Annotated in this window: 45 protein-coding genes (1 of these 45 running past the window's edge); 21 read left to right on the top strand and 24 right to left on the bottom strand. The window is 68.4% G+C overall.

Annotated features, from left to right (window positions below; genetic code table 11):
• Window positions 1–87 precede the first annotated feature (87 nt).
• The 5 genes from N4261_RS25890 (at window position 88) to N4261_RS25870 (ending at window position 6,338) form a co-directional block, all read left to right on the top strand.
• Window positions 88–852, top strand: a complete 765-nt coding sequence (locus N4261_RS25890) for a helical backbone metal receptor (protein WP_261758132.1) — start codon at window positions 88–90, stop codon at window positions 850–852.
• Between the two features lie 82 nt (window positions 853–934).
• Window positions 935–1,624 carry a two-component system response regulator CreB gene (creB, locus tag N4261_RS25885; RefSeq protein WP_261758131.1) on the top strand — a complete coding sequence of 230 codons (690 nt, stop codon included), beginning with the start codon at window positions 935–937 and terminating at the stop codon, window positions 1,622–1,624.
• A 7-nt stretch (window positions 1,625–1,631) separates the two neighbouring features.
• A complete protein-coding gene (gene creC, locus N4261_RS25880; RefSeq protein ID WP_261758129.1) occupies window positions 1,632–3,086 on the top strand; it encodes a two-component system sensor histidine kinase CreC in 1,455 nt (484 codons plus the stop codon).
• A 56-nt stretch (window positions 3,087–3,142) separates the two neighbouring features.
• Complete coding sequence (gene creD / locus N4261_RS25875) at window positions 3,143–4,567, top strand: cell envelope integrity protein CreD (RefSeq protein ID WP_261758128.1); 1,425 nt, start codon at window positions 3,143–3,145, stop codon at window positions 4,565–4,567.
• A gap of 43 nt (window positions 4,568–4,610) precedes the next feature.
• A complete protein-coding gene (locus tag N4261_RS25870) occupies window positions 4,611–6,338 on the top strand; it encodes a GMC family oxidoreductase (RefSeq protein WP_261758127.1) in 1,728 nt (575 codons plus the stop codon).
• Between the two features lie 105 nt (window positions 6,339–6,443).
• On the opposite strand, the gene N4261_RS25865 is transcribed toward N4261_RS25870, so the two are convergent.
• Window positions 6,444–7,820 (bottom strand): leucyl aminopeptidase family protein, encoded by a 1,377-nt coding sequence (locus tag N4261_RS25865; RefSeq protein WP_261758126.1) that lies wholly within the window; start codon window positions 7,818–7,820, stop codon window positions 6,444–6,446.
• Window positions 7,821–8,206: 386 nt separating this feature from the next.
• Entirely contained in the window at window positions 8,207–8,632 is a 426-nt protein-coding gene (locus N4261_RS25860; RefSeq protein ID WP_261758125.1) for a thioredoxin family protein, read from the bottom strand.
• A gap of 284 nt (window positions 8,633–8,916) precedes the next feature.
• Here N4261_RS25860 and N4261_RS25855 point away from each other — a divergent pair, with 284 nt between their 5' ends.
• Window positions 8,917–9,078, top strand: coding sequence for a hypothetical protein (locus N4261_RS25855; RefSeq protein ID WP_261758124.1), 162 nt, complete (start codon window positions 8,917–8,919; stop codon window positions 9,076–9,078).
• A gap of 133 nt (window positions 9,079–9,211) precedes the next feature.
• On the opposite strand, the gene N4261_RS25850 is transcribed toward N4261_RS25855, so the two are convergent.
• On the bottom strand, window positions 9,212–11,518 hold the full coding sequence (locus tag N4261_RS25850; RefSeq protein WP_261758123.1) for a DEAD/DEAH box helicase: 2,307 nt from the start codon (window positions 11,516–11,518) through the stop codon (window positions 9,212–9,214).
• Between the two features lie 44 nt (window positions 11,519–11,562).
• Between N4261_RS25850 and N4261_RS25845 the strand changes: the two genes are divergently transcribed.
• Window positions 11,563–12,828 carry a YfiM family lipoprotein gene (locus tag N4261_RS25845; protein ID WP_261758122.1) on the top strand — a complete coding sequence of 422 codons (1,266 nt, stop codon included), beginning with the start codon at window positions 11,563–11,565 and terminating at the stop codon, window positions 12,826–12,828.
• Window positions 12,829–12,864: 36 nt separating this feature from the next.
• On the opposite strand, the gene N4261_RS25840 is transcribed toward N4261_RS25845, so the two are convergent.
• Genes N4261_RS25840 through N4261_RS25830 form a run of 3 tightly spaced genes read right to left on the bottom strand, consistent with a single transcriptional unit; the run spans window position 12,865 to window position 15,343 of the window.
• A complete protein-coding gene (locus N4261_RS25840; RefSeq protein ID WP_261758121.1) occupies window positions 12,865–13,941 on the bottom strand; it encodes a hypothetical protein in 1,077 nt (358 codons plus the stop codon).
• 38 nt (window positions 13,942–13,979) lie between these two features.
• The gene (locus N4261_RS25835; protein WP_261758120.1) at window positions 13,980–14,492 is read right to left on the bottom strand and encodes a hypothetical protein; all 513 of its coding nucleotides are present in this window, start codon (window positions 14,490–14,492) and stop codon (window positions 13,980–13,982) included.
• Window positions 14,489–15,343: an RNA polymerase sigma factor gene (locus N4261_RS25830; RefSeq protein ID WP_261758119.1), complete on the bottom strand. Its 855-nt coding sequence runs from the start codon at window positions 15,341–15,343 to the stop codon at window positions 14,489–14,491. The genes N4261_RS25835 and N4261_RS25830 overlap by 4 nt, the downstream gene beginning before the upstream one ends.
• A 564-nt stretch (window positions 15,344–15,907) precedes the next feature.
• On the opposite strand from N4261_RS25830, the gene N4261_RS25825 reads away from it, so the two are divergent.
• Both N4261_RS25825 and N4261_RS25820 read left to right on the top strand, forming a co-directional pair.
• Window positions 15,908–16,669, top strand: coding sequence for a sulfite exporter TauE/SafE family protein (locus tag N4261_RS25825; RefSeq protein ID WP_435531981.1), 762 nt, complete (start codon window positions 15,908–15,910; stop codon window positions 16,667–16,669).
• Window positions 16,670–16,757: 88 nt separating this feature from the next.
• Window positions 16,758–17,576 carry an HDOD domain-containing protein gene (locus tag N4261_RS25820; RefSeq protein ID WP_261758118.1) on the top strand — a complete coding sequence of 273 codons (819 nt, stop codon included), beginning with the start codon at window positions 16,758–16,760 and terminating at the stop codon, window positions 17,574–17,576.
• Between the two features lie 119 nt (window positions 17,577–17,695).
• Here the strand turns inward: N4261_RS25820 and N4261_RS25815 are convergent, their stop codons facing one another.
• Window positions 17,696–18,997, bottom strand: a complete 1,302-nt coding sequence (locus N4261_RS25815) for a GGDEF domain-containing protein (RefSeq protein ID WP_261758117.1) — start codon at window positions 18,995–18,997, stop codon at window positions 17,696–17,698.
• Between the two features lie 192 nt (window positions 18,998–19,189).
• On the opposite strand from N4261_RS25815, the gene N4261_RS25810 reads away from it, so the two are divergent.
• Window positions 19,190–19,987, top strand: a complete 798-nt coding sequence (locus N4261_RS25810; protein WP_261758116.1) for a hypothetical protein — start codon at window positions 19,190–19,192, stop codon at window positions 19,985–19,987.
• A gap of 148 nt (window positions 19,988–20,135) precedes the next feature.
• Here N4261_RS25810 and N4261_RS25805 read toward each other — a convergent pair whose 3' ends face one another.
• The 5 genes from N4261_RS25805 to N4261_RS25785 all read right to left on the bottom strand — a co-directional run bounded on the left by N4261_RS25805 (window position 20,136) and on the right by N4261_RS25785 (window position 26,801).
• Window positions 20,136–21,053 (bottom strand): pseudouridine synthase, encoded by a 918-nt coding sequence (locus N4261_RS25805; protein ID WP_261758115.1) that lies wholly within the window; start codon window positions 21,051–21,053, stop codon window positions 20,136–20,138.
• A 9-nt stretch (window positions 21,054–21,062) separates the two neighbouring features.
• Entirely contained in the window at window positions 21,063–22,058 is a 996-nt protein-coding gene (locus tag N4261_RS25800; protein WP_261758114.1) for a TIGR02285 family protein, read from the bottom strand.
• Window positions 22,040–23,341 (bottom strand): UDP-N-acetylglucosamine 1-carboxyvinyltransferase, encoded by a 1,302-nt coding sequence (locus N4261_RS25795; RefSeq protein ID WP_261758113.1) that lies wholly within the window; start codon window positions 23,339–23,341, stop codon window positions 22,040–22,042. The genes N4261_RS25800 and N4261_RS25795 overlap by 19 nt, the downstream gene beginning before the upstream one ends.
• A 207-nt stretch (window positions 23,342–23,548) precedes the next feature.
• Window positions 23,549–24,409, bottom strand: coding sequence for an oxygen-dependent tRNA uridine(34) hydroxylase TrhO (gene trhO, locus N4261_RS25790; RefSeq protein ID WP_261758112.1), 861 nt, complete (start codon window positions 24,407–24,409; stop codon window positions 23,549–23,551).
• A gap of 73 nt (window positions 24,410–24,482) precedes the next feature.
• Window positions 24,483–26,801 (bottom strand): aminotransferase class V-fold PLP-dependent enzyme, encoded by a 2,319-nt coding sequence (locus N4261_RS25785; RefSeq protein WP_261758111.1) that lies wholly within the window; start codon window positions 26,799–26,801, stop codon window positions 24,483–24,485.
• Window positions 26,802–27,071: 270 nt separating this feature from the next.
• On the opposite strand from N4261_RS25785, the gene asd reads away from it, so the two are divergent.
• From asd to N4261_RS25765, 4 genes are all read left to right on the top strand, one after another.
• Window positions 27,072–27,917, top strand: a complete 846-nt coding sequence (gene asd / locus N4261_RS25780) for an archaetidylserine decarboxylase (RefSeq protein WP_261758110.1) — start codon at window positions 27,072–27,074, stop codon at window positions 27,915–27,917.
• Window positions 27,918–28,011: 94 nt separating this feature from the next.
• Window positions 28,012–29,331 carry a tryptophan--tRNA ligase gene (locus N4261_RS25775; RefSeq protein ID WP_261758109.1) on the top strand — a complete coding sequence of 440 codons (1,320 nt, stop codon included), beginning with the start codon at window positions 28,012–28,014 and terminating at the stop codon, window positions 29,329–29,331.
• A 299-nt stretch (window positions 29,332–29,630) separates the two neighbouring features.
• Window positions 29,631–31,349: an AMP-binding protein gene (locus N4261_RS25770; RefSeq protein ID WP_261758108.1), complete on the top strand. Its 1,719-nt coding sequence runs from the start codon at window positions 29,631–29,633 to the stop codon at window positions 31,347–31,349.
• Window positions 31,350–31,383: 34 nt separating this feature from the next.
• A complete protein-coding gene (locus tag N4261_RS25765; RefSeq protein ID WP_261758107.1) occupies window positions 31,384–31,758 on the top strand; it encodes a YkvA family protein in 375 nt (124 codons plus the stop codon).
• Between the two features lie 400 nt (window positions 31,759–32,158).
• Here N4261_RS25765 and N4261_RS25760 read toward each other — a convergent pair whose 3' ends face one another.
• From N4261_RS25760 to N4261_RS25735, 6 genes are all read right to left on the bottom strand, one after another.
• Window positions 32,159–32,482, bottom strand: a complete 324-nt coding sequence (locus N4261_RS25760; protein WP_261758106.1) for a DUF4148 domain-containing protein — start codon at window positions 32,480–32,482, stop codon at window positions 32,159–32,161.
• 557 nt (window positions 32,483–33,039) lie between these two features.
• The gene (locus N4261_RS25755) at window positions 33,040–34,683 is read right to left on the bottom strand and encodes a SulP family inorganic anion transporter (RefSeq protein ID WP_261758105.1); all 1,644 of its coding nucleotides are present in this window, start codon (window positions 34,681–34,683) and stop codon (window positions 33,040–33,042) included.
• A gap of 272 nt (window positions 34,684–34,955) precedes the next feature.
• Complete coding sequence (locus N4261_RS25750) at window positions 34,956–35,855, bottom strand: aldose epimerase family protein (protein WP_261758104.1); 900 nt, start codon at window positions 35,853–35,855, stop codon at window positions 34,956–34,958.
• Between the two features lie 138 nt (window positions 35,856–35,993).
• Window positions 35,994–37,127 (bottom strand): HD-GYP domain-containing protein, encoded by a 1,134-nt coding sequence (locus tag N4261_RS25745; protein ID WP_261758103.1) that lies wholly within the window; start codon window positions 37,125–37,127, stop codon window positions 35,994–35,996.
• A 132-nt stretch (window positions 37,128–37,259) separates the two neighbouring features.
• Window positions 37,260–38,429 carry an alkene reductase gene (locus tag N4261_RS25740; protein ID WP_261758102.1) on the bottom strand — a complete coding sequence of 390 codons (1,170 nt, stop codon included), beginning with the start codon at window positions 38,427–38,429 and terminating at the stop codon, window positions 37,260–37,262.
• Between the two features lie 195 nt (window positions 38,430–38,624).
• Window positions 38,625–39,320: an SDR family oxidoreductase gene (locus N4261_RS25735; RefSeq protein WP_261758101.1), complete on the bottom strand. Its 696-nt coding sequence runs from the start codon at window positions 39,318–39,320 to the stop codon at window positions 38,625–38,627.
• A gap of 95 nt (window positions 39,321–39,415) precedes the next feature.
• On the opposite strand from N4261_RS25735, the gene N4261_RS25730 reads away from it, so the two are divergent.
• The gene (locus N4261_RS25730; protein ID WP_354005388.1) at window positions 39,416–40,330 is read left to right on the top strand and encodes a LysR family transcriptional regulator; all 915 of its coding nucleotides are present in this window, start codon (window positions 39,416–39,418) and stop codon (window positions 40,328–40,330) included.
• 117 nt (window positions 40,331–40,447) lie between these two features.
• On the opposite strand, the gene N4261_RS25725 is transcribed toward N4261_RS25730, so the two are convergent.
• Window positions 40,448–40,906, bottom strand: coding sequence for a Cd(II)/Pb(II)-responsive transcriptional regulator (locus N4261_RS25725; RefSeq protein ID WP_261758100.1), 459 nt, complete (start codon window positions 40,904–40,906; stop codon window positions 40,448–40,450).
• 197 nt (window positions 40,907–41,103) lie between these two features.
• Entirely contained in the window at window positions 41,104–41,304 is a 201-nt protein-coding gene (locus N4261_RS25720; protein ID WP_261758099.1) for a hypothetical protein, read from the bottom strand.
• Between the two features lie 105 nt (window positions 41,305–41,409).
• Between N4261_RS25720 and N4261_RS25715 the strand changes: the two genes are divergently transcribed.
• The 5 genes from N4261_RS25715 (at window position 41,410) to N4261_RS25695 (ending at window position 51,857) form a co-directional block, all read left to right on the top strand.
• Window positions 41,410–43,578: a heavy metal translocating P-type ATPase gene (locus tag N4261_RS25715; protein WP_261758098.1), complete on the top strand. Its 2,169-nt coding sequence runs from the start codon at window positions 41,410–41,412 to the stop codon at window positions 43,576–43,578.
• 355 nt (window positions 43,579–43,933) lie between these two features.
• Window positions 43,934–45,475 carry a peptide MFS transporter gene (locus N4261_RS25710; protein ID WP_261758097.1) on the top strand — a complete coding sequence of 514 codons (1,542 nt, stop codon included), beginning with the start codon at window positions 43,934–43,936 and terminating at the stop codon, window positions 45,473–45,475.
• 427 nt (window positions 45,476–45,902) lie between these two features.
• Window positions 45,903–47,084 (top strand): efflux RND transporter periplasmic adaptor subunit, encoded by a 1,182-nt coding sequence (locus N4261_RS25705; protein ID WP_261758096.1) that lies wholly within the window; start codon window positions 45,903–45,905, stop codon window positions 47,082–47,084.
• 16 nt (window positions 47,085–47,100) lie between these two features.
• Complete coding sequence (locus tag N4261_RS25700; RefSeq protein ID WP_261758095.1) at window positions 47,101–50,397, top strand: efflux RND transporter permease subunit; 3,297 nt, start codon at window positions 47,101–47,103, stop codon at window positions 50,395–50,397.
• Window positions 50,397–51,857 (top strand): efflux transporter outer membrane subunit, encoded by a 1,461-nt coding sequence (locus N4261_RS25695; protein ID WP_261758094.1) that lies wholly within the window; start codon window positions 50,397–50,399, stop codon window positions 51,855–51,857. Before N4261_RS25700 ends, N4261_RS25695 begins: the two co-directional genes overlap by 1 nt.
• A 103-nt stretch (window positions 51,858–51,960) precedes the next feature.
• On the opposite strand, the gene N4261_RS25690 is transcribed toward N4261_RS25695, so the two are convergent.
• Window positions 51,961–53,511: a methyl-accepting chemotaxis protein gene (locus N4261_RS25690; protein WP_261758093.1), complete on the bottom strand. Its 1,551-nt coding sequence runs from the start codon at window positions 53,509–53,511 to the stop codon at window positions 51,961–51,963.
• A 463-nt stretch (window positions 53,512–53,974) separates the two neighbouring features.
• Here N4261_RS25690 and ribA point away from each other — a divergent pair, with 463 nt between their 5' ends.
• Window positions 53,975–54,598, top strand: coding sequence for a GTP cyclohydrolase II (gene ribA, locus N4261_RS25685; RefSeq protein ID WP_261758092.1), 624 nt, complete (start codon window positions 53,975–53,977; stop codon window positions 54,596–54,598).
• Between the two features lie 72 nt (window positions 54,599–54,670).
• Here the strand turns inward: ribA and yjjJ are convergent, their stop codons facing one another.
• The 3 genes from yjjJ to N4261_RS25670 form a co-directional block, all read right to left on the bottom strand.
• A complete protein-coding gene (yjjJ, locus tag N4261_RS25680; RefSeq protein ID WP_261758091.1) occupies window positions 54,671–56,056 on the bottom strand; it encodes a type II toxin-antitoxin system HipA family toxin YjjJ in 1,386 nt (461 codons plus the stop codon).
• A 177-nt stretch (window positions 56,057–56,233) separates the two neighbouring features.
• A complete protein-coding gene (locus N4261_RS25675) occupies window positions 56,234–56,896 on the bottom strand; it encodes a hypothetical protein (protein WP_261758090.1) in 663 nt (220 codons plus the stop codon).
• Window positions 56,897–56,910: 14 nt separating this feature from the next.
• A protein-coding gene (locus tag N4261_RS25670; RefSeq protein ID WP_261758088.1) for a helix-turn-helix transcriptional regulator crosses the window boundary here: on the bottom strand, window positions 56,911–57,338 show its end. It continues 1,051 nt past the right edge of the window; the window shows 428 of its 1,479 coding nt (coding positions 1,052–1,479); its start codon lies off the right edge, out of view; it ends in the stop codon at window positions 56,911–56,913.

Here is a 57,338-nt window from a genome sequence, read left to right as displayed (position 1 = left end):
GCAGCCGCTCAATGACCTCCATCGAGCGCAATCCTCACGTTTTGTCACCGTTTACGGGGGCAGCCGCCTGTGATTCGAGTCGTTTCATTGGTCCCGTCGATCACCGAACTGCTGATCGCACTCGGTTTGCAGCCCTGGATCGTCGGTCGCACCGGCTTCTGCATCCACCCTGCCGGCGCGGTGGCCGGCATCCCGAAGGTGGGCGGCACGAAGGACGTGAACCTGCGCAAGCTGCGGGCACTCGCGCCGACCCATGTCATCGTCAACATGGATGAGAACCGTCGGGAGACGGTGGAGGCGCTGCGCGCCTTCGTCCCGGCGGTGATCGTCACCCACCCGTGCGGGCCGGAAGACAATCTGACCTTGCTGTCGCAATTGACGGCGGATTTTGCCGACGACGTACCACCGCTGCGTCAGGCCGCCGAGGGGCTGGCCCGACGACTGGGGGCGGCGCTGGCGGCCTGCCGACAAGTCGACTGGCCTGCGCGTCGTGTGCTTTACCTGATCTGGCGAGCGCCCTGGATGACTGTGGCCCGAGACACTTACATCGCCCGAATGCTGGCCGAAGTCGGCTGGCAGACCTGGCCGCCCGTCGACGGCGGCTCCACCGGCGCGTCCCGCTATCCGGTCCTGACCGGCGACGAGCCCTGGCTGGCGGACATCGACGAGGTGCTGCTCAGCTCCGAGCCGTTCCCGTTCGGGCCGGCTCATCTGGAGGAAGCGCAGTCGCTGTGTCAGACAGCCCGTGTTCGCCTGATCGACGGCGAGCTGATCAGCTGGTATGGCCCGCGCGCTGCGGAGGGGCTGGATTATCTGCGCACGCTGGCGCAGGCGCCGCAACTCGGACTGTAACTGGGACTGCAACAAGGACCGCAATGAGGGCCGTGATGAATGCTGCGAGGGTGCTGCGATGGATGCGTCGAAGGGGGGCGCCATGAGCGCCGGAACCCGCATCCTGCTGCTGGAAGACGACCCGGCGATCGCCCAGACCGTCGACTTCGTGCTCGGACGCGAGGGCTATCAACTGCAGGTCTGCGGCTGGTTGCACGAGGCGCGCGCCGTCGTGGGTCGCGGCGGCCTGGACTTGGCGATCCTCGATGTCGGCCTGCCCGATGGCAACGGCCTGGACCTGTGCCGCGAGATCCGACAGGGGCCGCAGGCGCACCTGCCCTTGCTGATGCTGAGCGCACGCAGCGAGGAAGCCGACAAGGTGCTCGGTCTGGAGCTCGGCGCGGACGATTACCTGGCCAAGCCCTTCAGCACCCGGGAGTTGGTGGCGCGGGTGCGCGCGCTCCTGCGGCGCGCGCAGGCACCGGCTGCTGCGGCGCCGGCGCCGGACCGCTATGGCTTCCTGGTGGAGGCCGAGGGCTCGCGGGTGAGCTTTCATGGCGAGTTGCTGCCCTTGACCCGTCGCGAACTGGGGCTGCTGTTGCGGTTGCTGGCCGCGCCGCAGCGCATCCACACCCGCGACAGCCTGCTGGACGCGGTCTGGGGCACCGAGGCCGACAGCGGCGACCGCACCGTCGACACCCACATCAAGACGCTGCGCGCCAAACTGCGCCAGGTGCGACCGGAGCTGGACCCGATCCGCACCCATCGCGGCCTGGGCTACTCGCTGGAATAGGTGAGCGATGCGCCTGGGCCTGCGACTGTTCTTCGGCTTCTTCCTGATTGCAGGCCTGACCTCGGTCATCCTGCTGCGGGTGGTGCTGGGCGAGGTCAAGCCCAGCGTGCGCGAGGTGATGGAAGACATCATGGTCGACACCGCCAACCTGATGGCGGAGCTCGCGCAGGATGACCTGGCTGCGATGCCGCCTGGCGGCAACCTCACCGGCAGCCGATTCGCCGAGCGGGTGACCGCCTACGCCGACCGTCCGGTGGATGCGCACATCTGGGGACTGCGCAAGCAGAGTCTGGACTTCCGCATCTATGTCACTGACGCGAGCGGCCGGGTGGTGCTGGACAGCAGCCCCGGCGGCACGGCCGTAGGCCAGGACTTCTCCCGCTGGAACGACGTCGCCCGGACCCTGCGCGGCGGCTACGGTGCGCGGTCCTCCACCGATGCCTACGGCGACAGCGGCAGCCCGGTCATGTATGTCGCCGCGCCGGTGCGGGTGGATGGCCGGACCCTGGGCGTGGTGACCGTGGCCAAGCCGATCGCGACGGTGCAGCGCTTCATCGACCGCGCGGAGCGCCGCATCTGGCTGGCCGGGCTGGGGCTGCTGGCGGTCTCGTTGACGGTGGGTGTGGCGGTCACGCTGTGGCTGGTGGTGAATGTGCGCCGCCTGCGACGCTATGCGCTGGAGGTCCAACTGGGCCAGCGTCAGCCGCCGCCCAAGGTGCCGGGGGAACTGGGTGAACTGGCCGAGGCGATGGATGCGATGCGCGAGCGCCTGGACGGTCGCGAACGCCTGGAGCATCTGGCGCGCGCCCTGACGCATGAGCTCAAGAGTCCGCTGGCCGCGCTGCGGGGCGCCGGTGAACTGCTGCAGGACGAGCTGGCGCCGGCGGACCGCCAGCGCTTCGCCGCGCAGGTCGTGTCGCAGAGCGAGCGCATGACCGAGCTGGTCGAGCGGCTGCTGGCCTTGTCGACGCTGGAGCTGCGGCGCGGTCCGGCCCATCCGCGTGAGGTGCGCCTGGATCTGGCGACGGACGAGGTGCTGGCACCGCTGGGTGACTTGCTGCAGCAGAAAGGGCTCTCGGTGCGCTGGCTGCGGCGCGAGCCGGTGCGGGTGCAGGCGGATCCGGAGCTGCTGGCGCTGGCATTGAGCAATCTCTTGAGCAACGCGGTGGACTTCGCGCCGACGCAGTCGACCTTGGACCTGAGTGTGGGGCCGCAGGACGGACGCGCCGTCTTCGCGCTGCGCGACCACGGCCCGGGAGTGCCGGCGGCGGCCTTTGCCCAGCTGGGACAGCGGTTCTTCTCCACGGCGCGGCCGGGCAGCTTGCGCAAGGGATCGGGGCTCGGCCTGGCGATCGTGCGCCAGATCGCCGAGCTGCATGGCGCCCGCCTGCACTTCGAGCCGGCGGACCCGGGGCTGCGGGTGCATCTGGACTTCACCGAGGCCTCACAAACTTCGTCTTGAGCACACCGCCCTTTCGCAGACTGCGGCCTCCCGAATGAACCGATGGAGTGAGGCGAATGCAGCTGCAGATGCGAACGATGTGGTGGAAGGTGGTGGCCCTGGTCGGGATCACCATCGTGCTGTTGATGGTGTTGACCCGCATCGGCTGGCTGGTCGATGAACGCCAGGGCCGGCAGCGTGCGGCCGAGGTCGGCGTGGCCCAGGCCATGGCGGGCGCTCAGGTGTTGCTGGGCCCGATGCTGCAGCGCAGCTGCAGCGAGACCTGGACCACGGTCAGCGGCACCGGCAAGGAGCAGCGTTCCACCGACGAGCGTCGGGACTTCACCCTCTCCGCGCTGCCCGCGCTGCTGACGGTGGACGGCGCGCTCGAACCGGTCATTCGGCATCGCGGTCTGTTCAAGATCAATGGCTATGAGGGCAAGGTGACGCTTCAGGCCAGTTGGCCGACCTTGGCGGCGCTGGTGCCGCGTGCGGAGCATGCCGGCCAGCTGAGCTGCGAGGCGCCGCGCATGATGGTCGCCCTCAGCGATGCGCGCGGTCTTCGCGCGGTGCAGGTTCGCCGCGGGGACGAGGTCCTGACTGTGGCGCCCGGCACGGCGAACGGCAGCTATCCGCGCGGCCTGCATGCGGTGCTGCCCGAGCAGGTCCTGGATCAGCCGTTGCAGCTCCAGGTGGCGCTCGATCTGATCGGCATGACCGATTTCGGTCTGGTGCCGGCGGCGGGTGCCACCGATGTCCACCTCCGCTCCAGCTGGCAGCACCCCAGCTTTGGCGGTCGCTTCCTGCCGGTGAGCTCCCGCCTGGGCCCGGACGGCTTCGAGGCGCATTGGCAGGTCTCCGAGCTGGCGACCACGGCGCTGGCCGATGCGCTGGCGGGCAAGGCCTTGCCCCAGGTGGTCCGCGATCCGGAGGTGGATGTGCGCACCTATTTGGCGGAGATGGCCCCCGGTGGCGCCGCCGCAGGGGATGCCCGGATCGCCGATGCGCTGGCCTTCTCGATGGTGGATCCGGTGAATCCCTATGTGATGAGCGACCGGGCCATCAAGTACGGCCTCATGTTCATCGTGCTGACCTTCGTCTGCGTGGCCTTGCTGGAAGTGCTGTCTGCCCGACAGGTGCATCCGGTGCAGTATCTGCTGGTGGGCCTGGCGATGAGCCTGTTCTTCCTGCTGCTGCTCAGTCTGTCGGAGCATCTGGACTTCGGACTGTCCTATGCGTTGGCCGCCGGCGCGGCGATCGGCTTGCTGAGCGCCTATGGCGCCGCGATGCTCGGCGCCTGGATGCGCGGACTGGCCTTTGGCGGGCTGATTGCAGCGTTGTACGGGGTGCTGTTCGTGTTGCTGAGTCTGGAGCAGGCGGCGTTGCTGGTCGGCGCCCTGTTGCTCTTTGCAGTGCTGGCCGTGGTGATGATGCTGACCCGCCGCATCGACTGGTACGGTCTGGGAGGGCGAGCGCTGAACGCCGCCGTCGAGACTCGGTAACAACGCGGTTGCCCGCAGGCCCCGGCTCGGTCAGCATGGGGCCATGACGACACACGACAACAACGGAGACACTCGAAGCGACGGCGCCGCGCCTTCGCCCCGCCCGGCGGCAGCGCCCGGGCCGCGCTTCGACTTCATCATCGTCGGCGCCGGAACGGCCGGCTGCCTGCTGGCCAACCGGCTCAGTGCCGATCCCTCCAAGCGGGTGCTGTTGCTGGAGGCCGGGGGACGCGACGACTATCACTGGATCCACATCCCGGTCGGCTACCTGCATTGCATCGGCAACCCGCGCACCGACTGGCTCTACAAGACCGAGCCGGATGCGGGCCTGAACGGCCGCAGCCTGCGTTATCCGCGCGGCAAGGTGCTGGGGGGCAGCTCCAGCATCAACGGCATGATCTACATGCGAGGCCAATCGCGGGACTACGACGACTGGGCGCGCGCCGTCGGCGACGAGGCCTGGCGCTGGGACGCGGTGCTGCCGTTCTTCAAGCGCCATGAGCATCATTGGCGTCTGGACGCAGGCGCGGAGCGGGCACCGGGGTTCGATCCCGCCCTGCACGGTCACGGCGGCGAGTGGCGGGTGGAGAAGCAGCGACTGCGTTGGGCGGTGCTGGATGCATTCGCCGCCGCCGCGCAGGAGGCTGGCATTCCGGCCACGCCCGATTTCAATCGCGGCAACAACGAGGGCGTGGGTTATTTCGAGGTCAACCAGAAGGCGGGCTGGCGCTGGAACACCGCCAAGGCCTTCCTTCGACCGACCTGCTATCAGCGACCCAACTTCGAAATGTGGACCGGCTCGATGGCGCAGCGCCTGCTGCTGGACACGGTCGACGGCCAGCCGCGCTGCACCGGGGTGCAGGTAAGCACGCCGCATGGGCTGGAAGAGGCCCGTCTGGAACCGGGGGGCCAGGTCTTGCTGGCGGCAGGCGCCATCGGCTCGCCACAATTGCTACAGCTGTCGGGCATCGGGCCCGGCGATCTGCTGCAATCCTTGGACATTCCGGTGCGGCACCACCTGCCCGGTGTGGGCGCCAACCTTCAGGATCATCTGCAGATCCGGGCGGTGTTCAAGGTGCACGGGGTGAGCACCCTCAACACCCTGGCCGACAGCTGGTTCGGCAAGGCCCGGATCGGCCTGGAATATGCCTTGCGGCGCAGCGGACCGATGAGCATGGCGCCGTCGCAGCTGGGGGCGTTTGCACGCAGCGGGCCGGACAAGGACTGGCCCGATCTGGAGTACCACGTGCAGCCGCTCTCGCTGGATGCCTTTGGCGAGCCGCTGCATCGCTTCAATGCCTTCACCGCCAGTGTGTGCAATCTGAACCCGACCAGCCGCGGCTCGGTGCGCATCCGCAGTGCCGATGCGGCCGACGCACCGTTGATTGCGCCCAACTATCTGAGCACCGAGGAAGATCGCCAGGTGGCCGCCCGCAGCCTGCGGCTGACGCGGCGCATCGTCGGCCAGCCCGCCTTGGCGCGCTACCGGCCGGAGGAATTCCGACCCGGCCCGCAGTTCGAGACCGATGAGGAACTGGCCCGGCTGGCGGGCGACATCGCCACCACCATCTTCCATCCGGTCGGCACCTGCCGGATGGGTCGGGCCGACGACGAGGCGGCCGTGGTGGACAGCCGGCTGCGGGTGCGCGGCGTGGCGGGTTTGCGGGTGATCGATGCGAGCGTGATGCCCACCATCACCAGCGGCAACACCAACTCGCCCACCCTGATGCTGGCCGAGCGCGCTGCCGAGTGGCTGTGCGCGGGCGATTGAGTCGCGGGCGCCGATGCCAACGCGGCGCCCGTGGCGCTGGTGGCGGCGGTGGGGATCAGGCCGACAGGGGCTTCACAGCGCCTGTCAATCCGCTCGAGGTCGAACTCAGGCGCTGAAGCGCTCTTCCAGATAGCTCAGCAGGGTGCGCAGGGTCTGGGCCTCGCCGCCGATCGGACGGCCGGGGCGCGACTGGTCGTTCCAGGCGAACAGGTCGATGTGCAGCCAGTCCTGCTGGGCGGGGACGAACGCTTCCAGGAACAGCGCGGCATTGATCGCGCCGGCCAGGGCATTGCGCCCGGTGTTGACGATGTCGCCGATGCTGGAGGTGATGCCCTCCTTGTAGGGCGCCCACAGCGGCATGTGCCACATCGGGTCGTCCAGCTTCAGGCCCAGGTCCACCAGGTCGCGGCCGGTGTCCATGTGGCGGGTGAACAGCGCCGGCAGCTGCGCGCCCAGCGCAATCCGGGCGGCGCCGGTCAGGGTGGCCATGTCGATGATCAGTTCGGGCTCGAACTCGGTGGCATAGGCCAGTGCGTCGCACAGCACCACGCGGCCTTCGGCATCGGTGTTGCCGATCTCGATGTGCAGGCCGGCGCGGGTCTTGATGACATCGCCGGGGCGGTAGGCATTGCCGGAGATCGAGTTCTCCACCGCCGGGATCAGCACCTGCAGGCGCACCGGCAGCTTGAGCGCCATGATCAAGGTGGCCAGGCCCAGCACGTTGGCCGCACCGCCCATGTCCTTCTTCATCTGGCGCATGCCGTCGGCGGGCTTGATGTCCAGGCCCCCGGTGTCGAAGCACACGCCCTTGCCGACCAGCGTCAGCCGCGGATGCTTGTCGCTGCCCCAGTTCAGCTCGACCAGCCGCGGCGCGCGGGTGCTGGCGCGACCGACCGCATGGATCGCGGGGAAGTTCTTCTTGAGCAGGTCGTCACCGACGATCTCCTTGAACTTCGCGCCGTGCTGCTTGCCGACCACCGCCGCGGCCTTCGACAGCTCCTCCGGGCCCATGTGTTCGGCCGGCGTGTTCACCAGGTCGCGCACGGCGGAGATGGCGGTGGCGATGGCCAGGCCGCGCTGGCCGTCCGCGCTGCTCTTGATGAGCAACTGCGCCGGCTGGCGCTTGCGCGGCTTGTAGAGGTCGAACTGATAGCAGCCGAGTTCCCACGACATCGCCGCGGCCTCGTCCTGCAGCGCCAGGCCGTCCGGCGACAGCGTGTAGTGGCCTTCCGGCAGGGTCAGCGGCAGGGCCGACAAGGCGAACGGATGGGCCGCATGGGCCACCCCGGCGAAGACCTGGGCCAGCTTGCCGTCATCACCCGGCACCAGGGCGAAGGTGTCCGGCGCGGCGCTGAAGCCCAGGGTCGCCAGCCATTGCTGGGTCCGCTTGGGCAGGCTGGGCGCCAGGGCTTGGTAGGCGGCGCGGTCCAGCGCCAGGATGGGCGTGGCGCGGGCCACCGAGGTCTTGAATTGAACGTTCATCGGATGTCGCCGTACGGCTGAAGTGGGGCCGGCCCGGGTGGGCCACGAACCGGGCGCAGGCCGTCGTCCATGAACATGCGGCCGCGCCCGTATCGACAGGGAGGTGGCGCATTCTCGCTCGCAGGCCCCTGGCGGACACAAGTGATCCCGGAATCGGGCGACTGCCGCCCGTGATCCGACGGAAGGCCCCGGGGAGGGGCGCAGGGGTCGCTATGGCCTGTCGAGGGCGGGTGCCGAATGAAGACCGTGGTGATGCCGGGTCGAACGTGGAGGCGCTGCGCGCTGTGCTCGCGTGCCGCATGTCAGACGAATCGGCGGCGGGACGCCACCGGATGACGGCTGACCGGTCGAAACCAAAGAGGCGCCGAGTGGCGGGTCCGCTGAACTCAGCAGGCCTTCCGAAGTCGGGAAAGCAGCGCCTGTGCGGCCGCCGTGGTGCCGGTTGGGGCGGTGGCGCTGGCGGCGGACATGGCCGGATTGTCGACCGCGGCCTGGATCAGCCGCTGGGATGCACCAGGCTGGGGCAAAACCGGACCGATGAAGCAGAGCCGCTCGCCCGAACCGATGAGCAAGGTGGGGAAGGTCTCGACCTCCAGGTCGTCCACCAGCTCGGCGTCGTCCTCGATGTCCACCCAGACGAACTGTGCCCCGGGATGCTGCTGCCGCAGGCGGGCAAAGTCCTCCCGATAGGTGTCGCACACCCGGCACCAGGCGGCGCACAGGCAGGCGACCAGCAGGCCGGACGTCACGTCGCCCTGAGGCGTGGCGGGCGGGGCATCGGGAGCGGCGGGGGCGGCAGGAACAGCGGACATGGGGTCAAGCTTAGCGAGAAAGCCCGGTGTTGGCCGGCACCAGGCCTTGCGGGACGTTGCAGCCCGACGACGATCCGATCCCTGCGGTCTGCCTGCCGAAGGCCGCGCCATGTCGGCGCGGCGGCCGTCCAGGCACTTAATCAACGAACAACTTCACGCCGTGCCGCCTTTCGGTGCAGAAACGATGTTTGGAATTGTGAATTGCCTGTCAACGGGGCACGGATGCACTGCGTTAGAGGTCGCAAGGCGATTTTCCCCGCCTGGAATCCAGAAGGTCCACGACCATGATGAAGTCCCAATCACGCACCGAATCCCAACCGCGTCGCATGCCGATGCCGGAACTGAACAGCGACAAGGGTCGCAAGCACGAGGCTTTTGAAGTCGCCAGCCTGGGCTGCGACCGCCGCAGCGTGGCCCGCGCCCTGCGTTTCGACCGCAAGCGCTGATCTTCGCCGAGGCCCGTCCGGGCCCCGCGCTCGTGCCGCCGCCGTCCTGGCGGCCGCCCCCTCCCCCCAGATGATTTGACGCTGACAGCGCCTGCCAGGCGCTGTTGGCCGTTGCCCTGAGCCGAATGCCGGTTCAGGCGTCGTCGTCCGGGTCCGCCTCGTCCAGCAGCGGGGCCAGCAGCCGCTCGATCTCGGCGGGGCTGAATTTCTCCAGCTGTTCCCCGGTGTCGCTGCCCAGCATGCCGTCGGCCAGGGTGCGCTTGCGGGCCTGCAGCTCCAGCATCCGTTCCTCGATGCTGCCCTCGATCACCAATTGATGGGCGAAGACCGGCCGGGTCTGTCCCAACCGATGGGCGCGCGCCTGGGCCTGGGCGTCCACCGCCGGATTCCACCAGGGATCGACCTGGATCACGGTGTCCGCCGCCGTCAGGTTCAGGCCCACGCCGCCGGCCTTCAGGCTGACCAGCATCAGCGGCACCTCTTCTGCCTGAAAGCGACGCACCAAATCCCCGCGCTTACCTTCCGCGGTGGCGCCGGTCAGGCTGAGCAGCGGCACGCCGGCCTCGGTCATGGCCGCCTCCACCAGGCTGAGCATGCCGGTGAACTGCGAAAACACCAGCACCCGACGACCCTGGGCGATGAACTCCGGCACATGGGCTCGGAGCCAGTCCAGTTTGGCGGTCTCCATGCCGGTCGGCACCGCCAGGCCGGGCACCAGCCGCGGATCGCAGCAGACCTGCCGCAGCTTCAGCATGGCATCCAGCACCGAGATCAGGCCGTCGCCGAAGACCTTTTGCTGCGCCAGCACCCGCCGGACCAGGTGATCGGCCCCGATCCGCACACTTTCATAGAGTTGCCGTTGCCGTCCCTGCAGCGGGATGCGAACGGTCAAGACCGTCAACGGCGGCAACTCGGTGGCCACCTCCGACTTCAGCCGGCGCAGGATGAAGGGCCGCACCCGGGCGGCCAACTGGCGGGCCCGCTGTGCCGATCCGCTGACCTCGATCGGTTTGCGCCAGTGCTTGGCAAAGCTGCGGCTGTCGCCCAGGTAGCCGGGCATCAGAAAGTCGAATTGCGTCCAGAGCTCGCCCAGATGGTTCTCCAGCGGCGTGCCGGTCAGGACCAGCCGCTGGCCGGCATCCAGGCGGCGCAGGGCGCGGGCCGCGCGGGAGCGTGGGTTCTTCACCGCTTGCGCTTCGTCCAGCACCAGCACCGAGAACCGGTGGCGGGTCAGCGCCCGCAACTCCCGCCAGACCAGGCCGTAGCTGCACAGCAGCAGGTCGACCTGGCCCAGGTCCGCCAGCACCGCACGACGCTGGTCCGGATCGGTCAGGGCCGCGACACGCAACCCCGGCGCGATGCGTGCGGCTTCTTCCGCCCAATTGAACATCAGCGAGGTGGGCGCCACCACCAACGCCGGCTGCTGCAGCCGGCCGGCCTGGCGTTCCACCCACAAATGCGCCAGCGCCTGCGCGGTCTTGCCCAGGCCCATGTCGTCGGCCAGGATGCCGCCCAGCGACTGCCGCGCCAGATACTGCAGCCAGGCCAGGCCTTGCAGCTGATAAGGCCGCAGCTGGATGCCCAGGCCGTCGGGCTGAGGTTGCGGTGGTGGCGGGCCGGCGGATTGAAGGCGCAGCCACATTGCCCGCAGCTCGTCCGCGCCGACCACCTGCCACCGGCTGTCCGAGCCCGCCAGCAAGGACAGCCGCGCCGCTTCCCAGGAGGTCAGCGGAATTGCGCCGCGGCGCGAGCGCTGCACCACCAGCACTTCCAGCAGGTTCAGCATCAATTGCTTGAGCGGGGCGGCCGTGGCGTGCAGGCGTCGACCGCCGGGGGCCCGCAAACTGATGACGGCATCGTCGTCGATGGTGCCGATGGCCTCGGCGGACAGCCAACGGCGGTCGCGCTTGAGCAGGTTCCAGATCAGCGGCGCCAAGTCCACCCGTTCTCCCTGCACCACCACGCCCAGACTCATCAGCCAGGAGCCCTTGCGGCGGGAAAGACCCAGCGTCTGGACCCGCTCCGGGGCCGGGCTGGCCTCGTCGTCGGCCTCGGCGCCCACCTCCAGCCGCCAGGCGTCAATGGCCTGGCTGTGGTGCGCGAACCCCGGCAGGAACTCGACCTCCCAGCCCAGTGCCCGCAGTTGCGGCACCTGCTCCGCAGCGAAGTCCGCAAAGAACTCCTCCTGCTCCAGCGTCCAGCAGGGCGTCAAGGCGCGACCGAAGGCGGCATCCCGCCACTGCAGCATCTCGGGGTCCACCGGGCGCAGCGGCAATTGCTCCCAGGTCTTTCGATCCGCCTCGGCCTCCGGCCAGCGGCCCAGCCGCACCAGGGTCACCTGATCGGCCCGAGGCCCCATCTTGCCGTGCGGCCGCATGCCCAGCAGGCCGTCGCCGCGGTTCAGGGTCTGCAGGATCAGTTGGGGCGGGAGCGACGTCATCGGCCGTGATTGTCGGGGCGTCAGCGATGGCAGACTGCCGACCCATGAAACGGCTCCTCCGCGCGTTGTTCCTCCTGCTGTTGCTGGGTCTGACCGGCGCCGCACTGTTGCTGCAGTCTGCGCCCAGCGTGCCCTTGCGCGACCCCTCCGCCTTGGGCGATCAGGTCGCCCAGGCGCATGCGGCCTTCAAGCGCAATGACCCGCGCGGCCAGGCGCCGGGCGTGCGCCCGCTGCGCCTGAGCGAATCCGAACTGGAGGGTCTGCTGGAACTGGGCCTGAACCGGTGGCGACCCGCCCGTGCCGACCTGCGCCTTGCGCCCGGCGAGGCGGAGGTGCAACTGAGCATCGAACTGCCGCTGCCCTGGCGCTGGCGCTGGCGCTGGCGCTGGCTCAACATTGACACCCGTTGGCAGCAGGCGCCGTCGGCCGCGCTGTGGCCGGCGCTGTCGTCGTTGCGGGTGGGGCATCTGCCGCTGCCGGCCTCGGTCAGCGGCTGGCTGCTGCATCAGGCGGCCCGGCAGGCCCTGGGCGAGGACGATCTCAAGCTCGCCCGCGGTCTGCTGCGCGAGCTGATCTTTGAATCCCACGGCGTGGACCTGCGCTATGAGTGGCAGCCGGACACCGCCCGGCAACTGGCCTCGCGCCTGTGGCCCGAGGTCGAACGCGAACGGCTGCGCGTCTATGAAGCCCGTATCGGCGAACTGAGCCAGGCCTATCCGCCGGGGTCGCCGGTGCCGCTCACGCCGTGGCTGGAAACGCTGCTGCGCCTGGCAGCGCAGCGCAGCGAGGGCCGGGTGGACATCGCCGCCGCCGAACACCGCGCGCTGATCCTGAGCCTGGGCCTGTACGCCAGCGGACAGACCTGGGGCCGCTTCATTCCGCAGGCGCGGGAATGGCCTCGCCCGCGTCCGCAGGTGCTGCTGTTGGGCGGACGCGAGGATTTCGCGCTGCACCTGCTGATCTCGGCGGTGCTTGCGATTGAAGGCGGCGGGCCGGTGACTGATGCGATCGGCCTGTACAAGGAGATCGCCGACTCCCGCGGCGGCAGCGGTTTCAGCTTCAATGACCTGGCGGTGGATCTGGCCGGCAAGCGGCTGGGCCTGTTGTCTCAGCAGGCCCCGCTGCGGCTGCAGGGCTTCGCGGCCGGGACGGTGCAGGAGAGCGACTTCACCCCCGCCGTCGCCGATCTGCCGGAGTTCCTCAGCGCCGAGCAGTTCCAGCGCGACTACGGCGGCCCGGATGGTGCGCCGTATCGGGCGCTGATGGCGCGCATCGAGGCGCGGGTGGACGCACTGCCGTGGTTCCGATGACTGCCGGAACGGCCATTCGCCGGCCATCCCGGTCGTTCAACCCTTCTTTGGCGTCGGCTCGCCGCTCTTCTTGAAGTCGGCGGGGACCTTCATCAGCGCGGCGTCCGGCTCGCCCCGACGAATCTGGCGGAGCTGATAGTTCTGCTCGCCGCTGCGGGGATCTCGGTCCTGGCTGCTGACGGTGATCTGCAGCTCGGGCGAGGTCCACACCTCACGGGTGAGGACGATCGGCTTCTCGTTGCCGACCTTGCCCGCCTCGATGGTGCTGGTGAAGCGTTGGCCGGTGAGCTTCAGGCCCTCCACCTCGCGCGGCGGCAAGGCCTCGGGGCGCGACCGCTCCAGGCTGGCTGCCCGTTCGGCCCGCAGCCCGACCGCGGCGGGGATCGGCACCGGCATCGCCGTCGCGTCGGGGCTTTCCATCTGGACGACGCGCAGGTCATGGCCGCCGTCCACCGGTGCGATCACGACGGCACGCGGTGCCATGGGGGGCTGTGGCGGCGCGGGCGGCTGGGGCGGCTCCACCGGCGCGGCACCCATGGTGTTGCGCAGCCGCTCGCCGTGCACCCGGGTCCATTCCTTCATCTGGCGGGCGTACTCGCGCATGCGTTCGGCGTAGTCGCGCTGGCGGGCGGTTTCCTCGCGCCGCGCCGATTCGTCGACGCGTCTGCCCAGGTAGCGGGCCGTCTTGCGTTGCGGGTCGAGCAGCCAGTTGTCGCCGCCCACCGGGTCGCGCAGGTAGATCCATTTGCGGCCCTGGCGTTCGATCTCCTGACGGGTGCGACCCTCCGCATCTCGGCACAGCAGGCTGGTCTGCTGATGGACGATGCGGTTGCCGTCCATCAGCGGCTGCACCGTCTCATGCACAGCCTGGGCGCAATACGGAGCGCCCTTGACGACTTTCTCGCGGGACAGGATCTGGCCGGCGAAGGCGGCGTCCACGGCGATACGGACCTGTTCGGCCACCTGCACCGGCAATTCCGGCGGCAGGGCGGAGGGCGCCGGCGGTGCCGGTGGCGCTGGCGGTCGGTCGGACACGTCGGGCTGGGCCTGGGCGGCCAGCGTGAGGGCGGCCAGCGCCAGGGCAGTGAGAAGCGGCTTCAGGAGGGTCTTCATGGCGGACTCCAGGTCGATCGATCAAGACAGGTGGGGGCTCAGGGCAGCACGCGCATGGCCAGGACATCGCCGGAGGCATGCACCAGCAGTTCGGCATGCACCGGCTCCGCGGCGACGGAGGGGTCGTAGGGCAGCCCCAGCAGCGCCAGCCGCTCGCGGGGGACCTCGGTGGGGACGAGCCAGGCTGTCTCGTTGCCAGCCGCCTGATAGGCGGCCCAGCGGTCGGCGCTGACGAGGACGATGAAGTCACTGCCCCGCGCCACCACCGCCCCGGATTCGCCAGGGGGCGCCAGGCTCAGCAACCAGACGCAGGTGACCAGCACGCTGGCGCACAGCGCCGGACCGGCCAGCGCCCAGCGCCAGCGCGATCGGCGCTGCTGCGCCTGTTGCGCGGAGAAGCCCGCGCGCATGGCCGCCAGCACGGCGGCGTCGCGGTCCGGCGTGGGGCGCTGCTGCTGAAGCTCGCGGGCGCCTGCCCAGAGCCAATCGGCCAGGCGGGTGCGCCGTGGGGCAACAGAGGCGACCGGGGGGAGGTGGTGATCTTTCATCATGTGGACCTTGTAGGGTGTTCGTCGGCGCCTGGGCTGGCGGCGGTCACCGGAGGGACGGCATGGACCGCCCGGCCGGCATGCATCGTGTCCACCGTTGGCACCGTGTGCGCCCTGTCCGCCGTTTGCCCCGCGCCGATGGCGTCGGCGGTCGAGGCGCTCTCCATCGGTTCCCCGCCGGGAGCTGGTGCCGTCAGTGCGGCCAGCAGGCGGGCGCGACCGCGGTGCAGCCGGGTACGGAGGGTGTTGAGTTCAATGCCGGCGATGCGGGCGGCCTCGGCATAGGGGCGTTCCTGCAGGTCCACCAGCACCACGGCTTCGCGGAACGTCCAAGGCAGGGACTGCAGCGCCTCCCACAACTGCGCCTGATCCTGGGCCCGCACCAGTTGCTGTTCCGGCGAATCGACCTGGTCTTCATCGGCCGAGTGCGGGTCCGACATCGGATCGTCGGCCTGGGGCCGGTCCCGCCATCGGCCGAGCAGATGGTGCCGCGCCATGCCGGCGAGGTAGGCGCCGAGGCTGCCTCGTCCCGCATCCCAGCCCTCGGGCCGGGTCGCGAACTGGACGAAGGCCTCCTGCATGGCATCGGCCGCCCAGTCCGGTTGTCTGCACAGGGCCAAGGCATAGCGGTAGACCCCTGGTGATTCGGCGCGGTAGATCGGCTCCAGCGCCGACGCATCGCCTTGGCGCAGGCGACGGACCAGCGCGGCGCTGGCGTCAGGGCCCGTCGATGCCGGGTCCGAATGCGGGCGCGGCGCGGCGCCGGAAGGATCCGCGTTCCCGCCGCGCTCAGCCGGCTGGCCGTCGTCGCGGCCCGCTCGGACGCGGCCCGCCATGCGTGTCCACAGACTCATGGGGCATCCGTCCAGTCAATCCGGCCAAGCGGGTGAGGAGAGGCGAGTGTCCACAGGACCCTCAATGAATTCCATCGCTGCATGACCATATTGCGCGGCCGCGGCAAAAAGTTCCCGGGACTCACAGCATCCCGGCGTGTCCCGCCGCATTGCGCGGACAGAGTTCAGCCCTATGCATCATTGCAACGGTGTGACACCTTTCTGCGACAGCGGGCGGCGTTCGCCCCATGGGCGGATTTGGGGAATGTGCGGTGATCGCAAAGCGATAAATTACCGCATATAGCGGACAAGTGAGCACAGGCTTACGGTTCCAATTTGGTGCATGCGCCGAGTGAAAACCCCAAGTGCGTGCATGGATAGCGAGTCCTACGATCCGCTTCACTCGACGTAACTGCCGTGCGAATGGTGGTTGCCTACGGGGGCTGAGGAGACAAACAAATCAAACCAACACCAACGAATCGCTAGTGACACTGTCACAATTCGCGGGCACCTGTTCAGGTGCCCGCTTTGTTTTTGTGGCCCCATCGTTGATGTTTGTGGCCCGCTTTCGCGAGTCGCATGGCCATGATCGAGTTGTTGACGGTGGCGACAGCCTCCCTGCTGGCTGGTTTCGTCGATGCCGTGGTGGGCGGCGGCGGGTTGATCCTGGTTCCCGCGCTGTTCAGCACTTTTCCCAACGCGGCTCCGGCCACGCTCTTCGGCACCAACAAGGGCGGTGCCATTCTCGGCACGGCCTGGGCCACGCATCAATACGCCAAGCGCGTCACCCTGCCCTGGCGGGCGCTGATGCCGGCGGCCCTTGCCGCCTTGGCGGGCAGCTTCTGCGGTGCGTGGGCGGTGACGCTGGTCAATCCGGACGGGTTGCGCAAGGCGCTGCCGCTGATCCTGCTTGGCGTGCTGCTCTACACCCTGGCGAAGAAGGACCTTGGTCGTCACCATGCCCCGCGTCACAGCCTGGGCACGCAGACGCTGATTGCGTCGGTCATCGGGGTGGTGATCGGGTTTTATGACGGATTCTTCGGACCCGGCACCGGCAGCTTCTTCGTGTTCCTGTTCGTGCGGCTGCTGGGATTCGACTTCCTGCATGCCTCCGCCACCGCCAAGCTGCTCAACACGGCCACCAACGGCGCGGCCTTGATCCTGTTTGCGAGCAAGGGGCATGTGTGGTGGCAGATCGCCGCGGTCATGGCCGTGGCCAACGTGATCGGCAGCCTGCTGGGCACCCGCATGGCCCTGGCGCGCGGCGCGGGCTTCGTGCGCGGCATGTTCGTGGTGGTCGTGTCGGTGCTGATCGTGAAAACCGGATACGACGCTTTCTTGCGCTGAGCGGCGATCGATCGGGCGTTCCGCCAAAGGCGGGATGTCCGCTGGCCTCGCTCCAGCGATACCATTGGATAAACAACCTCTCATCACCATGCCCGTCGATCCACACCTGCGTTCGCTGGACATCGAAATCCCCACCCAGCCTGACGTCCTGGTCAAGCTCTCGCTGCTGATGGCGGATGAAGACATCGACCTTCAGGCCGTCTGCTCCCTGGTGGAGACCGACATGGCCATGGCTGCGGCCGTGCTCAAGGCGGTGAATTCGTCGATGTACGGGCTGCGCGGCCGCGTGCAAACGGTGCATCAGGCGATGACCTACCTCGGCATGCGCGAGGTCGCCGCGATCACCTTCGAAATGGGCCTGCGCGCCGCCTTCCCCCCTGCGGCTGAACTGGGCCCGGTCTGGGACCGCGCCTCCAAGCGCGGCCTGCTGATGGGACGCATGGGGCAGATGCTCAGCGTCGATCCCTGGGCGGCCCACTCCGCAGGCCTGTTCGAGGAGTGCGGCAAGGCGGTGCTGTACCGCCATGCGCCCGGTCACTATCCGGCGATGCTGCGCGCGGCCAGCAGCGACATGGAGCTGGTCCAGCTGGAGCACACCGCCTTCGGCGTGAGTCATGACGCGCTGGGCGCCGCCCTGTGCGAGAGCTGGGGTGTCGCACCGGCGGCGGTGGCCAGCGTTCGCTATCACGTGCAGCTTCAGTACGACCCGCACATGCCCGAAGCCATGCAGCGCCGCGGCGTGGGTGCGATCTCGCTGGTCGCCTGGACGCTGATGAACAACCCCTCCAAGCTCGACGAGACCGTCATGCTGATCGCCCCTCAGGCCCAGTTGGACGAAACCCTCATGCTGCGCGCCGCGCGGCGTGTCGAAGAGCAGTTGGAACAGGCCGAGTCGCGCGGGCGCTGAGCCTGCTCGGGGCGCTGACCAGGGCGCCGATCGCGCCGATCACGCTGATCCCGCCGATCCCGCCGATCCCGCCGATCCCGCAAAGAGGCGCCCAGTACGCCCAGCGTTCGAAGCCCCGCTCAGGAGGCCAGGCACAGCCGATCGCGGCCGGTGTGCTTGGCCAGATACAGGGCCTCATCGGCGGCCTGCATCAGGGCCTGCGGGCTCATGTAGGGATGGCCCGGCTGATAGGCCGCCAATCCCAGGCTCAGGGTCACGATGTCCGCATCCCCGTGACGGCCGCGTGCCGAGGGCCGGGCACCATGCGGAATCGCCAGCTCGCGCCAGCGCTCGCGCATGCCCTCCAGCAAGCCCTGGGCGGTGTCGAGGTCCAGGCCCGGCAGCAGCACGACGAACTCCTCGCCGCCCAGGCGAGCCACCAGGTCGGTGTCGCGCTGGAACTGCTCGCGCAGCACCCGCGCCAGCGCCTTCAGCACCTCGTCGCCCGCCGGTCGGCCGTGGTGCTGGTTGTAGGGTTTGAGGTCGTCCACATCCAACACCGCCAAGGCCAGGCGACCCTGGTCACGCTGAGCCCGCTTGAACTCGCGCCGCAGGGCGATCTCGAATTCCCGCCGGTTGCTGGCGCCGGTCAATGCGTCATGGCGTTCCAACTGCGCCAGTTCCCGCCGCTTGGCATCCAGTGAGCGCTCGGCCTGTTCCAGACGTTGGTGCTGGCGCTCCACTTCGTCGCGCAACTGCCGACCCCGGGACTGTTCCCGCTGCAGCTCGTCGCCCAAGGAGGTGTGGACGTGGGCGAAGGCCTGTTCCAGTCGCAGCAGCTCGGTGGGTGGGTGATCGTCCGGCTCCAACCAAGAGAGCGACTGCGGCGGCAGCGTCGGATCAAAGCGGCTGGCTTCCTCCGACAGCCGCCGCAGGCGACGAAGCAGCCACCGATCCAGCATCGCTGCCCCGATCAAGGCCAGGGCGATCACCAGCAGCAGGTGGATCAAGGTGCTGCGCAGCAGCGGATCGTGGCGCAGCGTGTTGCCCATGGAGGCCACCGGGGCCTGGATCCGCAATGCGCCGGCCTGGCCCAGGGTGAATTCGGTGCGCGGGCCGGGCTCCCCATCCGCGGTGTCGCTCTGGGCGCGGTATTGCTCGCCGGTCTGGGTCAGCAGCTCCACGCTTTGCAGGCCGTGACGTTGCAGGATCTGATGCAGCAGCCCAAGGACCTCATCGGGCCTTTGCTCGATGCTCAGGGTCAGCGGCCCGCCATACAGCGCCGGGATGGCCCGCAACTCCTGATCGAGCTGTGCGGCCCGCCGCTGAGTCTCCTCACGCAGCTGCCAGCCGCTGGACATCACGATCAGCAGCAGACCAAGCGCGAACAGCGCCACCATCGTGCGCGCCCCGACCGAAATACTGATGGCCTTGAAGGTCATGGGTAGGTGCGGGTTCAGTTGCAGCAGCAGGGAACGAGGACCTCGAAATCATTGTGCATGTCACGTGGGGATGGTTTCCTCGGGGAAACGCCAGGGACCACGCCCCCAAAATCAGCGCCATGACACGAAGTTCCCCGCCGCCCAGGTGATCCACGCCTCCGCCGTTCGGGAGATATTCAGGAAGATGAATCGATGACGACAAGCAGCGCGGCACCGGCCTCGCCGAAGCGACCGGGGACGATCGATGACGGCGAGCGCCCGCTGGCTGATGGGACGCTTAGTCGCGGCCCTCGCGGCCCTCGCGGCCGTGGCGGTCGCGCGCCGAGGAGCGTCACCGCCGCCGCGCTGGGCCTGGCGCTGGCCACCGGCGCGCAGGCAGACCCCGGCTACTACCTGGTACGCCCCTACAGTGAACCCGGCCAGACCACGCTGGATCTTCGGTACTGGAGCGTGCAGCCGCCTGATCAGGCGGCCATCCTGTGGCCGGAGGTGGGCCTGCGTCACGGCTTCACCGACCGCTGGAGCAGTGAACTGCTGTTGAGCTGGATCGGCCCCACGCTGCAGTCGCAGTCCCTGTCGTCGATCAACTGGACGCACCAATATCTGCTGACGCAGGGCGACCGGCCGTACGACCTCGGCCTGCATCTGCAGCTCATCCGCAACCGTGACAGGGGGAATGCGGTCGAGGTCGGGCCGCTGTTCCAGGCGGAATGGGGCCTGACGCAGTTCAACCTGAATCTCTTCTGGGCGCATGACGCGGCCGCGCGTCGTCAGAACCAGACCAAGCTGCAATGGCAGGCCCTGCATCGATGGTCGACCGGCTGGCGGGCCGGCCTGCAAGGTTTCGCCGAGCCGAAATCGTGGCGTGCCGGCCCCACCTGGCGCGCGACCCTGGTGCCCGGCCTCGAACTCCAGGCGGCCTGGCTCTGGGGCAACACCTACCGTCGACGCGGCGACATGCTGAGCGCCCAGCTGCAATGGGGCTTCTGATGCGGGGGATCCCGCCTGCCAAGAACGGGGTTGCCCCCGATCATGCGGGTTGCAGCGTTCTCAAGGCGCAGCACAACGGACAGGGGGTGATGGATCACGCTGCTCGATTCCGCGCTTCACTGCTCGGCACTTGCTGCCCGCGCAGGGGTCAGGCGATGTCCGCCAGACGCAGCCCGGTGCGGAAGCGGCGCGTCGCGCCGCTCAGCGGATCCACAAACCCGATCTCCCGCGCCAGCAACTGGAGCGGGCGACTGAAGTCCGGGGTCTCTTCCACCGGTTGAAGCACGGGATAGATGCGGTCGCCCCGCAGCGGCAGACCCAGGCTGTCCATCTGCGCCCGCAACTGGTGTTTGACGCCGCTGTGCGGACGCAGCTCGTAGCGCGCGAGCGTCGGCCCCAGCCGTTCGATCAGGGCGATGTGGGTGAAGGCATTGGGTTCGCCATCGACGGTGCGCATCTGCATGAAGTCCACCGGATGCTCTTCCAGCCGCGTGGCGAGGGACAGGGGCAGCGACAGGTCCTCGCGCCAACCGGCCACCGCCTCATAGACCTTCTCCACCGCGCGATCGCGGAACAGGCGTTGGTAGGCGTCCCGGCTGCCCGGCTGCACCGAGAACAACGTCAGTCCCGCCGTTTCCCGATCCAGACGATGGATCGGACTCAGGTCGGCCAGGCCGGTTGCTCGGCGCAGGCGGGTGAGCAGCGTTTCGCGCACATAGCGGCCCTTGGGCGTGACCGGCAGGAAATGCGGCTTGTCGGCCACCAGCAGGTGCTCGTCCAGGTGCAGGATCTGCGCTTCAAAAGGAATCTCCGGCTCGTCGGCCAGCCAGCGCCAGTAGTAGAGGCGACGATGAGGCTGGTAGAGCGCTTCGGGGGCCAGCGCGTGGCCTTGGTCGTCCAGGACGTCACCGCGTCGCAGCCGCTCGGCCCAGTCCGCGCGGGTGACCAGCGGCAGACGCTCGGCGAGGTAGTCCAGCACCAGCGGCCACGGGCCCGGCGGGCAGGCCAAGGCGCTGGCAGCCACGCCCTCACGCAAGGGCAAGGCCAGTTTGGGCGGACGTGCCATGGCCGCCGTTCAGTCGATCTGCGCCGGCCCGCGCCCGCGCTCGTCCAGGTAGCGGCGCAGGCGCTGATGGTCGTCCGCGTCCAGCGTCGCACCGCCACGCCACGACCGGATCCATTGCTCGCGCTGAGGATCCGCCGCCATCTCGCGCACCGTGCGGTCAATCGCTTCGATGGCACGTCGACCGTCGGGCGTGCGGCTGCAGGCACTGACCGCCACCATCGTGCTGCGACCCTCGGCCAGCGGCAGCTTGGCCAGCTCGGGCGGGCCGGGATGCTGCGTCATGAACTCATCGACCGATGCCGGATAGTCCAAGGTGTAGTCCATGCGGCCGGCCTTGAGCATGGCCAGCAGATTCGCACCCCGCCCCGCCACGACCGCACGCGGCGCCGTGTCAGGCCGTGAAGCCAGCAATTGGTCGATGCGCGGGCCGTAGCTGCGGTTGCGCGGAAGCAGGCCGACCAGTTCGCGGCGCTGCATCAAATCGGCCAGCTTCAGCGGCTGCCCGCCGGCTTCGAAGCGGGCGAGATCGTCCCGCCGCACGATCACATGAATCTGGCGCGACATCATCGGCGGATGCAGCGGGGTGAAGTACAGCCACTGGAGGCGCTCGGGCGTGCGCACATGCAGCACGGTGCACAGCGTTTCGCCCTGGCGCACCTGGGCTTGGAAGCGCGGCAGGCTCAGCTCGACCAGCTCGTGGCGGAACTGTGGCATGCGGGCGATCAGCACCCGCAGGAAGCCGTCCACCTCGCCCTGTCCCAGCTCATCCGGACGCTGCGGCGCCCGACCGTCCCGAAAGCTGAAATGGGGGGGCAGGTCCTGCACCAGCCAACGGATGGTGGCGGGCATCGACGGTGGCTGGGCGACGGTGGCGCGCACCTGCGTCGGGACGAGCGCCACCAGCAGCGCCGCGGTGATGGCGGCGCCTGATCGTGTGTTCAGCGCAAGGGCCCGTGCCGAGCCGATCGCTCGACGCAGGGACCGGGTCAGTCGCCCTCGACCCATTCCACCTTGGCACCCAGCCGGGTGATGTTTTCTGCGAACTGCGGATGCGCACGGCGGACCGGGGTCGCATTGCGGATCGTCGACTTGCCGGGAATGCTGGCCGCCACCATCAGCAGGGCGATGGCCACCCGGATGATGTAGGGGCTCTCGACCTCGGCCGGGCTCAGCGTCTTGCCGCCGAAGGTGACCATCCGGTGCGGGTCGGACAAGAAGGCATGGGCGCCAAACTTCGAGAGTTCGGTGGTCCAGCCCATCGCGCCGTCATAGACCTTGTTCCAGAACATCACGCTGCCCTCGGCCTTGACGCCGAGCGCGACGAAGATCGGCAGCAGGTCTACCGGCAGATAAGGCCACGGCGCGGCTTCCACCTTCTGCAGGATATTGCGGGTGAAGGGTTCCTTCACCTTGAGCTTGCCGTCGACCACCGAGCGGGACCATCCGTCCTCATGAATGATCTGCACGCCGAATTTGGCGAAGGTGCGATCGATCAGCGGGAACTGCTCCGGATGCGAATTCTTGACCCGCACATCGCCGCCGGTGATGGCGCCCAGGGCCAGGAAGGTGACGATCTCGTGGAAGTCTTCGGCGAAGGTGAACTCGCCGCCGCCCAGGGACTTGACGCCGTGGATGGTCAGCCGGGAGGTGCCCAGGCCTTCGAGCCGGGCGCCCAGCATCTGCATGAACTGGCAGAACTCCTGCACATGCGGCTCGCTGGCGGCATTCATCAGGGTGGAGGTGCCGTGGGCCAACGCGGCGCACAGCACGAAGTTCTCGGTGGTGGTGACCGAGGCGTAATCGGTCCAGTGGTCATTGGCCTTGAGCTGGCCGTCCACCTTCAGCAGCAGGCCGTCGCTGGCGCGGTCGACGCTGGCGCCGAAGCGTTCGAACACCTCCACATGCGGATCGATCTCGCGCGCGCCGAGGGTGCAGCCCTTGACGTCGTCCTCGATGCGGGCGGCGCCGAAGCGCGCCATCAGGCCGGGCACCAGCATGATGGAGCTGCGCATTTCTTCGGGCAGGTGGTCCTTGGCCGGATCGAAATGGGTGTCCAGGTGATGCAGGTCGAGGATGCCGGTCTTGAAGTCCACCGACACGCTGCTGCCCAGGTTGCGGAAGACCTCGAGGATCTTCTTCACATCGGTGATCTCGGGCACGCCATGCAATCGCACCGGCTCACGGGTGAGCAGCGTGGCGCACAGGATGGGCAGGACGGCGTTCTTGTTGGCCGAGGGAACGATGCGGCCCTTCAGGGGGGAGCCGCCGTGGACGATGAGGTTGGACATGACGTGGCGCCAAAGGCGAACCAGGAGAGAAGTCGGTGGGCGTGCCGGGATTATCACGGCTGGTGCGATGGTCCGGTGCCCGCGCGGGCCATGCAGACGCATCTTGCCTGGGCCGAGGCATCGGACGCCAGGGGGTCTTTGATCCGGCGGCGGAAGAAAGTTTTCGGCGGTTGATCCTCCGCCCGGACCCCGCGTCGGACGTCGAACTCAGCCCTTCGGATCCAGCCGCTTCGCCCGCGCCAGCCGCCAGGCTTCGGCCGGGTCGTCGCCATACACCTGTTCCGCCGTGGTGGCGGTTTCCTGACGTCGCGTGTCGATCGCGATCCGCTTGTCGAAGACAAAGCACTCGCCCCGCCAGTCCGCATCGGCATCGGGCATCTGCTCGAAGTAGTTGAGGATGCCGCCATCGAGCTGACGTACCGCCAGGCCCTGGTCGATCATCCAGCCCGACAGCTTTTCGCAGCGGATGCCGCCGGTGCAGTACATCGCCACCGTCTTGCCTTCACGCTTCCAGCCGTCCGCATGGGCCGCCACATAGGCCGGAAAATCCCGGAAGTGACGCACGTCGGGATCGATCGCGCCCTCGAAATGGCCCAGCTCGAATTCGAAGTGGTTGCGGTTGTCCAGCACCACCACATCGTCACGCCGGATCAGCTCGCGCCATTCGCGCGGCGAGACATGGGTGTCCCGGGCATCGGCCAGGCCGGTGACGTCCGGCAGCCCGAAGGCCACCAGCTCCGGCTTCTCGTGTACCTTCAGCAAGGTGAAGGGTCGCGTCGCGCAGAAGCTGCGCTTGAAATGCAGGTCCGCAAACTCGGGTTCGGCACGCAGCGCGGCTTCAAAGGCCGCCAGCGCCTGCGGCGGCCCGCCAATCGCACCGGTCACCCCCTCCGGCGCCAGCAGCACATTGCCCCCCACCAAGCGCCCGAGCGCCTCGTAGACATCGCGCAGCCGCTGCGCGAGCGCCCGGGTCTCGCGCAGCGCGACAAACTTGTAGAACGAGCTGTGCTCATGCGCCGGCCCTGAGGCGGCATCTGTCGGGGCGGTGGGTGCGATGGGATCGGACATGGGGGACAGGCGCGTCACGCCGGGTACTTCTCGAAGATTGCCGGGGCCGCGCGCGACCCGCGGCCGTGACAGGTCACACGTAAAGGGCGGAATCGAGGGCCGACTCCTTCGGCCACAGCGCCAGGCCGCCGGCCAGGGTGAAGGCCGCCTCATGGCCGAGACGGCGCAGCGCCAGCGCCGCCTGCGCACTGCGGTTGCCGCTGCGGCAGAAGAACACCAGGGGCTGGTCCGCCGGCAGGGACAGCCATTCGGGCAAGGCGTCCACCAGCCGCGACAGCGGCGTGGCCTGCAGCCGATGGCCCGCGCCGCGTTCCGGCAGGTCGGGCAGCAGGCTCAGGCGCTGTTCGTAGGGCTCGCGCACATCGATCAGCCGGGCCTGGGGATGGCGCTCCAGCAGATCGCGCAAGGCCGCGATGTCGACCTCGGTGTCGACCTCGAAACGGCGGCTGTCGACGCGGGCGCCGCAGGCCATGGTCTGGTACTCGGTCAGCGCGAGGTGGCGCTCCAGCCCGGCCTTGGCGGCGGCGAAGGCCTGCGCATCCAGCGTGCCGCGCAGGGCATGGGCCAGCAGGGGCTGGAGCGCGGATTCCGCGCTCAGGGTGCTGGCGAAACGGTTGTCATAGTCATGGGCCGGCGCCAGGACGCAATGCGGGCCGACCACCTCCGCCAGCTGGCGCAGCGAGTCGCGGTACGCCAGTGGGGCGCTCTGGTCGAAGTCGCTGCGGCCCAGCGCACCGGGCATCACCATGTCGCCGACGAAGGCGGTGGTCAGGCCCTGCGACTCGTGCAGCAGGTAGGCGGTTGAATCCTCGGTGTGACCCGGGATCGGCAGGCGGGTGAGGCGCCGATCGCCCAGGACCAGGGCCGTGAGCCGCTCGTGGCGGCCGTCAGCCAGCGGCCAGCCCAGGCCATCCACCTCGCCGGGCGTGAGCAGCTCTGGTACCGCCGCGCGCAGCGTGGCCGCCGATGAGGCATGGTCGCCATGGCTGTGGGTGTCCAGCACGGCGGCCAACGCATAACCCTGACAGCGCAGCCATTGCGACAGCCGGTCGTTCAACTCCGGCAGCGGATCGATGACGACGCAGCGTCTGCTGGCGGCATCGGCGATCAGCCAGCAGCAGGCCCCATCGACGACGAATCGGGTCACGCCGTCGGCGGGCAAGGGCTGGTTGCCCGTGGGGCTCAGGCAGTTTTCCCGCAAGGCCTCACCGCAGGCGCGGATCCGGGCACAGGCCTCGCGAATGAAGGCGTCGTCCGCGGCCGGGCCGAAGGACAGGCGCACCGCGGAGGCCGTCTGCGAAGCGGGCAGCCCCATCGCCTCCAGCACATAGCTGGGTTGGGCCTTGGCCGCGCTGCAGGCGGAGCCGCCGCTCACCCGGACGTCGGCCGCGTCGAACAGGTCCAGCAGCAGCTTGGAGCTCAGGCCCGGGACCGAGAAATTCAGCGTGGTCGGCAGGCACAGCGCCGGCGGCGCATTGAAGCGCAGGTCGGGGAAGGCCTCGCGCAGGGCCAGGGTGAGCCGGTCGCGGTAGGCCAGCAGCGTGGCGCCGTCGCGGAAGTCACGGCCTTCTTCGAGTGCCGCCAGCACCGCGCCCAGCGCGGCAATGCCCGACATGTTTTCGGTGCCCGAGCGCAGCGCGCTCTCCTGTCCCCCGCCGGCCAGCAGCGGTGTGAAGGGCGCGCCGGCACGCACATACAGCAGGCCGATGCCCTTGGGCGCATAGAGTTTGTGACCGGAGAACGGCGCATAGTCGATGCCCCGTGCCTCCAGTTGCAGCGGCAGTTTGCCCAGGGCCTGGACCCCGTCGACCATCCAGAATGGGCGGTGTGCCGTGCGGTCCGAGGGCGCGCCGATGTCGGCGATCACTGCGGCAATGCCCTCCAGGTCGCTGATGACGCCGGTCTCGTTGTTCGCCGCCATCGTGCAGATCATGCCGGCCTGGGCGGCGTGAGCGCGCAGCCAGTCGAGGTCGTGCCGGCCATCCTCGCCGACCGGGATGGCCTTGACCTCCAGGTCCAGGCCCAGCAGGCGGTTCCAGTGGCGCAGCGCCTCGGGCACCGCCTTGTGTTCGGTGGCGCCGTAGAGCAGCCAGCGGATGTCCGCCGTGGCGCCCTCCGAGCTCGCACGTCGCTCCCGCAGTGCGCCCAGTGCGGACAGCACCGCCGTTTGGATGCCTTCGGTCGCGCCGCTGAGGAACAGCAGCTCCCCAGTGTTCAGGCCCAGCACGCGACGGGCCCGTGCGCGTACGGCATCCATCAACGCCCGCGCCTTCAATCCCGTGCTGTGGATGCTGCTGGGATTGCCGAAGTCCTGGTCCATGACGGCCAGCGCGGCGGCGCGGGCCTGGGCCAGCACCGGGGTGGTGGCATTGGCGTCGAGGTAGATTTCCATGGGCGATGCGGCCGGGCGGCCTCTCTGGACGGTGGGAAACGGGGCGAGCAGACACCGCAGCCCGGCGCCCGCCCCCGACCGCGGGTTCTCCACGGCGGGCGCGGCGGACCCGGCGGGTGCGGCGCAAGGCGCCATGGTAGCGGGCGATGGCCGGCTGCGGCATCGCCGCAGGATGGACGGAGGCGCAGCAGCGCACGGGCGGGCGAACCCGGATTGGGCATGGCGGTTGCCCGCCTAGAATCCGCTCCCTTTGGTTCCCACCACGCCGCCGTGTCCGATCGCCTTGCCGTTCTCCCGCAATACCTGCTGCCCAAGCGGCTGCTGACCCGCTTGGCCGGCCGGCTCTCCAGCGCGGAACTCGGCGGTTTCACGACCTGGACCATCCGTCGGTTCATCGAGCGCTACGGCGTGAACATGGCCGAGGCGGTGGAGCCCGATCCCGCGGCCTATCCCACGTTCAACGACTTCTTCACCCGGGCGCTCAAGCCGGATGCCCGGCCGCTGGCCGATGCGCCGCTGATCTGTCCGGTGGATGGCGCCATCAGCCAGTTCGGCCCGATCCGGGCCGATCAGATCTTCCAGGCCAAGGGTCACCAATACTCGACGACGGCGCTGGTCGGTGGCGACCAGCAACTGGCCGCGCAGTTCCGGGATGGTCATTTCGCGACGCTCTACCTCAGCCCGCGCGACTACCACCGCATCCACATGCCCTGCGCTGGACGCCTGCTGCGGATGATCCATGTCCCGGGCGACCTGTTCTCGGTCAATCCCACCACCGCGCGCGGCGTCCCGGGCCTGTTCGCCCGCAATGAGCGCGTCGTCTGCGTGTTCGAGGGCGAGCACGGGCCGTGGGTGCTGGTGCTGGTGGGGGCGACCATCGTCGGCTCGATGGCCACGGTGTGGCACGGCATGGTCAATCCGCCCCGTCCGGGCCGGGTGCGCCAATGGCATTACGAGGACCAGGCCTTCCGCTATGCGCAGGGCGCCGAGATGGGCCGCTTCCTGCTGGGCTCGACGGTCGTGATGCTGTTCCCGCAGGGGCCGCTGCAGTTCAATCCGGGCTGGCAGCCCGGCGGCGCGATCCGTCTGGGCGAGGCGATGGCGACGCGGGGCTGAGCGCCGGCCTGTGGCCATTGCGCCAGCGGCTGTCGCCGCTGCCCGGCCTTTGCGGGAGAATCGGCGTTTTGCGAACCGTAGCGAACGAGCTCCCATGACCCTGCGTGTCCTGACCGGCATCACCACCACCGGCACCCTGCACCTCGGCAACTATGTCGGCGCGGTGCGCCGTGCCATCGAGGCCAGCCGCGAGCCCGGCGCCGAGAGCTTCTTCTTCATGGCCGACTACCACGCGCTGATCAAGTGCGACGAGCCGGACCGCATCGAGCGCTCGCGCCTGCAGATCGCCGCCACCTGGCTGGCTGCCGGCCTGGACACCCAGCGTGTCGTGTTCTATCGCCAGAGCGACATCCCCGAGATTCCCGAGCTCACCTGGCTGCTGACCTGCGTCACCTCCAAGGGTCAGATGAACCGGGCGCATGCGTACAAGGCGTCGGTCGATGCCAACCTGGCGGCCGGCGAGGATCCGGACGCCGGCATCACCATGGGCCTGTACAGCTACCCGATCCTGATGGCGGCGGACATCCTGATGTTCAACGCCCATCGCGTGCCGGTGGGCAAGGACCAGGCGCAGCACATCGAGATGGCACGCGACGTGGCCCAGCGCTTCAATCACACCTTCACCCAGGGCCGCGACCTCTTCGTGCTGCCCGAGGCCAGCATCGACCAGGAGATGGAGCTGCTGCCCGGGTTGGACGGCCGCAAGATGTCCAAGAGCTACGACAACGTCATCCCGTTGTTCGAAGGCGGCGCCAAGGCCTTGCGCGAAGCGATCTCCAAGATCGTCACCGACTCCCGTCTGCCGGGAGAACCCAAGGAGACCGAGGGCTCCCACCTGGTCCAGATCTACGACGCCTTCGCCACGCCCGCGCAGCGCCTGGCTTTCCGCGAGGCGCTGCGGGCCGGCCTGTCCTGGGGCGAAGCCAAGGATCAGCTGTTCGCGGTGATCGATGCCGAAATCGGCCCGATGCGCGCCCAGTACGACGAGCTGATGGCCCATCCGGAGCGCATCGAAGCCATCCTCATGGAAGGCGCAGCCAAGGCGCGCGCCCTGGCCGCGCCGTTGCTGCAGCAGGCGCGGGAAGCGGTGGGCCTGCGTCGCTTCCAGCCGCTGGCGGCGCCGGTGGCGGCGGCGGCGAAGGTCAAGTCCGCGCTGCCGACCTTCAAGCAATACCGCGAGTCCGACGGCCTGTTCTATTTCAAGCTGCTGGCGGCGGACGGTGCCTTGCTGCTGCAAAGCCAGGGCCTGGCCCAGGGCAAGGACGCCGGCCAATGGGTGTCGCGACTCAAGCGCGAGGGGACGGCGGCCTTGGCCGACGCACCGGTCACCCGCGAGGGCGATGTGTCGGTGCTCGACGAGGCCCTGGCGGCCCTGGTCGCGGCCGAGCTGGAAGCGGCGGCCCGCAAGGGCTGAACCGCCGGCGGTGCTGGCGAAGGCGCCCTTGCGCGGCGCCGCTGAACCCGCCCTTCGTACGCCGATTCGGGTCTCAGCGTACGCTGCGATCAGGGAACCCCGAGAACTCGATCACGCACATCGCCGGAAACCGCTCGATCGTGTGCCGCCTCAGGCCGTAGTCTCCGAGACTTTCGAGGCTTTCAGGCGTTCCTTTGAGCCGTCGATCCAAGGCGTCCGACCGAGACGTCTGTCGGAAGCGTCTGCCGCAGGCGCCTTCCGCATCGCTTTGCACCCCATCACAACAAGGAGACCTGTCGATGTCCGCTCCCCGTCTTTCCGCCGATACCCTGGCGCTGCAGCGCCTCTATCACTGGGAGCAGGACGCGCCGACGCGCGTCGCGCTGCGCCAGCCGATGGGCGGCAGTCGGGTGCAGGATTTCAGCTGGGGTGAACTGGGCGATCAGGTGCGCCGGATGGCGGCTCACCTGAAGACCCTGGGTCTGGAACAGGGGTGGGAGCCGGGGGCGCGGATCGCGATCCTGTCCAAGAACTGCGCCTGGTGGCTGATGAGCGACCTGGCGATCTGGATGGCCGGTTATGTGTCGGTGCCGCTGTATCCCACGCTGGCCGCCGACACCGTCTCGCAAATCCTGACCCACAGCGAAGCCAAGCTGTTGTTCGTCGGCAAGCTGGACGGCTGGGACGGGATGAAGGCCGGGGTCCCCGCTTCGCTGCCCTGCATCAGCTACCCGGTTTCGCCCGAAGAGACGCTGGACGATTACGACACCTGGGACGCCATCTGCTACGGCACCGATCCGCTCAAGGGCAACCCCACCCGCGGCGCGGACGAGTTGGCCACCATCATCTACACCTCCGGCACCACCGGCATGCCCAAGGGCGTGATGCACACCTTCGGCAGCTTCGCCTGGGCCATCCAGTCCGGCCTGAAACGGGTCCCGCTGAGCGAGGACGACCGCATGCTGTCCTACCTGCCGCTGGCGCATGTGGTGGAGCGGGTGCTGGTGGAGCACGGCTGGTTGCGCACCGGCATGCTGGTCTTCTTCGCCGAGAGCCTGGAGACCTTCGCCGCCGATCTGCAACGCGCGCGGCCCACCGTCTTCTTCTCGGTGCCTCGTCTGTGGACCAAGTTCCAGCAAGGGGTGCATGCCAAGCTGCCACCCCGGAAGTTCGATCTGCTGACCCGCCTGCCGATCATCGGCGGACTGGTGCGTCGCAAAATCCTCAAGGCGCTGGGCCTGGACCAGTGCCGCCTGGCCGCCGGCGGTGCGGCACCGATGCCGGTCGCGCTGTTGAAGTGGTACCGCGAGCTGGGCCTGCCGATCAACGAGGGCTACGGCATGACCGAGAACCTGGCGGTCTCCCACATCACCGTGCCCGGCAAGGACCAGACTGGCAGCGTCGGCCCGGCCTATGACGGCGTGCAGACCCGTCTGGACCCGATCACCGGCGAGCTGCAGATGAAGAGCCCGGCACTGATGCTGGGCTACTACAAGCAGGCCGAACTCACCCAGGAGACCCTGACGGCCGATGGCTGGCTGCACACCGGCGACAAGGCGGAGATCTCCGACAAGGGCGCGCTGGCGGGCTGCGTGCGCATCACCGGACGGGTCAAGGATCTGTTCAAGACCAGCAAGGGCAAGTATGTGTCGCCGGCGCCGATCGAGGACCGTCTGGCCATGAACCCGGCCCTGGAGGCCTGCGCGGTGACCGGCGCCAATCTGGCGCAGCCGATCGGCATCGCCATGCTGTCACCCGAGGCCGTGCGCCGCGCGGCACAGCCCGGCACCCGCGAACAGTTGGTCGCCGAACTGGAGCGGCATCTGCAGGCGGTGAACGCCAAGCTCGATCCGCATGAGCAACTGGACTGCCTGGTGGCCGTCAGCGCGCCGTGGACCGTCGACAACGGCCTGATCACCCCCACCTTCAAGGTGCGCCGCAACCGCATCGACGAGCTGTACGGCCCCCGCATCGACGGCTGGCTGGCGCAGCGTCGCAAGGTCTTGCTGGTCGACTGAGTCGACGGCCCGGCGATCGGGGCATGATGGGCGGATGAAACGCGGCTCCCTCAAACGATGGGCCGCCCTGATCAAGGGCGAGCTGCTGACCGTCTTCTATGCGGTGCGCGACCGGGAGGCCCCCTGGCCCGCACGCCTGGTGGCCCTGGCCGTGGCGGCCTATGCGCTCAGCCCCATCGACCTGATTCCGGACTTCATTCCGTTGCTGGGCTGGCTGGACGATCTCGTCCTGGTGCCCGCGGGCTTCTGGCTGGTGCTCAAGCTGATGCCCGCGCCGGTGATGGCACGGGCCCAAGCCCGCGCTGCGGTGCAGCGCGACAGGCTGCCTCGCATCCTTCGCTTGGCAGCCGCCGGCTTGGCGCTGTGGCTGCTCACGCTGATCGGCCTGCTGGTTTGGTGGTTGGGCTAAGGCGCCGTGGCGCGGCTGAAAATCAACGTTGCGCCTATTGAAGTCTGTTGAAGGCCGAGCGCTCACAATTTCCCGGGGTTTGATGTCCGGGTTTTGTCGGACTGCGCTGATTTTCCCCTTCCGGGTTTCCGCATCGATTTTCTGGCTCGCCCAAATAAAAACCCTTTCCGGAGATGGGAGTATCTCCAGAAAGGGTTTGAAGAGTCGGCGAAAAGGGGGTCGGTGGCGGTGAGGAGGAGTGCGGAGAAACCGCCACTGACCAGGGCCGAAGCCCTTGATGCCCTTGAATCGACTCAACGCCGGTGGCGCCGCATCGAGAGGTTCGAGTTCTGACTGCCAGGAAGCGAAGGCGTCACCATCGATCGCCGAGCAGACCGACCCTGGGGCCGGCCTGCCTTGATCAGCGACCGGCCACAGCGATCTTGTTGGCGTCGCCGCCGAAACGCTTGACCAGCGTCGCGTAGTAGGGCGAGTTGCGCAGCTGGGCGTACTTGGCCTTGGCTTCGGTGCGGCGTTGCACGTCATAGCCGTAGGTTTCGGACTGCTCGACGGCGGCCAGACCCGATTCACGATAGATCTGCAGGTCGGCCAGTACTTCCGCACGGGTCACTTGGCTGGGCGTGTTGACCGGCTGGGTGTGGGGGTTGTCATTGGCCATTGCAGCGCCGGACACCAGGGCCACGGACGCGAACAGGGCGGAAGCGATGAAGTTCTTGGTGCTCATGATCTTTCCTTTCAAATTCAGGCCGCAGGGCTTTGAGGGCGGAGGGCAGAGGGACGTTGGAGTCGAATGACTTCGGGTTGGTTCGACGCGTCGTTTTGATTTGTCGATGGGTGAACGATAGAGCATTAGGGTTCACCCTTAAATCCGGTTCCTCGCAACAGACCGTTGAAAAGATCGGAACAATCCCGCGTGGATTTGCGCAGGTCAGGTGGAAATGGCTGGTAGCCGCACAGATCCCCCAACTGGGCACATGCCGGCGGGCGGGCCGCGCTTCCCCGCGCACCAGCGGCAGTGAACGCAGCGTCGCGACGTTGGGCGTCTGCGAATTCCTGTGCGTGACGGGGGAGTCATTCCCCGAATGAACGCCTTCATCGTCTGCCTGAGCATGCCGGACCTGGAGCAAGCACGGCGATCAGCACGCCACGCTCTGACCCACGTCGCCTGGTCGACGCGGAGCGATCAACCCGCACCGATCAGCCGCACCGATCAACTTGCACCGATCAACCCGCACGGATGGAGGCGCACGGTCAGGCGTCGTACCCGACCCCCCCGCGACCTCACTGGCCGTGATGGTCCTGCATGCCCTGGTGGTGGCTGAGGAACAGTCGGCCCTGGAACCATTCGGTCCAGCCGCCGGCTTTCAGTCGGTCCAGCACCGGGCCCTTGACCTCGCTGAGGTCCAGCCGCCGACCCTGACGGGCCAGGGTTTCGTGAAGCTCCTTGAGCGCGCTCAGACCGCTGAAGTCGATGCTGTTGACCGGGGACATCTGCAGCAGCACCCGCCGCGTTTGCGGATGGCTGTCCAGATGGGCCTGGACCACGTCGGCCAGGCTGCGGCCGTTGAGGAACAGCAGGCTTTCGTCGATGCGCAGGCTCAGCACCTCCGGGTCCAGCAGCACCTGGTAGCGCTCGACATTGCGATAGTGCTCGGTGCCCGGAATGCGGCCGATCAAGGCCACATGCGGCCGCGCACTGCGCTGCAGCAACAAGGCGATGGCGCCCAGCACGCCCAACCCCAGCGCCGCCGTGATGCTCACGCCCAGCACCAGCAGGGTGACCGCCCACATGAGCAGCGCCTCGGTGCGGTCGTAATGCCAGGCGTCGCGGTAGGGGCCGAACTTCAGGCCCGACAGCACCGCCACCATGATGCTGGCCGCCAGCACCGGCTTCGGACACCAGGCCAGGACCGGCGACAGCGTCATCAGGGCCAGCCCCATCAAGCCCGCCACGAACACGCCCGTCATGCGGGTGCGGCTGCCCGCGTCGCTCATCAGCACGCTGCGGGAGAAGCTGGCGGCCGACGGCATGCCGCCACTCAGCGCCGCCGCGAGGTTGGCGCCGGCCAGTCCCATCAGCTCGCGACGCGCATCGACCCGCTGCCCGACCCGTCGGGCCAGGGACTCCGCCACCGCCAGGCTCGACACATAGCCCAGCAGCGCGATCAGCGCCGCGCCGGGCAGCAGCGCGGTCCAGAGCGCCGGATCCAGGCGGGGCGGCGTGAAGCTGAGGGCCAGCGGCGGCAAGGTGCCGACACGCGACAGACCCAGCGGGTCCCACCACCAGGTCAGTGCGATGGCCGCCAGCAGCACCACCAGCGGGGCGAGCCGGGAAGCCATGCCCTTGGGCAACCGTCGCACGAGGATGAGTGCAGCCAGCGCCGCGACGCCGAAAGCAGCGCTGGTGCCGCGCCAGTCGAAACCGTGCGCCGCGGCGGATTGCCACAGTTCGGGCAAGGTGGCACCGCCTGCGCTGGAGCCCAGCAACACGGGCAACTGGCTGGCCGCAATGGCCAGGGTGGCGCCCGTCTCGAAGCCATGCAGCACTGGCACCGACAGCAAGGCCGCCAGCGCATGCAGCCGCAGCAGCGCGGCCGCGGCCAGCAACAGGCCCACCTCGGCCGACAGCACCAGCGCCGCCTCGCTCGGACTGACGCCGGCGGGTGCGAGCTGCAGCGTCTGCAGAATCATCAGCGCCAGCACCGCCACCGGGCCGATGTTGAGGAAGGGGCTGGACCCCAGGGCCGCATACATCAGCGGCGGCAGCAGGCTGGCATAGAGCCCCACCTGCGGTGGAAGTCCGGCGAGCATGGCGTAGGCCAGGCTCTGGGGAATCAGCAGCACGCTGACAACGACGGCGGCGATCAGATCGTCGCGCAGGGCGTCGCGCACATACAGGCGGACGGCAGCGGCGGAAACAGGCATGGGCACGGGTGTCCGCGCCGGGGAGCGGCGCAACGCGCGGCAGTATAGGGCCGTGACCTCCAAGGCCCCGACGACGCACGGCCCTCGGCGGTCCGTGGTGCCCAGTCGATCACGCGATCGGTCGCCGGTGACCGCGCAGGCCGTGGGGCTTCCCTCGATCGCTCCATCGTTCCATCGTTCCATCGCTCGGTTGATGTGTTGCTCGGTTGCTCGGTTGCTCGATGGTCTGTTCGCTGCCGCGTACCGGCGCCAACGGCATGGCGGACAAGGCGTCATGCGGACGATGAGGAAGGCGAGGTGGCCGGTGCTGCCGATTCCACCGATCCCACCGATGCTGCCGATGTTGCCGATGTTGCCGATGAAGTCGGGGTTGTCGACGCGATGGATGAGCTCCGTCCGGTGGGCGCCGTGGTTCCAGCCGGCGCGGTCAAGGTCAAGCTGAGTGCCAGCCGCCACTCTTCACCGCGCTCCAGCGGCGTCAGGGTCGGGATGTCGGCCGTCATCAGGCGCAGCGTCACGCCGGGCCGGCCCAGATGCCGAAGCGCGGTGACGGTATGGATGCCGCCCTCGGCGTTGAGTTCCAGACATCGGCCATCCAGCGTGCTCAGCAGGGCGCGACCCGGCCAGCCGACGCATTGGGTCAGATGCCCGCGCGAGGGACGTCGCAGGGTCGGCTCCTCTGGATCCAGGGAGATCTGGAAACTGAATTCGTCGGGCAGACGCAGTTGCCAGCCCAGGCGCCGGATCAGCGGATAGGGGCCGAGGTTGCACATCGAGACCGTCATCGACAGCCGCTGTGGCGCCAAGGTCAGCGATTGGCCCAACTGGTAGGCGGATTCCCCCGGCGAGCGGCTGCAATGCCGGTACAGCAGCTCCACCCGCTCGGGTGTCGATCGGGCCAGTTGCCACGGCACCAGCGACGGGCAGGGACCGATGTCCGGCCAACCGATTGGCGGCCCTTCAGGATGCGGCATCGGCCCCTGACCCGGCGCTTCCACGGTGACATGCCCGCCACCGAAATGCCCATGCTCGCCGCTTTCCAGCGTCTTGATCCAGTTGCGCCGCCGTCCGTTCTCCTGGGAACTGAGGGAGCACAGCTGCCCGCCTCGTGCCGGGGACACCACGGCCCGCCAGTCGTTCGACCGAATCTCCACATCCATCGCTTGCGTCACGTATGCCCCTGTCCAATTCGACGACGGGCAGTATTTGCGACTTAATAAAAACGCAAGGTCGGTTGAGGGGGGTGTTGCCCCTGAATCCCGCAAAAACTCAGCGTTTGGCGCGTCGGTTTCGACGTCGCCGATAGGCTTTCAGAGGCCGGTGATCAGCGACGCGACGCGCTCATCCGACAACCGGATCGGTGCCGCCTGCGCCGGCAGCAGGGCGACCACCGCATGCTCCTGGCGGCTGCTGTCGCGCATGACCGGCATCTGCCGGGGCTCGCCCGCGGCATTGGTGAGGGCCGACACCATCGGCCGGTGGGCCTTGTCGCCGTTGCGCACCACCAGGCCGACCTCGCCGCTGGCCAGGCGAACCAGGCTGCCAGGCGGGAAGATGCCGAAGGCCTTGATCAGCGCCGCGGCGAGCGGACTCTGCGCGGCCATCTGGTGGAGCTCGCGACCCGCCTGTTGCGCGCTCATGGCGGGGCGGTTGGCGCGGCTGCTCAGCCGCGCGGTGTAGACGTCGGCAAAGCGCAGCATTTCCGCCAGCTCGCCGACTTCGCTCAGTCCGATCGGGTAGCCGGAGCCATCCGGCACTTCGTGATGATGGAGCACCGCATCCAGCCAGTCGGCGTCATAGATGCCGGCAGCTTCCAGCATTTCCACGCTGCGGATCGGATGTTCATGGATGGCCTCGCGCTGCATCGGCGTGAGCGGCGAGATCTGGGTGGACAGCCGGGCCTGCAGGTCCAGCATGCCCAGGTTCATGGTCAGTGCGGCCTGGAAGGCGCGGCGCTGTTCCTCGGCGGACCAGCCCAGATAGCGCGCCGCCGCCTGGCAGGCGGTGGCGGCGTGCAGGGAGTGGGTCATGCCGTAATGCCCGCCGCCGCCTTCGGTCTGCCGCACCACTTGCGACAGCGCCATCTCCGGCGAGCAGTGGATCAGCGACAGCATCAGCTCGGTGGCACTGTCCAGCGCCTCGGCCATGCGATCCGGTGCGGCGGTGAGCGCCTTGCGCACATCCTGGGTGCCGCGGTCCCACTCCGCCGGCAATCGGGCCAGCCGATCGGCCTGGCTCTCCGAACGGGCGGGCTTCATGGCGTCCGCCAGTTCGGCCACGTCCACCAGCGCGCCGCGTGCCAGCAAGGCCATCAGCTGCTCGTTGTCGGCGATCACCTGGCCGCGCGCGAGCAGCAGCATCCGCTCGGCATCGCGCACGCTGAAGGGCAGCGGCTGGCCGAGGGTGATCCGGTTCTTCACCGAGGACAGGGAACAGAAACGCATGGGGCGCGGACGACAGGCAAAGGAACGCTCGACCCGCGAACAGCGGGCCGCCGACTCTACATCGGCACCTGCGCCGGGATCTGAAGGGCGACCCTAGGGGCGCCGCTCCAGATGGCCTGCGCGCCAAGGACGTCACGTTCCGGCAGCCGCCGCTTGCCTGGACTCGCCGGCGGTGGTCGTCAGCGGCGGATAGTCGCTGTAGCCGTGCGCATCGCCACCGAACAGCAGCGCGCCGTCGAAGTCGGCCAGCGGCAGCGACTGCTGCAGGCGCATCGGCAGGTCGGGGTTGGCGATGAACGGTCGGCCGAAGGCCACCAGGTCGACCAGGCCGGCGCCGATCAACGCCTGTGCCCTCGCCCGGTCATAGCGGCCGGCGACGATCAGGCGCCCGGTGAACACCCGGCGCAGCGTGTGGCGGAAGTCATCGGGAATCTGCGGGGCGTCGTCCCAGTCGGCCTCGGCCAGGTGGATGAAGCCGATCCCGAGCGCCGACAGCCGCTCCGCCGCCAGCAGGATGGTTGGAATGATGTCGGGACAGTTCATGTTGCGGGCAGTGATGAACGGCGCCAAGCGCACGCCGACTCGGTCCGCGCCGATTTCGTCCGCCACCGCCTTCGTCACTTCTTCCAGGAAGCGGACACGGTGATCGCGGCTGCCGCCGTAGCGGTCGTCGCGCTGGTTGGAGGTGGTGCGCAGAAACTGGTCGATCAAATAGCCATTGGCGGCATGGATCTCCACCGCATCGAAGCCGGCACGGCGGGCGTTTCGGGCGGCAATGCGGAAGTCCTCGATCACCTCGGCGATCTCCTCGAGCGTCAGCGCGCGCGGCATCGGGCAATCCACCATGCGGCCGACGCCGTCGGCCTCCACCACCCAGACCTTCGCGTCCGGCGACAGTGCGGAGGGCGCCACCGGCTGGCCGCCGTCATGGAACGATGCATGCGACATCCGACCCACATGCCACAACTGCAGCGCGATCCGGCCACCGGCGGCATGCACGGCGCGGGTGACCTTCTGCCAGCCCGCGACCTGCGCCTCGCTGTGGATGCCGGGGGTGAAGCTGTAGCCCTGGCCCTGAGGCGAGATCTGGGTCGCCTCGCTGATGATCAGTCCGGCGCTGGCGCGCTGGGCGTAGTAGTCGGCCATCAATGCGTTGGGCACATTGCCGGGCTGGTCGGTGCGGGCCCGGGTCATCGGCGCCATGACGACGCGATGAGGCAGCGCCAGCGGTCCCAGGGTGATCGGCGAGAACAGGTCGGGCGCGGTGGGCGCAACGTGGGTGGATGCAGCTGAAGTGGTCATGAGAACTCCGGAAGGAACTCCAAAAAGGGCCCCGGAGAGCCATCAGCTCGGAGGGGCAACGAAGGGGTGTCGAGACACATCGGTCGGGACATGCGCGCCGCGCGGCCATGGCGACGGCACGAGCCACCGGTTGCAGCGCGATCGGGGACCCAGGCGTTGAGTCACCCGCCGCCGCATTCCGGCAGCACGATGGCGCTACTGAATCAGCGCGCCGCCCTCAACATCGATCACCGTCCCGGTGACGAAGGGGTTGTCGATGGCAAACAGCACGGCAGCGGCCAGGTCTTCCGGACGGCCCACCCGGCCAGCGGGCAACGACGCGGCCGCCTTGGCCAGCATGGCCTCGCGGGCGGCGGGCGCCATGCCGGCGTAGGCCTCGGTGTCGGTCAGTCCCGGGCTCACCGCATTGACCCGCAGCGGGGCCAGCTCCCGCGCCAGCACCTTGGTCGTGATCTCGAGGGCGGCATTCATGGCGCTCTTGACGAAGGTGCCGGGGGTCGGTCGGCGGGCCAGCATGCCCGAGGTCAGGGTGAGCGTGCCGCCGGGGCGCATCCGACGGGCGGCGTGGCGGGCCACATGGACCGCGCCCCAGAACTTGGTGTCGAAGGCGGCGCGGGCGGCTGTCAGATCGAGGTCGATGAGCGCGCCTCCCGGGGCCGATGAGCCGGCGGTGAACACGACATGGTCGATCGGGCCCAGCGACTCGAAGAACGTTGCCACGTCGGCTTCTTTGGACACATCCAGCGCGGTGCGACGCCCTGCAGCGATGACCTGCCCGGGTCGTGCCTGCAGCGCTTGCACCACGGCGCGGCCAATGCCAGAGGTGCCTCCGATCACGACGCTGACGGTCTGAGCCTGGAATGCGGATGGGGCTGAAGCGGACGAATTCATGATGCTTTTCAAGGAATATGGAATGACTGCAGTCTGGTGCAGCTCGTTTTCGGGTTGAATCAGCCGGCCGTCGTTTCTTTTTCAAAGAAAATGGAATGATGATTCGTCTGGCTGATCTTGAACTGCTGGTGCGCATTGCCGATCTGGGCAACCTGACCCAGGCCGCCAAATCCTTGGACTGGTCGCCCGCGGCTGCCAGTGCGGCGCTGAAACGGCTGGAGGCGGACCTCGGCTTCGCTGTCTTTGTGCGCAGCACCCGCAGCCTGCGGCTGTCGGGGGAGGGGCAACGCTATCTGCCGCATGCCCGCCAGGCCCTGCAGGCCTTGAGCGACGGCCAGTCCCAGGCGCTGGCCAGCCGCGAGCGGCTCAGTGGTGAATTGCATCTGGCGGTGCCCTCCGACCTGGGGCGCCATGTGTTGCTGCCCTGGCTGGAGCAGTTCCAGGAACGTCATCCCGACCTGTCGCTGCGGCTGCAGATCGGCGACTCGCTGACCGATCTCAAGCGCCGACCGGTCGACGCCGCCGTGCGCTACGGCCTGCCGCCCTCCAGCAGCCTGGTGGCGCTGCCGCTGCTGCCGGATTGCCGCCGCATCCTGGTCGCCGCGCCGCACTATCTGGCGTTGCGGGGCATGCCCGCCACGCCGGCAGACATGCGCGACCACGAAGCGCTGCGTTATGTGCTGGCGGACGAGGTGCCGGACAGCTGGCAGATGGAGATCGACGGCGTGGCGGCGACATTGCCGCTGAGCGGCCGGCGAGTCGCGGATGACGGCGAAGTGGTCAAGCGCTGGGCGATCGCGGGGCTGGGCGTGGCCTACAAGTCCTGGCCGGATGTCGCCGGCGAGTTGGCCAGCGGCCAACTGGTGCATGTGAATCCGCACTGGCGCGGCGCGCTCTCACCGCTGAACTTGGTGGTGCCGGGCCGGCATCAGCTCTCGCCGGCCATGCGCGCGCTTCGCGATGAGCTCAGTCGCCGGCTCGATGCCTTTGCTCTGGCGATGCCGCGCTGAAGTACGTGGATGTCGGTCGATCGTGCCCCGCGGCGCAGACTCGAATGAGGGCGCCGACTTGCCGACGTCCTGACGCGCCTTCGGACCGATGCCCTCGCCGCCGCCGCCGCCGAAGGATCAATCCTGCAGCGAGGCACGCAAGCCCGGCGGCGTTTCATGGCAGGCGCAGGCTTCGCCATGTGCGGCCGACACCAGTTCCTGCAGGATGCCGCAGGCATGCGCGCCATGGTCCGCATCGCAGCGGGTCTGCAGCGCCACGAGTTGCGCTTCCAGCGCGCGCATGCTCTGCAAGCGGGCTCGCACCTTGCCGAGCTGCGAGGCCACGAGGCCGTCCACCCGGCCCAGCACCTCGGGATCCCGGCTCTCCAGACTGCCCAGCAACAAGCTCACATCCGCCAGTGACATGTCCAGCGCCCGGCAGTGCCGGATGAAGGCCAGCCGCTCCAGGTGCGGATGCGCATAGTCGCGATACCCGTTCTCGCTGCGCGCAGGCGGCGGCAGCAAGCCGCTCTTTTCATAGAAGCGGATGGTCTCGATGTCCACGCCGGTGGACTTGCTCAATTCGCCGATGCGCATGGGGTGAAGGATAGACGCTTGACCTTGGAGTGGCTACAGACTGTTCAATCGACCCCATGGCACATCAGGAACCCCTCCCCACGTCCGAATCCCCGGTGCGCGATCCGTCGACCGCCGGCCATGCCGCGCGGCAGGTCGAGCCGCCGTCGCATTCGAACGCCCATGCGCAACCGCATGCGCACCCGTGTCGCCAAGGGTCAGGTGATGCCGGTGGCCCAGCCGATGGCGGCCAGGAAGGCATCCCGGCGAAGGCGAGTGATCACTCGCATGCTGGCCACGACCACGACCACGACCACGACCACGACCACGACCACGGACACGACCACGGACACGGACACGGACACGCTCACCACGACCACGCCGGCCATCGCCACACGACATCGGGACCGGATGGCCATGCGGCGCCCTGCTGTGGGAGCCCCTCGCCGAGCGCCGCTGCGTCGACGGCGTCCGCCGACGAGATCGCGTGCTGCGGCGGTTCGGCAGGCGCCGCGACCTCAGCGGTGCCGCCCGCGTCGCTGGACGGCGTGGATCTCACCGGCACGACGCGCCACCGCTACTACATCGCCGGGATGGACTGCCCGACCGAGGAGGGACTGCTGCGGCGCCATCTCCAGCAACGCGAAGGCGTGGTCGCGCTGCAGTTCGACCTGATCAACCGGATGCTGGATGTCCATCACCGGCTGACGGACGACGCGCCCCTGCGTGCCGCCATCGAAGCCGCGGGTCTGCGCGCCGAGACGGTCTCCGCCAGCGCCCCGCCGCCCGAGCCGCCGCCGGCGGTGCCGACCGCCCTGCGCTGGCGAATGGCGTTGGCTGGCGTCGCCGCCATCGCGGCAGAAGCGTTGGCCTTCGCCGGCCTGTCCGAATCCGGGCCGGTCGTGATCGCCCTGGCGGTGGCGGCGATGCTGCTGGGCGGCCTGCCCACGCTGCGCAAGGGCTGGATTGCGTTGCGCAGCTTGACCCTCAACATCCATTTGCTGATGAGCCTGGCGGTGATCGGCGCGATCGTCCTGGGCCAGTGGCCGGAGGCGGCGATGGTGGTCTGGCTGTTCGGGCTGTCCGAGATGATGGAAAGCCTGAGCCTGGCCCGCGCCCGGGATGCCATCCGTGCGCTGACCCAGTTGGCGCCCGAGGTGGCCTGGGTGAAGGCGCCCGATGGCCGCTACAGCGCGCGCCCCGCCGCCGAGGTGCCGCTGGAGGCGACCGTGCGGGTGCCGCCCGGCGAGCGGGTGCCGTTGGACGGCCAGGTGCTCGCCGGCCGGTCCAGCCTGAACGAGGCCGCGCTCACCGGCGAGGCGATGCCGGTCGACAAGGCCGTCGGCGATCCCTTGCTGGCCGGCAGCATCAACGGCGACGGCTTGTTGGAGATGCAGGTCACTGCCGCCAAGGGCCACACCTTGCTGGATCGCATGGCGGCCGCGGTGCAGCAGGCGCAATCGCAACGCGCCCCGACGCAGGCCTTCATCGACCGCTTTGCCCGCATCTACACGCCGGCGGTGGTGCTGGCCGCCGTGCTGCTGGCGGTGCTGCCGCCGCTGTTCGGGCTGGGCAGTTGGAACGACTGGCTGTACAAGGGGCTGGTGCTGCTGGTCATCGCCTGCCCTTGCGCGCTGGTGATTTCCACGCCGGTGACCATCGTCAGCGGCCTGGCTTCGGCGGCGCGGCGCGGCATTCTGATCAAGGGCGGTCTGTACCTGGAAAGCGCCCGGAAGATCCGCACCCTGGCGCTCGACAAGACCGGCACCCTGACCGAGGGCCGTCCGCAGTTGGTCACCGTGCAGCCGCTGTATCCGTCCATCGGGGCGGACCAGGCGCTGCACCTCGCCGCCCGGCTGGACGCCGGCATCACCCATCCGCTGGCTGCGGCCATCGTCGCGGCCCATGCCCAGCGGCTGGGGACGGTGCTGGAGCCGGTTCAGCAGCTGAAGAACCTGCCCGGACTGGGCATGACCGCTCTGGTGGACGGCCAGGACCATGCGATCGGCAACGAGCGGCTGGCGGAAAGCCGCGGTGCGGTCGACGACGAAGCCCGCGCCGCCGCCCGCAGCCTGCAGGCGCAGGGCCACACGCTGGTCTGGCTGATGCGCGGCCCGCAGACCGTGGCCTTGCTGGCGCTGTCCGACACGCCGCGCCCGGAGGCGGCGGAGGTGCTGGCCCGGCTGCGCGCGCGCGGCCTGGCGCTCACCATGCTCAGCGGTGATCAGCGCCCCAGCGCGGTCGCGATGGCCGAGCGGCTGGGCCTGGCGGCGTCCGATGTGCGCGCGCCGCTGTTGCCGCAGGACAAACTGGACGCGGTGGCCGCGCTCTCGGCGCAAGGTCCGGTGGCCATGGTGGGCGATGGCGTGAACGACGCTCCGGCCCTCGCCCGGGCCGACATCGCCATCGCCATGGGCGCGGCGGGCAGTGCGACCGCGCTGGAAACCGCCGATATCGCGCTGATGCAGGACGATCTGCGCAAGCTGCCGGAACTGCTCGATCTGTCGGAGCGGGTCTCGCGCATCCTCAGCCAGAACATCGCATTGGCGCTGGGCCTGAAGGCGGTGGTGGCGGTGATGACGCTCATGGGCATCGGATCGCTGTGGCTGGCGGTGCTGGCAGACGCCGGTGCGAGCCTGCTGGTGGTGCTCAACGGCCTGCGGCTGCTGCGCAAGCCGCCCTCCGAGCGCTGATGCTCAGAAGGGCGGCGTGTCCCGAGGTCATCGCCCATCGACATCAAGGAGGCGGCAACAGGCGCCATCGGCGTCCTTCGCCGCTTCTACGGTGTTTGTGCGCGGTCAGGTGGAACGTCTGCCGTGAGCTCCGTCACCTAGGGGCACCCCTAATGCGGCGGGACGAGATCAAGCTGACCTTTCGCTGACAATAGCGCGCCTGCCGCTGGCAGGCCCCAAAGGATCCACCGATCCGGGGCCTGGACCAGCGGCAAGCGCCTTTTGATTCGTTTCCTGTCGCCTCAGCCGTTGCGTGTCCACATGTGCGGCGCGGGCCGACCGCCCCCTGCTCTTCCTGATCTCATCGGAGCGTCGTTTGAACAAAATTCAAACCCCCGGAGCGCCGCACACCATCCTCGGCCAACCCGACAGCCTGTTCGTCCTGTTCTTCACCGAGATGTGGGAACGGTTCTCCTACTACGGCATGCGGGCGCTGCTCGTGCTGTACCTCATCTCCGAGACGTCCAAGGGCGGCTGGGGCTGGTCCCGCGAAGACGCCACCAACCTGTATGGCTGGTACACCATGCTGGTGTACTTCACCCCGATCCTGGGCGGCTACATCGCCGACCGCATCCTGGGCACACGCCGCTCGGTGGTGCTGGGCGGCTTCGTGATCGCGGCCGGCCACATCGCACTGTTCTTCGACACCCAGACCACCTTCTTCGTGGGCCTGGGTCTGGTGATCATCGGCACCGGCCTGTTCAAGCCCAATATCTCGGCCATCGTCGGCCAGCTGTATGACAAGGACAACGAAGGCGCCCGCGACGGCGGCTACACCCTGTTCTACATGGGCGTGAATGCGGGGGCCTTCTTCGGCATCTCGCTGTGCGGCTACATCGGCGAGAAGATCTCCTGGCACTTCGGCTTCGGCCTGGCCGCGGTCTTCATGATCCTGGGCGCACTGCAGTTCTGGCTGAGCCAGGGCATCTTCGGCAAGATCGGCGGCCCGCCGGACAAGAACGCCCCGCTGGTCGACCCGACGGAAAAGCTGGACGACACGCCCGCCCATGTGGTGCGCGACCGCCTGATCGCGATCTGCGTGTTCTCCTTCTTCACCATCTTCTTCTGGTTCGCCTTCGAGCAGGCCGGCGGTTCGATGACCATTTTCGCGGCCGACTACACCGACCGCACGCTGGTCGGCACCAGCGGCACGGTCTTCAAGATCGTCAATTCGCTGATGACGCTGATCCCGGTGGGCATCCTGAGCTGGCTGCTGATCCAGCTGATGCGCGGCGGCGGCAAGCGCTATTTGAGCGCCAACCTGCTGCTGGTGGCGGCACTGGCCGGCATCTGGGGCCTGTCGCTGTGGATGCTGGGTCGCGAGTTCGCGATGGAGCAATCCGAGATTCCGGCCACCTGGTTCGGCGTGCTCAACAGCTTCTTCCTGGTGATCCTGGCGCCGATGTTCAGCAAGATGTGGGAGCGTCACTGGAACCCGAGCGGTCCGGTGAAGTTCGGTGTCGGCCTGGTGCTGCTGGGCCTGGGATTCGCCGCGCTGTCGTACGGTGCGACCGGCATTCCGCAGGGCGCCAAGACCGCACAGATCAGCATGATGTTCCTGACGGTGGCCTATCTGCTGCACACCATGGGCGAGCTGTGCCTGTCGCCGGTGGGCCTGTCCTACATCTCCAAGCTGGCGCCTGCGCGGCTGCTGGGTCTGATGTTCGGCGTCTGGTTCGTCAACTCGGCCATTGCCAACAAGATTGCCGGCTCCACCGGCGCCTACATCGACCGGATCTCCGAGACCTATTCGATGTCGATCTTCTTCCTGATCTTCACCATCATCCCGATTGCAGCCGGCATCCTGCTGATGCTGCTGAGCCCGTGGATGAAGAAGCTCATGCACGGCGTGCATTGAGTTCAGGCCTCGCCTGATCCAGAGAACCCGGGCGCTGCCCGGGTTTTTTATGGGCGCATGGCAGATCAAGCGCCTTCACTGGCTTTCAGAAGGTCGAGGTGGGCGATGGCCGATTCACCGATCGCACAACCTTTAAGCCACCAAGCGGATCAACACCATGCACCCGCCGCGAACATTGCACCGCGCCATGCTCGCGAACCCGGCCCCCTGATCGACGGTCTATGCGGCCCTGTCGGCCCCGCTCCCTCTGGTCATACTGGCCCACGCACCGCCGCGAACTTGCACACAGCCGCCCATTACCGGTCAACCAAGCCCTTTGTCAAAGGGACAGGTATTGCCCCTGGGACTTTGCGGGCCAATTTGTACCGCGTACATTCCGCCCCACGCTGCGGTGCACAAGACAACGCGGCGTTTTTGGGAGTGATGCATGGCCGGACCGTTCTTCGAGCGCAAGTCCGTCAGCGGCGCCTTGTTGGCGCTGACGCTGGCGGCCTGCGGACCACAACAACAGCAACAGCCGCAAGGTGGGCCGCCGCCCGTCTCCGTGGCGCCCGCGCTGCAGCGCGAAGTGCAGGAATTCGACGAGTTCACTGCCCGCCTGGAAGCCCCTGACACCGTCGAGATCCGCGCCCGCGTGGCCGGCACCCTCGACAAGGTGCATTTCCGCGAAGGTCAGCTGGTGAAGAAGGGCGACCCGCTCTTCACCATCGATCCCCGCCCCTTCGCCGCCGAAGTGGCCCGGGCTGAAGCCCAGGTCGCCGCCGCGCGCACCGCCGCCGATCTCAGCAAGTCCGACCTCGGTCGCGCCGAAAAGCTGGTGGCCATCCAGGGCGTCAGCCAGCAGGAAATCGACCAGCTCAAGTCCGCCGTGCGCAACGGCGACGCCAACATCAAGGCCGCCGAGGCCGCCTTGGTGCAGGCCCGGCTGAACCTGGAGTTCACCCAGGTCAAGGCGCCGGTGACCGGTCGCAGCTCGCGCGCCAATGTGACGCCAGGCAATCTGGTGACCATCGGCGACCCGGTGCTGACCACCATCGTCTCCAGCGATCGGGTCTACGCCTACTTCGACGCCAGCGAAGCCACCTTCCTGAAGTATGTGCAGGCCACCCGCGCCGGCAACATGCCGTCCCAGCGCACCCAGCCCAACAAGGTGCTGCTGGGCCTGGCCAACGAGCAGGGCTATCCGCACGAGGGCCGCATGGACTTCGTCGACAACCGCCTGAACCCCGCCACCGCGTCCATCCGAGGCCGCGCGGTGTTCGACAACAAGGACGGCTACTTCACCCCCGGCCTGTTCGCCCGGGTGAAGCTGGTCGGCTCCGGCGCCTACAACGCGGTCCTGGTGCCCGAGCGCGCCATCAGCACCGACCAGTCCCGCAAGCTGGTGCTGATCGTCGGCCCCAACAACATCGTGCAGCCCCGGCCGGTCAAGCCGGGTGCGCAGTTCGACGGCTTCCGCGCCGTTGAAGGCGTCAAGCCCGGTGAACTGGTGATCGTCGATGGCCTGCAGCACGCCATGCCCGGCGCCCCGGTGACGCCACAGACCGTCAAGCTCGACGACAAGGGCCACGCCTTGCCGGCACCGCCGGCTGCCGGCGCATCCAAGTAAAGGGGCGCGAGGCCGTATGGATATCTCACGCTTCTTCATCGAGCGACCGCGCTTTGCCGCGGTGCTCTCGATCTTCATCTTCCTGGTGGGCCTGCTGGCGATCTTCCAGCTGCCCATCTCCGAGTACCCCGAAGTCGCGCCGCCCCAAGTGGTGGTGCGCGCCCAGTTCCCGGGTGCGAATCCGCGCGTCATCTCCGAAACCGTTGCCACACCGCTCGAAGAGCAGATCAACGGCCTGGAAAACGTGCTGTATTTCGACAGCCAGGCCACTGCCGACGGCGGCATGACCCTGACGGTGACCTTCAAGATCGGCACCAACCCGGAAGCCGCGGAGACGGCGGTGCAGAACCGCATCAACCGCGCCCTGCCCCGGCTGCCTGAGATCGTCCGCCAGATTGGCGTGACGACAGAGAAGTCCAGCCCCAACCTGACCATGGTCGTTCACATGGTCAGCCCGGACAACAGCCGCGATGCTCTGTACCTGCGCAACTATGCGCAGCTGCAGGTGCGCGACGAGCTGCTGCGGGTGCAAGGCATGGGTTCGGTGCAGGTGTTCGGCTCCGGCGACTATGCGATGCGCGTCTGGCTGGATCCGGCCAAGCTCGCCTCGCGCGGGTTGACCGCGTCCGACGTGGTGGCCGCGATCCGCGAGCAGAACGCCCAGGTGGCCGCCGGCACCGTCGGCGCACCGCCAGCGCCCAAGGGCACCGACTTCCAGCTCGCCATCAACACCCAGGGTCGCCTGGTCAATGAGGAAGAGTTCGCCAACATCATCGTCCGCACCGAGCCCGCCACCGGCGCGCTGGTGCGGGTGCGCGATGTCGGCCGCGTCGAGCTGGGCGCGGGCACCTTCGCCTTGCGCAGCCTGCTGAACAACAAGGAAGCCGTCGGTATCGGCATCTTCCAGGCACCGGCCTCGAATGCGCTGAAGATCTCGGAGGATGTCCGCGCCACCATGGAGCGGCTCAAGGCCAGCTTCCCGGACGGCGTGAGCTACGACATCGTCTACGACCCCACCCGCTTCGTCAGCACCTCCATCGAGAAGGTGATCCACACCCTGATCGAAGCGGTGCTGCTGGTCGTGCTGGTGGTCATCATCTTCCTGCAGACCTGGCGCGCGTCGATCATTCCGCTGCTGGCCGTGCCGGTGTCCATCGTGGGCACCTTCTCGATCCTGCTGCTGCTGGGCTACTCGATCAACACCCTGACGCTGTTCGGCCTGGTGCTGGCGATCGGCATCGTGGTGGACGACGCGATCGTGGTGGTCGAGAACGTGGAGCGCAACCTCGAAGACGGCCTCACCCCGCATGACGCGACGGTCAAGGCGATGCAGGAGGTCTCCGGCCCCATCATCGCGATTGCGCTGGTGCTGTGCGCGGTGTTCATCCCGCTGACGTTCGTGCCGGGCCTCTCGGGCCAGTTCTACAAGCAGTTCGCGGTCACCATCGCCATCTCCACGGTGATCTCGGCCTTCAACTCGCTGACCCTGTCGCCCGCCATGGCGGCCTTGCTGCTGCGTCCGCATGACGCGCCCAAGGACGTGGTGATGCGCGGCATGGACAAGGTCTTCGGCCGCTTCTTCCACTGGTTCAACTGCTTCTTCCAGCGCCGCAGCGAGGGCTACAGCCGCGGCGTGACCGGCATCCTGCGACGCAAGTCCGGCGCACTGATCGTCTACGCCATCCTGCTGGTGCTGACCGGGCTGCTGTTCACCCGGATTCCGGCCGGTTTCGTGCCGGCGCCGGACAAGCAGTACCTGATCGGCATTGCGCAGTTGCCCGCGGGCGCCACGCTGGACCGGACCGAAGAGGTCATCCGGCGCATGAGCGACATCGCGCTGAAGGTGCCCGGCATCCGTGATTCGATCGCCTTCCCGGGCCTGTCGATCGCGGGTTTCTCGGCCGCACCCAACGAAGGCATCGTGTTCTTCGGCCTGGATGAATTCGAGAACCGGACCTCGTCCGAGCTGTCCAAGGACGCGATCCTGGGCAAGGTCAACGGCGCGATCCAGCAGATCCAGGGCGCTCGCATGTTCGTGGTCCCGCCGCCTGCGGTGGACGGCCTGGGCAATGCCGGCGGCTTCAAGGTGCAGGTGCAGGACCGCGGCGGCTTGGGCGAGCAGGCGCTGTACGGCGCCGTCTGGGGCACGCTGGGTCCGATCTACGGCAATCCCAACAGCAGCATCGGCACGCCGTATTCGACCTACGACATCAACGTTCCGCAGCTGTTTGCGAATGTCGATCGGACCAAGGCGAAACAGATGGGCGTGAAGCTGGGCGACATCTACGACACCCTGCAGATCAACCTCGGCTCGCTCTATGTCAACGACTTCAGCCGTTTCGGCAAGACCTATCAGGTGATCGTGCAGGCCGATGCGCCGTTCCGCTCGAACGCCCAGGCCATCACCGACCTGAAGACCCGCAACGAGAAGAACGAGATGGTGCCGCTGGGCGCGCTGATCCAGGTGGACCCGACCTTCGGTCCCACCCGCGTCACCCGCTACAACGGGTTCCCGAGTGCCGACATCAACGGCGCGGCCAAACCCGGCTTCTCCAGCGGCCAGGCCGAGGCCGAGATCGAGCAGCTGCTCAAGAAGGGCCTGCCGCGCGGCATGACCTTCGAGTGGACCGAGCTGACCTACCAGGACCGCCTGACCCGCGATGTGCATGTGCCGGGCCTGAACATCAAGATCCCGACCCTGGCCGCGGTGCTGGGCCTGTCGGTGCTGTTGGTGGTGCTGGTGCTGGCCGCGCAGTATGAGAGCTGGAGCCTGCCGCTGGCGATCATCCTGATCGTGCCGATGTGCATTCTCTCGGCGCTGTTCGGGGTGTGGTTGTCGCACTTCCCGCCCTTCATGCAGGCGGGGGACCTCAACATCTTCACCCAGGTGGCGTTGGTGGTGCTGGTCGGCCTGGCGTGCAAGAACGCGATCCTGATCGTCGAGTTCGCCAAGGAGCTCGAGGAGCGTGGCGAAGCGCTGCATGACGCGATCATCCACGCCTGCCGTCTGCGTCTGCGCCCGATCCTGATGACCTCGATCGCCTTCTGCGCCGGCGTCATTCCGCTGATCCTGGGCTCCGGCGCCGGCAGCGAAATGCGTCGTGCCATGGGCATTGCGGTGTTCGCCGGCATGGTCGGCGTCACGCTGTTCGGCATCTTCCTGACGCCGGTGTTCTATGCGCTGCTGCGCAAGGGCACCGAAAAGAAGCGGGCCCATGCGGCCGAGCTGCGCCGGGAGATCGATGCCGCGGCGCATCCCTTCCATCCCGGTGTCGACGACGCCGCCACGCCGACCCGCAAGGAGGGCGCATGATGAGCGCTCGGCATGACCTGACCCCCACGGCGCTGCGTGCGCCGTCGGCCCTGGCCTTCGCGGCGGCGCTGACGGTGGCGCTGCTGGCCGGCTGCTCCACGGCGCCCACGGCCAAGAAGTCGGAGGTGCCGCTCTCGACGCAGTTCGCCAATGTGCCCGACGGCGCCTTGGCCGACGAGCCGGTTGCCCGCTTCTGGCAAGGCTTCCAGGACCCGCAACTGGATGCGCTGGTGCAGCGTGCGCTCACGGCCAACACCGACCTGCGGCTGGCCGTCGTCAATCTGCGCGAGGCCCGCGCGCTGTCTCGCTTCGCCGATGCGCAGCTGCTGCCCAGCGTCAACCTCAACGCCGGCGCGGGCCGGGTGCGCGCCCAGGACGCCCAGGGGGTGCCCCAGTCCAACAACGCGTTCTCGGTCGGTTTCGATGTGGCGTGGGAGGCCGATCTCTTCGGTCGCCTGTCCGACGAGCGCCGTGCCGCTGCCGCCGACCTGCTGGCCGGCGAGGCCGGCCTGCGTGCGGCGCAGGTCAGCGTCGCGGCCGAGGTGGCGCGCAACTACTTCGAGCTGCGCGGGCTGCAAGAGCAACTGCGCGTGGCGCGGCTGTCCCTGGAGACGCAGCAAGGCGCGCTGAAGCTGGCGTTGGGACGGCAGGAAGCCGGTCGCGGCACCGGCTTCGACAGCGAGCGTGCGCGCGCGCTGGTGCAGAGCACGGCGGCCACGGTGCCGGCCATCGAGATGGCGCTGGCGCGCACCCGCTACCGCCTGTCGGTGCTGACCGGCCAACCGCCGACGGCACTTGACGGCGAGCTCAGCGAGGTCAAGCCGCTGCCGGGCTTGAAGACCGTGTCGCTGGGCGGCATCGGCACGCCGGAGAACCTGCTGCGACGTCGTCCGGACGTGCGCGCGGCTGAGGCGCAGGCGGCTGCTGCGGCGGCGCGTGTGGGCGTGGCACGCAGTGCGATGTTCCCGCGCATCACGCTGGGCGGCACCATTGGCCAGAACGCCACCCGCATCGGTGACTTGGGCGACGGCGTCGGCTATGCCTACAACCTCGGCGCACAGCTGGTCTGGAATCTGCTGGACTTCGGTCGCATCCGCGCCCAGATTGCCGCCGCCGATGCGCGCAACGAAGGCGCGTTCATCAGCTACGAGCGCACCGTGCTCGCCGCGCTGGAGGAAACCGAAGGCGCGCTGGTGACCTACAACCGCAGCCAGGAGCAGGCGCAGGCGCTGTTCGAGGCGGCAGTGTCGGCCGAACGCGCCGCCCAGATCGCCCGCGAGCGCTTCAAGGTCGGCATCAGCGATTTCCTCGCGGTGCTGGATGCCGAGCGCGAGCTGCTCGGCGCGCGCAACCAGCTGGCGCAGTCGCAGACGGCGGCAGCGACCTCGCTGGTCGGCGTCTACAAGGCGATGGCCGGCGGCTGGGGCGAGGACGCACCTGCTCAGAGCGCCATGCGCTGAACGGTCACGGCGCCTGACAAGGCGCCGATGCAAGGCGCTCCAACGCGCCGGGTCTCCAGCCCGGCGCGTTTTTTCTTTTTGGGGACGGCGATGTCGCTGATCGTCAACCCGCCAGCCTGAATCGGCTGACCACGCGGGTGAGCTGCGCCGCCTGATCCTTGAGCGATTCGGCCGCAGCGGCCGATTGCTCCACCAGGGCGGCATTCTGCTGGGTCATGCCGTCGAGCTGATTGACCGCCGCATTGACCTCCGAGAGGCTCTGGGTCTGACTGCCGACGGTGCCGGCGATCTCGTGGATCAGCACATTCACCCGCGCCACGGCACCCACCAGCTGCGTCATCGTGTCGCCCGCGCTGCCGACGATGCGGGTGCCGCTCTCCACCTGATCCACCGAACTCGAAATCAGGGCCTTGATCTCCCGCGCGGCTTGGGCGCTGCGCTGGGCCAGCGTACGGACCTCGCCGGCCACCACCGCGAAGCCGCGCCCCTGCTCGCCGGCGCGAGCGGCTTCCACCGCTGCATTCAGCGCCAGGATGTTGGTCTGGAAGGCGATGCCGTCGATGACGCCGATGATGTCGGCGATCCGACGCGAGGATTGCTGAATGCCGTCCATCGTCGACACCACCTGACCGACCATGTCGCCGCCGCGCTGCGCGACTGTCGCGGCCTCGCTGGCCAGCGTGCTGGCCTCCTGCGCAGCACCGGCGCTGTGGCGCGCGGCATCGGTGAGCTGGTGCATGGCGGCGGAGGTTTCCTCCAGGTTGGAGGCGGTTTGCTCGGTGCGTGCGGAGAGGTCACCGCTGCCGACGGCCACCTCGCGGCTGGCCTCGGCGATCTGGTCGGCGCTGTCACGCACGGCGGAGACCGACTGATGCAGCGCCGCCCGCATCCGTGCCAGCGACCGCAGCAGGTCGCCGAGTTCATCGGCCCGCGACTCCTGCGACACCTCGCTCAGGTCACCGTCCGCGATCCGGTCCGCCGTGTGGGCGGCCTGGCGCAGCGGATGCGTCAGCGAGCGGGTCAGCAACCAGCCGACCCAGGCGCCCAGCACGATCGCCGCGCCCACCAGCAGCCAGATGGTCCACAGCACGGACCGGTAGTTTTCCAAGGCGTGCTGATGAGCCTCCTTGGCGCCGACGCCATTGATCTCGACGAGCTGACTGAGGCTGTCGGTGCCGCCTCGAAACGCCGTGCGTGACGCGCCGCGCAGCAGCGCCAGGGCCTCATCGCGTCGACCCTCGCGTGTGAGGGCGAGCAACCGGTTCTGTGACTCGCGATATGCCTCGACCTGCCGCTTGAGGCCGTCAAATAGCTCTCGCTCCTTGGCGCTGGCCACCAGCGGGTCATAGCGTTGCAGCAGCTCAGGCAGTCGCTTCCATTGGTCGCCCAGGCGCTTGGATTCGTCCTGCAGCGTCTTGTCGTCGGCGCTGAGCAGCAACTGCAGTTCGGCACGGCGCATCTGGTTGAGCGACTCGCCAATGCCACCCAGGAGTTGGGTGCTGGGCAGCCAGTTGGTCGCCAGGTCATCGACCTTGGACTGAACCTGGGACACCCGCGAGGCGGAGAACCCGCCCATCGCCAGCATCAGTAACAGCAAGAGGGCGAAGCCCAGCCCTAGCCGCAATCCCACACGCAGATCAGACAGCAGTCGCATGACGGTCCCCCCCGGTAGAGAGACTCAAACTATCACAGCCCCTGTCGGAACGCCTGTTGCATGTGTCACGGTCTTGGGTGGCATTTGATGTCGTTGATCAAATGGCGTCCCGGTCTTCGACCCTGTGGCTGGCAGCCGGTGGTACGCGTAGCGACATCCGCAGTGGGCCGGTTGGATGCGGAGCGCCACGGGTCGTGCTTGGCCGGCTGATGGCGCTAAGTGATTGACCCGGTGAGGTTTTTTCGGGTTCCCAATGCGCGGCAATTCCGCACGGACCTGGGGCATTGGCCTGCCGGCGGGAAGTGCCTCTGTATCGGCTGCCGTCCGGTGGTCGCAGATCAGAGTTAAATTGCGAACTTCCGCCGACCTGGATGTACCGGTCGGTGCTTGCTTTTGAGAATGTTGAACGCCGCAGCGCCGCGAATCGGTCGTCGCGCGGCGGCGTTGCCCCTAGGTGTGGAAGATGGCTGTGAATCACTGCGAAAAGATCCCGTTGGCAACGCAGGGCGCGACCGAGTGGGAAGTGGTCCAGCTGCCCTCACCGCTCGGCGACTTCGAGGCGCGCGCCTTCCGCAGTCCGACCACCGGCTCTGAGCATCTGGTGCTGTCGGTCGGTCCGATCCGGCCCCGCGGCGGCCTGCTGCGTATCCACAGCGAATGCCTGACCGGCGATGTCTTCAAGTCGCTGCGCTGCGACTGCGGTCCTCAGCTGGAGGAAGCCTTGAAGCTGCTGTCGGCCGACGGCGGCGTGGTGATCTACATGCGAGGCCATGAAGGCCGCGGCATCGGCCTGGTCGAGAAGCTGCGTGCCTATGCGCTGCAGGAAGCCGGCGTCGACACCATCGACGCCAACCTGCAGCTCGGTCATGCCGAAGATGCCCGCGACTACGCGGACGCGATCGACATCCTGTGCCTGCTGGGCATCCAGAGCGTGCGCCTCATCACCAACAATCCGCAGAAGCGCGATGCGCTGGTGAGCCATGGCATCGAGGTCGAAGCCCTGGTGCCGGTGCGCATCGCCGCCAATCCGCACAACGAGCGCTATCTCGAAACCAAGCGCAAGCGCATGGGGCATTACCTCGAGTGAGCCGGGCCGGCGGCCGAATTAGGTCGATGCCGCCGATGAGGTCGATTCGGTCGATCCAGTTGATTCCGTCGACTAATCCAGCAAGCGCGCCAGGGTCTGCGCGTTGTCCGTGCACAGCTGGCGGAATGGACCGCTGATCCGGACGTCCTCCGCCGCGCGTTGCCAGAAGCACAGCGCCGCACGGGCGGCGGCCTGCCACGCGTCCCCTTCGGCCGGCAGCGGCAACTGGGGCGCGTACGTTCTAGAGGGCAGTTCGACGCCTCGCATCGGCGCATAGCGCATCGGCAGCATGTCGTAGATCGGCGCCAGCACCAACCGGGGCGTGGGCGCGTCCAACACCGGGCGGAACGAGAGGTTCCCGTCATGCATGTCGGTGTTGCCGATGAGCTGACCGTACAGCCACACCGTCTGTACGGTGGACAGGACGTCGGCGTCTACCCATCCGCAGGCATGCAGAACTTTCACGCCTTCCGTCCAGGGACGCCCTGCCAGTCCGACCAGCGCGGCATTCAGCGCGGCCCAGGAGATCACGGGCGAACGACCAAGTGCGCCGTGGCGATCGAACCGGTCGACCTCCAGGAAGGTGCGTTGGCCTGCCACATGCACCCGCGAGGTCGCCGCAGCGACGCCCAGCTCCGATCGCAGCACCTCGCCGGCCAGATGCTCACAAACCAGCAGATCGGCCCACCGCTGCGTACCGGGCGCGTCGTCAGAGCCGGAGAACTTCACCAACACGTGTTGCTGGGTGCCGTCTTTGCGAACGCGTCGCGCGGTGAACTTGGGGAACTCGCCGCCGATCGGGGATGCCCCCATGCCTCCGGTGTCCGCAGTCTCTGCCAGTGCGCAAAAGGCAGGCACGATCTCGTCGTCGCTCAGGCCTGACGGGGCGATGCCGTCTCTGACTGCCCTTACCCGCGCCATCCACAGCCTGCAGGCGGCCTCACCGACGATCAGGTCACCCGGCAGGTCATCGCCCAGTTGCAACATCGCCTTCAACCCGTCGTCATCGGACCAGGTCTCGGGGTCGCAGGGGTTCTGGAGCAGGGCCGCATGTCGACGGGCGAAATGGCGTCCGAGGAAGCCCTGCGGCCGCATGTCGTTCAGCGGATAGGGCAAACCGTCGAACCAGCCCTCGTGCATGGACTCGTCAAGGGGCCAGCCCAGTGGCTTGAGCATATCCAATGAACTACCTTGCGGCTCGATCAGCGCGATCCGTGCAACCGCTTGTACGCGCCCATCACGTCCGACACGGTACAACGGCAGCGGCGCGCGGGAGCTTCTCAACGTCTTTGGGTTGGTATCAATGGGGTGTCGCGGATCGCCGCACACGGGCACACCGGGTTCTCCAGATGCGGACTCGGGGTGAAGGGGAGAGCGGCCGAGGTCCTGTCCCTGCGCGACTCGGCTCACCTGTGGCGCGCGCACATGGCGGAGGGTGTCGGCGGGTTCGGCGTTCATCGAAGGATTTTGAGAGCAAGGTTGTTGCGACCTGCCGTGGAAACGTGCCTGAACATTGACGCCGGTCTGAAACGATCGCTTTGGTGCGGTCCTTGCCGAAGGGCGAATGGACTTGGACCCTGCTCGGGCGGCGACCTCACGAAGCTGCATGAGCCATGCGTCGGGCGCTGCACCCGCTCAACGCGGCTCCGCGTTCCCCGCCGCTTCCTGGCGCTGTTCCGGCCCATTGCCTTCCGCATTGGTGAGCCGCTCGAACCAGCCCGCCGCCATCAGCACCCCCAGCGCCACCACGGCGGCCAGCAACGCGCCCCAGGAGGCGATCCGGCGCCTGCCGGAGGCATGCGGCGTGGTGCCCGCGTCCGGCTGGATCGCCTCCACGCGTGAAATGGGTCGATGGCGCTGTATCCGCACCTGCGGGCCCGCGACCGAAGCGGAGGCTTCCGCCGCCTCGGTGCCTTGCGACCAGACGTCCTCGGTCGCTGCGGTGGATCGCCGGCCCGCAGCACCGGCCCGTCGCACGGCACGTCGCGCCTTGCCGCTGCCGGCGCCCGCCACGCGGCCCGCCGGCGAGGCGCCGTTCTCTGCGGGCGCCGCGGACGGCGCGACACTGGGACCGCCGTCGCCAGCCTGATCGCCAGCGCGCAGCTCGTCGTCGACATCCTCTTGCAGATGCCGGGTCACCGCGCCCAACAGGCGGCTCGCGGACGCTTGCCGCTTGGTGGCGCCTTCATCCCGGCGCCGCGCGGTGGCATCGCCCGTGGCAGCGAGCGGGCGGGCTTCTTCCGCCGCGGATCCCGAGACCGCAGGCCGCGTGGCAGGCCGAGGCAGGTCGGGTCGCATGCGGTCGGGTCCGCCTACACCCGGTCGGCGATGCGGTCGATCGCCCGGTCGCGCAGGTCGATGCGCGAGGCGCCTTCGGCGAGGCTGATCAACGCGGAGGTGGCCGTCGGGGTCTCACCGAACTGCTGGCGATAGTTCTGCGCCAGCGTCGACCGGTTGGCCATGCCCCAGCGCGAGGCCACCGACAGCACGCTCTCACGGCCCGACAGATGCTGCAGCTCGGTCCGGATGCAGGTCATGCGCAGGCGTCGAATCACCTCCGCCGGCGTGAGGCCCAGGTGGGTGCGGAACGCCATCTGCAGCGCGCGCTCGGTGACATCGATCTCCGCGGCGATGCGCCGCACCGAGAGGGTCTTGTCGTGCAACTGGTCCAGGATGAACTGGTAGGCGCGGCGATAGCGCAGCGGCAGCCGCAACTGGTCGGCATCGGATTGCTCGGCCC

The sequence above is a fragment of the Roseateles amylovorans genome (genome assembly GCF_025398155.2).
In the GTDB taxonomy this organism is placed as follows: Bacteria; Pseudomonadota; Gammaproteobacteria; order Burkholderiales; family Burkholderiaceae_C; genus Roseateles; species Roseateles amylovorans.
The sequence above is the reverse complement of the archived record's forward strand: the minus strand, read 5'-3'. Positions and strand labels throughout refer to the sequence as shown.

What these genes read in the sequence shown, in the direction of transcription:
- creB (WP_261758131.1), top strand. Translation starts at nt 935, where the DNA reads ATGAGCGCCGGAACCCGCATCCTGCTGCTGGAAGACGACCCGGCGATC.
- creC (WP_261758129.1), top strand. Translation starts at nt 1,632, where the DNA reads ATGCGCCTGGGCCTGCGACTGTTCTTCGGCTTCTTCCTGATTGCAGGC.
- creD (WP_261758128.1), top strand. Translation starts at nt 3,143, where the DNA reads ATGCAGCTGCAGATGCGAACGATGTGGTGGAAGGTGGTGGCCCTGGTC.
- N4261_RS25870 (WP_261758127.1), top strand. Translation starts at nt 4,611, where the DNA reads ATGACGACACACGACAACAACGGAGACACTCGAAGCGACGGCGCCGCG.
- N4261_RS25865 (WP_261758126.1), bottom strand. Translation starts at nt 7,820, where the DNA reads ATGAACGTTCAATTCAAGACCTCGGTGGCCCGCGCCACGCCCATCCTG.
- N4261_RS25860 (WP_261758125.1), bottom strand. Translation starts at nt 8,632, where the DNA reads ATGTCCGCTGTTCCTGCCGCCCCCGCCGCTCCCGATGCCCCGCCCGCC.
- N4261_RS25855 (WP_261758124.1), top strand. Translation starts at nt 8,917, where the DNA reads ATGATGAAGTCCCAATCACGCACCGAATCCCAACCGCGTCGCATGCCG.
- N4261_RS25850 (WP_261758123.1), bottom strand. Translation starts at nt 11,518, where the DNA reads ATGACGTCGCTCCCGCCCCAACTGATCCTGCAGACCCTGAACCGCGGC.
- N4261_RS25845 (WP_261758122.1), top strand. Translation starts at nt 11,563, where the DNA reads ATGAAACGGCTCCTCCGCGCGTTGTTCCTCCTGCTGTTGCTGGGTCTG.
- N4261_RS25840 (WP_261758121.1), bottom strand. Translation starts at nt 13,941, where the DNA reads ATGAAGACCCTCCTGAAGCCGCTTCTCACTGCCCTGGCGCTGGCCGCC.
- N4261_RS25835 (WP_261758120.1), bottom strand. Translation starts at nt 14,492, where the DNA reads ATGATGAAAGATCACCACCTCCCCCCGGTCGCCTCTGTTGCCCCACGG.
- N4261_RS25830 (WP_261758119.1), bottom strand. Translation starts at nt 15,343, where the DNA reads ATGAGTCTGTGGACACGCATGGCGGGCCGCGTCCGAGCGGGCCGCGAC.
- N4261_RS25825 (WP_435531981.1), top strand. Translation starts at nt 15,908, where the DNA reads ATGATCGAGTTGTTGACGGTGGCGACAGCCTCCCTGCTGGCTGGTTTC.
- N4261_RS25820 (WP_261758118.1), top strand. Translation starts at nt 16,758, where the DNA reads ATGCCCGTCGATCCACACCTGCGTTCGCTGGACATCGAAATCCCCACC.
- N4261_RS25815 (WP_261758117.1), bottom strand. Translation starts at nt 18,997, where the DNA reads ATGACCTTCAAGGCCATCAGTATTTCGGTCGGGGCGCGCACGATGGTG.
- N4261_RS25810 (WP_261758116.1), top strand. Translation starts at nt 19,190, where the DNA reads ATGACGACAAGCAGCGCGGCACCGGCCTCGCCGAAGCGACCGGGGACG.
- N4261_RS25805 (WP_261758115.1), bottom strand. Translation starts at nt 21,053, where the DNA reads ATGGCACGTCCGCCCAAACTGGCCTTGCCCTTGCGTGAGGGCGTGGCT.
- N4261_RS25800 (WP_261758114.1), bottom strand. Translation starts at nt 22,058, where the DNA reads ATGGGTCGAGGGCGACTGACCCGGTCCCTGCGTCGAGCGATCGGCTCG.
- N4261_RS25795 (WP_261758113.1), bottom strand. Translation starts at nt 23,341, where the DNA reads ATGTCCAACCTCATCGTCCACGGCGGCTCCCCCCTGAAGGGCCGCATC.
- trhO (WP_261758112.1), bottom strand. Translation starts at nt 24,409, where the DNA reads ATGTCCGATCCCATCGCACCCACCGCCCCGACAGATGCCGCCTCAGGG.
- N4261_RS25785 (WP_261758111.1), bottom strand. Translation starts at nt 26,801, where the DNA reads ATGGAAATCTACCTCGACGCCAATGCCACCACCCCGGTGCTGGCCCAG.
- N4261_RS25775 (WP_261758109.1), top strand. Translation starts at nt 28,012, where the DNA reads ATGACCCTGCGTGTCCTGACCGGCATCACCACCACCGGCACCCTGCAC.
- N4261_RS25770 (WP_261758108.1), top strand. Translation starts at nt 29,631, where the DNA reads ATGTCCGCTCCCCGTCTTTCCGCCGATACCCTGGCGCTGCAGCGCCTC.
- N4261_RS25765 (WP_261758107.1), top strand. Translation starts at nt 31,384, where the DNA reads ATGAAACGCGGCTCCCTCAAACGATGGGCCGCCCTGATCAAGGGCGAG.
- N4261_RS25760 (WP_261758106.1), bottom strand. Translation starts at nt 32,482, where the DNA reads ATGAGCACCAAGAACTTCATCGCTTCCGCCCTGTTCGCGTCCGTGGCC.
- N4261_RS25755 (WP_261758105.1), bottom strand. Translation starts at nt 34,683, where the DNA reads ATGCCTGTTTCCGCCGCTGCCGTCCGCCTGTATGTGCGCGACGCCCTG.
- N4261_RS25745 (WP_261758103.1), bottom strand. Translation starts at nt 37,127, where the DNA reads ATGCGTTTCTGTTCCCTGTCCTCGGTGAAGAACCGGATCACCCTCGGC.
- N4261_RS25740 (WP_261758102.1), bottom strand. Translation starts at nt 38,429, where the DNA reads ATGACCACTTCAGCTGCATCCACCCACGTTGCGCCCACCGCGCCCGAC.
- N4261_RS25735 (WP_261758101.1), bottom strand. Translation starts at nt 39,320, where the DNA reads ATGAATTCGTCCGCTTCAGCCCCATCCGCATTCCAGGCTCAGACCGTC.
- N4261_RS25730 (WP_354005388.1), top strand. Translation starts at nt 39,416, where the DNA reads ATGATGATTCGTCTGGCTGATCTTGAACTGCTGGTGCGCATTGCCGAT.
- N4261_RS25725 (WP_261758100.1), bottom strand. Translation starts at nt 40,906, where the DNA reads ATGCGCATCGGCGAATTGAGCAAGTCCACCGGCGTGGACATCGAGACC.
- N4261_RS25720 (WP_261758099.1), bottom strand. Translation starts at nt 41,304, where the DNA reads ATGGCCATCCGGTCCCGATGTCGTGTGGCGATGGCCGGCGTGGTCGTG.
- N4261_RS25705 (WP_261758096.1), top strand. Translation starts at nt 45,903, where the DNA reads ATGGCCGGACCGTTCTTCGAGCGCAAGTCCGTCAGCGGCGCCTTGTTG.
- N4261_RS25700 (WP_261758095.1), top strand. Translation starts at nt 47,101, where the DNA reads ATGGATATCTCACGCTTCTTCATCGAGCGACCGCGCTTTGCCGCGGTG.
- N4261_RS25695 (WP_261758094.1), top strand. Translation starts at nt 50,397, where the DNA reads ATGAGCGCTCGGCATGACCTGACCCCCACGGCGCTGCGTGCGCCGTCG.
- N4261_RS25690 (WP_261758093.1), bottom strand. Translation starts at nt 53,511, where the DNA reads ATGCGACTGCTGTCTGATCTGCGTGTGGGATTGCGGCTAGGGCTGGGC.
- ribA (WP_261758092.1), top strand. Translation starts at nt 53,975, where the DNA reads ATGGCTGTGAATCACTGCGAAAAGATCCCGTTGGCAACGCAGGGCGCG.
- yjjJ (WP_261758091.1), bottom strand. Translation starts at nt 56,056, where the DNA reads ATGAACGCCGAACCCGCCGACACCCTCCGCCATGTGCGCGCGCCACAG.
- N4261_RS25675 (WP_261758090.1), bottom strand. Translation starts at nt 56,896, where the DNA reads ATGCGACCCGACCTGCCTCGGCCTGCCACGCGGCCTGCGGTCTCGGGA.